This is a genomic window from bacterium, from assembly GCA_037128595.1.
GTDB lineage: Bacteria > Verrucomicrobiota > Kiritimatiellia > CAIKKV01 > CAITUY01 > JAABPW01.
This window is the reverse complement of the sequence record JBAXWB010000022.1, coordinates 1-57671: the sequence shown is the minus strand read 5'-3', so window position 1 is coordinate 57671 and position 57671 is coordinate 1. Positions and strand designations below refer to the sequence as shown.

The following is a 57671-nucleotide window of genomic DNA, read 5'->3' as shown; positions in this document are numbered from 1 at the left end:
TGTCGTTCAAGATCGATGCGTTACGGCGCAAGGAGCTCTGCCTCCAGAATGTCCGGCGCCAGAATCATTGTGTTCAGCCGGCCTTGGATATGATTGCCCGTCGCGATTTCGACGTGAATGTCATGCTCACCCACCGATTCCCCTTCAGCCAGACCCAGGCCGCGTTCGACCTGGTGGCGGGCTATGAGCAGGGCGTGGTCAAGGCCATGATCGACTTTTAGTGGCCTACCACTTGAAGCCGAGGGCGTCGACAAAGGCCTTGGCCAGGATCATGTGTCCCACCTGATTGGGATGGATGCGATCCCAGGCCAGGGTGGCGGGGTGCTGGAGTTTCAACGCCTGGTCAATGGCGGCCTGGGTATCCACCAGGACCGTGCGGTTCTCGCGGGCGATCTTTTTGACGACCGCGCCATACTTATCCATCGTGGCCCGCATGGGATCCTTGCGGTTGGATTCAATAAAATACGGGGTGACCAGAATCAGCCCCTTCACCTTGGGACGCGTGGCTTTCACCAGTTCGCGAAGCGTCGCCTCGTATTCCTTGAGCGGGACATGACACTCGGGCTGCAGGGGTAAATCGTATTGGCGCCAGACGTCGTTGATGCCGATCATGATGGAGACCCAGTCGGGCTTGAGATCGAAGACATCGGTCTGCCAGCGGGCCTTGAGATCGCGCACGGTGTTGCCGCTGTTCCCCATGTTCACCACACGGATTCCCAACTCGGGATACGCGGTGCCCAGCAGGGCGTTCACGAGGCAGGAATAGCCGCGGCCCAGGGATCAAACAAGCCTTCAGAGATGGGACGGGTACGCCCAGCATCCGTAATCGAATCCCCGATCATTACTAGTTTCGAACCTTTTTGCAGTTTCATAAATCATCTCTCCAGATAAAGGGTTTGGTTACGTTTCGCACAGAGTGGGCTCAGGCGTCAAGTTCTATAGAAAACATCCAAAATGATGGCAGGATGACTCCGTACTTGACGGGCTACCGCTTCGTACTCCACAATCCACCCTTCTTTACGCACCTGTAGCTCAATTGGATAGAGCGTCAGCCTCCGAAGCTGAAGGTTGCAAGTTCGATCCTTGCCAGGTGCGCCATTCACACCTATTGATAACTTCCGGCAACTCCTCGCAGATTTTGCGTTTTCATCCAGCGGAGAAAAGTTGAGGGATGGGTAAACCCGAGCGTTTCTGATATCTCAGTTTTGGTCCGCCGTTCCTGAAGCATGGCCGAAACTTTCTTGAGGCGGCATTCATTTACATACTCATGGAAGGTTTGGCCGGTTTCGCGTTTAAACAATTTTAGAAAGTGGTGCTTGCTGTAGCCAGCTAAACGCGCGGCTTCGGAGAGCGGGACATCGCGCCCCGCCGTTTTCGCAACGTGATGGCGAATCGTCTTGATGACCTGACTTTGGAAATTTGATTCAGCATGGCCGTCACTGTTTTCATACCCGTATTCAACGATACGTAAGAGCAAAGATGCGAGAGCGGCAAGCAATTGCGCGCGCCGGACTGTCGCGTGTGAAGTGGCGTTCGCCAGTTTATCCCATGTGCTGGTCAAGAGGCAGGCGGCAGGATCTCCGCTGAGAACGAGTGAACTCACCAGGTTGTGTATTTTCCCCTCCCGGGTTAACAGGATTTTCGCGACCACGTCATGTTCAAAAAGCGATAGCCACAAATGGAGCATTTCCGGGCAGGAGGCTGGATAATAATTGTCATGCGATTCGTAGGAGTTGAAAAGAAAAACCGAGCCAGGCTGGCAGGGATAGATTTTGCCTTTGTAGCCATAGACCCCATTCCCTTTCAGACTGAATAGAATCTCACGGGCGGGGTGGCTCTCAGTATGGCTGCGCATCCATTTCAGGTGAGTAGGCTGGTGGACGAAGTCCACCTCTTCGTCGAATAATGAACTAACTATCCGCCAGTTTGTTTGATTCAGGATGTTAGCCAGGGAAGGGGCATCAAATAACTCATTATTCATAAAGGGAATTCCGGTAAATCGCGATAAATGTTTAGTATTCGCAATTCCTGTCTATTGTCAACATTGGCTATGCGGAGAACAATGGCATTCAACTATAGGAGATCAATTATGTATCGTGCCGGACAGGAAGAAATTGATGAGGTGTCGAAGGTTATTTTGTCAAAGCAGTGGTTCCGGGTGGGTGATGTAAAAGCCGGACATTTACGAGAAGTTGAACGTTTTGAAGAAGAGTGGGCGCAAAAAATGGGCATATCATATGCCCTGTTGATGTGTGGCGGCGGTACGGCGGGATTGGTGTGCGCCTTGGCGGGGCTCGGCATCGGGCCGGGTGACGAGGTGATTGTGCCCGCTTATACTTGGATGGCCACCGCTACTTCAGTACTGACGGTTGGCGCGATTCCTGTATTGGCGGAGGTAAATGAGTCCTTGGGGCTTGATCCTGCTGATTTCGAGCGCAAGATCGGTCCGGCAACCAAAGCCGTGATCCCGGTGCATATGAGCGGAAGGGCCGCTAATCTTGAAGCGATCATTGCCATTGCCCGGAAGCGGGGGCTTAAGGTGATTGAGGACTCCAGTCAGATGGATGGGGGCACCTACAAAGGCCGGCGCACCGGAACGTGGGGTGATGCAGGAGTTTTCAGCTTCAATTGGTTTAAGATTATTTCAGCAGGTGGGGAAGGGGGATGTTTGGTGACCAATGACCGGTGTCTTTATGAACGGGCCGTTGTGTACCATGATTCCGGTAGCGTTTTTCGCCCCAGATCCAGTGAATTCCAGGAACCTGTATTTGTGGCGCAACAGTATCGGGCGGATGAAGTCTTGGGGGCCATTGCCCGAGTGCAGATGGCTCGGATGGATGGGATCATTACGGATTTGCGCCGGAATCGTGATGCTCTTGCTGGAGCGGTGGAGGGGATGCTTAAGGTGACGGTAGCCCCCAGTAACGATCAGAAAGGCGACTGTGGCGTAATGTTGACCCTTCAGTTCAAGGATGAGGTGATGGCGCGTGCCTTTGCCACTGCGCCTGGAGTAGACGGGCTGGTGCTTATCGATCATCATAAGCATGTATACACGAATTGGGTTCCTTTGCGTGAAAAACGCAGTTTCCACCACCCTGATATGAATCCCTTCTTCTTTCCTAAAAACCAGGGGCTGCGGGCGGATTACAGCGATACGGCCTGTCCGCGCACGCTGGAGATTTTGCGCCGGACGATATATGTGGCGGTCAATCCCGACTGGAATGACGTGGAAATTGCGAAAAAAATCAAGGCTCTGGGTGAGGCTTCCAATAATATCTGATTCCTCAAAAACAATTTTAGTAGCACATAAACACATAACAAAAGGTGCGGCTTGGCCGGTCACCAGTAGGAGATAAACGATGCAAGGAACATTCAGGTTTTCATTCGGACCATGGAACATTCACGAGGGTGCGGATCCATTTGGTCCTCAGGTGCGGGGGAGTTTGTCGTTCGTCAAGAAATTGGGCTACTATAAGAAGCTCGGGTTTGATGGCGTCCAGTTCCATGATGACGATGTGGTTCCCAATATGAACGAAATGACGCCGACGGCCATGGTGGCGGAGGCGGGAAAGGTAAAGGCGTTGCTTGACCAGAACGGCCTGATTCCGGAATTTGTCGCGCCCCGGCTGTGGGAGGATTCCCGCACGACGGACGGTGGTTACACCTCCAATAGCGCCGCCGAACGCCAGTTTGCACTGGACCGCTCGATGCGTACCATCGATATCGCCCGGGCGTTGGGCACGAAAAACATCGTCTTGTGGTTGGCACGGGAGGGAACCTATATCCGAGAGTCCAAGGATTCCGTTACCTCCGCCCTGCGCATTGCCGAGGCGGTTCAGAAAATGCTCGACTACGACAAGACCATTCGCGTCATGATCGAGTCGAAGCCCAACGAGCCTATGGATCACACCTATATTCCGACCATTGGCCATGCGATCGGTCTTGGGTTGCTGACCAATGATCCCTCCCGGGTCGGCTGCCTGATTGAGAGTGCCCACGCCATTTTGGCGGGGCTTGACCCCTCCGACGAGATGGGTTACGCGTTGGCCCACAAGAAGCTCTGGAGCGTCCATCTGAACGATCAGAATGGTCTGAAGTTTGACCAGGATAAGTCGTTCGGCTCGGTGGATTTGCGTCGTGCCTTCAACCAGGTCCGTATCCTTGATCGCCATGGATTCGGCAATAACGGCGAATGGGTCGGCTTGGATGTCAAGGCCATGCGCACCCAGAAAATTCCCGCGGTGAGCCATCTCTCGAATAGCCGGGAGATCTTCATGAATCTGCTTGAGGTGTCCCGATCGCTGGACGAGAAGCAGATTGAGGCCTTGATTGCAGAACGGGATTATGAAGGGTTGGATCTGCTGATTATGCAGGCCCTGCTTGGGAAAAGAGGCCGGAAATGATTAACGTCGGGGTGATTGGAACCGGATATATCGGACCGATCCACCTGGAGGCCCTGCGCCGGGTGGAAGGGGTCCGGATCAAGGCTGTGTGCGATATCAATCTGGAGTTGGCCCGGCAGGCGGCCCGGAAATATGATATTCCCAATGCCGTTGATAACCCCGAGAGCATCTTGAACGACACGGGAATCGACGTCATCCATAATTGTACGCCGAACAAGTTCCACTACCCCATCAATAAGCTGGCACTCGAGCGGGGCAAGCATGTGCTGTCGGAAAAACCACTGGCTATGAATCTGGCCGAGGCGGCGGAATTGGCGGAACTCGCGGAGAAGAAGGGGTTGGTGAATGGTGTCAATTTCTGTTACCGCTACTATCCGATAGTGCAGGAAATGGCGGTCAGGGTCAGGCGCGGCGACCTGGGGTCAGTGCGGATGGTCAGCGGCTCCTATTATCAGGACTGGCTCTCCCGGGTGACGGATTATTCCTGGCGGCTGGAACGGTCGGAAAGCGGGGAATCGAACATTACGGCCGATCTGGGCAGCCATTGGTTTGACCTGGTCCAGTTCGTTACCGGACTTTCGGTCGAGCAGGTCATGGGCGATTTTGCCTCGATTATTCCCAAGCGGCAGAAGCCCCGCAAGCAGGTTTTGGCGTTTACCGAGGCCGGTGATTCCGGGACGGAAGAGGTGGATGTGGATCTGGAGGACTACTCCGCCACCTTGTTCCGGCTTTCCAATGGGGCCCCGGGTTCGTTCTCCACCTGCGAGGCCTGTGCCGGGCGGAAATCTGATACGGAGTTCCAGATCTATGGCAGCAAATGTTCCATGGCCTGGAATCACAAGCGTTCGACGGAGTTATGGATTGGTCACCGGGAAAGACCCAATGAAATACTAACCGAAGCCCCTGCCTTGATGGACAATAGCACGGCGCGGTACGCGACGCTGCCGGGTGGGCATCCGCTGGGGTACCATGATGCGGAATTGAACCTTTTTAGGGATTTCTACAATGCCGTCAAAGGTGAGTCTGTAGTGTTTCCTGGGGCCCGTCCTGATTTCAAGACTGGTTACGATGAGATGAGAATTCTGGCAGCCATCGTCGAGAGCAATAAGACACGGCAGTGGCGGACCATCCAACCAGTTGCTATGCCCTAGTGTCACGGATGGTGGCTTTCTGACTGACAAACAGCGTGACGGGTGGCCGGTGCATTTTCTTGACAAAATCAAGGAGCTTTTTCACTAGCGTCCCATGGGGGCTTCATGGTTATTTGGTTGATAAATTATTGGTTATTGGGGAAGAAATGAGGAACTATGAAACGTGTTTTAGCTTTTGGATGTCATCCGGACGATATTGAATTCATGGCAACGGGAACCCTGGCCTTATTGGCTGAACGCGGGTATGAGGTTCATCTGGCCACCATGACGGGTGGGGAGGTGGGCTCGCCGACACTTTCGAGGGAGGCGATTCAGGTAAAACGTCTCGGTGAGGCCGCGGCTTCAGCTAAAGTGCTCAATGGCGTCTATCATTATGCCGGCGGTTGTGACTTGGAAATTGAGTACAACTCTTATTGCCGCAAAGCGGCAACCCGGATCATGCGAGAAGTGGATCCTGAAATCGTGTTGACGCTGCCGCCCACGGATTATATGGCCGATCATGAATTGACTTCACGGTTGGTGCAAAATGCTGCCTATATCGCCCAGGTTCCGCTCTATGATTGCGGGACGAAGGCGTCACCCATGACGTGTGTTCCGCATCTCTACTATTGGAATGCGATTGGATTGAAAGATATGTTTGGCCGTCCCTTGCCTGTGTCGTTTGGAGTGGATGTCGGGTCTGCCATGGGAATCAAGGAGCAGATGCTGGCCTGTCATGCCTCCCAACGTGAATGGTTGGCTGCATTGGGATTTGATCACTATATGAAAATGATGAAGGATTGGACGCGCGAGCAGGGGCAGCTGATAGGCCGTGAATATGGGGAATGTTTTATTCAGCATCTCGGGGGTGGATTTCCGGCGAATAACCTTCTGGCAGAAGTTCTGGGAACGCTGTGTACCGCTTGTTGCAAGTGATCCGGCTCCGTGAAAGACAAACCCATGTCATACCCTTTTATGATTATTCGCCTATGGCCGTTCATGCGGGCTCAGCTCGTCTTGGCCATGGCTATTCCTTGTTCACATGCAGATGGGCATAAAGTCCCCGGAATGCAAGGGGTGAAAGACCGGTTTGGCGTTTGAACAGCCGGCGGAAATAGCCAACATCATCAAAGCCACAGGTCTGGGCGATCTCCTTGATGCTCAGAGTACTGTCCATCAGTAGTGACCGGGCCTTGTGGTGACGTTGCTTGTGGATGGCATCTGTTAGCGTGTGCCCGTAAGACTTTTGAAATATCCGGCCGAGATAGTCGGCATTGCACCGGAGCGCTGTGGCAATGGCTTGGGTTGAAATCGGTTCATTGGCGTGCAGGCCGATGTACTGTTCCGCGCGGTGGGCCAGGGAGGCCGTGGTCTCATTGAGGGAGGCGTCCGGTGGGGGGCGGGTGTCTGCAACCTCACTTAATAAAAGCATCATCATGAGATCTGCCGTAACGGGTGTAAGGCGCCCTGTCTCCTGGTCATCGAGGAAGTGACGGAAAATTTCGGTTAACCGGTCGGGCCGACTCACCGTGGTTAACGCGGAGAGATGAATCCCATACGGGGGGCGGCTTGTTTTCGGGATCGGATTTAAGCGGAAATGGATCCAGTAGAAGCTCAGGTCCGGCGGGAACGGCGCCGTGCCTCCGTGCCTGATTCCTTTTCGCAAGAGCAGGGCTTGACCGGGCCTGATGGAGAAGCGGCGCGTCCCTTGGTGCATGCACAATGTTCCTGTGCGCACAAAGATGAGTTCATGGGTGTCGATGATGCGCTCGGGGTGGGTGCCTTGTCCCTGCGAAATGAACAACCCGGCATTGCAGGCGGTTGCGGAAGGAATGAGATTCAACGACAGTCTGTTGCGCATGGTCGGAATTGTCCCCTTCTTGTTAGATTCTGTCATCTTGTCACAAGAACTCATATTGCGCAATATTACAGAGGTGATGTGAAATTGTCCTGTCATAAACTGGGATTGATCTTTTGGGGAGAACGACCATGAAAAACAGCGGTTTACGTAAATTAGAAGCGGTTTCATTTACCAAGGTTAAAGTACAGGATGGGTTTTGGGCTCCCCGGCAGGATACTAACCGGCGCGTTACCCTGCCGATGGAGTACAAGCAGTGTAAGGAGACGGGGCGAATTGATGCGTGGACTTGGAAAAAGGGAGAGCCTAATGAGCCGCATATCTTCTGGGATTCCGATGTCGGCAAATGGATTGAAGCCGCCTCCTATAGTTTGGCGACCCATCCGGATAAATCACTGGAGGAAAAGATTGATGCCGCCGTTGATCTCATGGAGAAGGGGCAATGTGCGGATGGCTATCTTAACTCCCATTTCTCGCTGGTGGAGCCTGAGAAGCGATGGACACATGTCAAGGATCTCCATGAGCCGTATTGTGCCGGCCATCTGATGGAGGGGGCTGTCGCCTACTATCAGGCGACGGGTAAGCGCAAGTTCCTGGATATCATGTGCCGCTATGCGGATCATATTGCCACGGTATTCGGGCCAGGGCAGGGGCAAAAGGCCGGCTATGGCGGACACCCGGAGATTGAGTTGGCGCTGGTAAAGCTCTACCGGGCCACCGGGAACAAGCGCTATCTGGATCTTTCGAAGTTCTTTGTCGATGCGAGGGGACAGTCGCCGCACTACTACGATATCGAGGCGAAGGCACGGGGCGAGGATCCCAAGCCGGGCTGGGAGCACAGTTGGCAATACAGCTGGTATCAGGCTCATAAACCCCTGCGCGACCAGGCCAAGGTGGTGGGCCATGCCGTCATGGCCATGTATGATTTTTCCGGAATGGCCGATGTGGCGGCGGAAACCGGGGATCCCTCCCTGGTGCGGGCGTTGAAACGGTTGTGGGAAAACCTGACCACCAAGCGGATGCATGTGACGGGTGGCATAGGCTCAACCCGGCGGAATGAAGGATTCACCTTCGATTATGATTTGCCTAACGAGACCGCCTACAACGAGACGTGTGCCAATATCTCCCTGGTTTTCCTGGCGCACCGGATGTTTCATCTGGATCCGGACGGGGGCTACATGGATGTCATGGAACGGGCACTTTATAACAGCGTCCTCAGTGGTGTCGCCCTGAACGGGGATCACTTTTTCTACGCCAACCCCCTGGAGTCGCATCCCGGGGTAGACCCCGGGATCGACCGGATGGGACCCATTCATGATGTGGATTATCATTACCGGCGCAGTCTCTGGTTCGATTGTGCGTGTTGCCCCCCGAATATCGCACGCCTGTTGTCGTCTTTTGGCGGCTATATCTATTCCCAGGGCAAGGGAGAAGCCTGGGTTAACCTCTATGTGGCGGGTCGGGGTGAGTTGACGGTCAATGGACAGGGGGTGGTGCTGGAGCAGAAGACGAAATACCCCTGGGATGGCAAGGTGACGGTAACCGTGCGGCCTGAAGCGCCCGCGGCCTTTGCTGTGAAGCTGCGTATTCCCGGCTGGTGCCGGGATGCCCGACTGAAGGTGAATGGCAAGCTGGTCCCAGTCAAGACGATCAAAGGATATGCCAGCATCGATCGCCGCTGGCTGGCGGGGGATCGGATCGAGTTGATGTTGCCCATGCCGGTGGAACGGGTCGAGGCCCATCCGCATGTCCGGCACGATGGCGCCTGTGTGGCACTCCAGCGGGGCCCGGTGGTCTATTGCCTGGAAGAGGTGGATAACGGTCGGGATCTGAGTGATTTGATCCTGCCGCGCAAGGCCCGGCTGACGGCGAAATTTGAATCAAGTCTGCTGGGCGGCGTGGGGGTTATCACCGGTAAGATGACCCGGCGTGATTCCTCAAAGTGGGATGGTGCCCTCTATCAGGTAGGCAAGACACCCCGCAGGCCAGTCGCATTCAAGGCGATACCTTACGCCGTCTGGGCCAACCGTAAGCCCGGCGAAATGAAGGTTTGGATCCGGGATGATGGGCTATAAAACTGCATATTCTGTTGCAGCATGAAGAACTCAAGCGTGAGCGCCATTTGGACACGCGGGGAAAATAGCGCCTGATTTTGGAGGCAATAGCCTGGGCTTCAAGTCCCAGGTGCACCTCCGGCGCCATCGCTTGCTTATCGTGATAAGCTACGAGTGGGTGGCTTGGTTGGATCTTCTTCTGTATTGTTTTCGCGTTGGGCAGGTGCCTATTTTGGAAAGAGAAAACAGATACCATGGCTGCAAAAGCATATACCGCGTCGAATTTGCGGATCCATCTGTGGGCGTGTGGGGCGTTGGCCAACTACTTCATGTCCGGGATCATGTTCTCGTTCATGAGTATTGTCTTCATCACCTCCTACGAGATGAGTCCGGCCTGGGTGGGATTGGCCATGACGATTCCTCAATTTGTTGATCTGGTGGTTAATCCGGTGTTGGGACGGTTGTCGGACAACACGCATACCCGATGGGGACGCCGTCGACCCTTCATCTTTGCAGGCACCCTGCTGGGCGCTTTCCTGGTGGCGGGAATCTGGTGGATGCCGCTGAGTTGGGTGCAGGACTGGAAAGGGTTTATCTATCTGCTGTTCTTTTCCACCTTGCTGCTTGTCAATCTGGCGATTTTCGAAATGGCGCATGTGGCGCTAGGTTATGAAATGTCCGATGATTATGAACAGCGCTCCAAGGTGATGGCCGTACGGAACTGGTATTTCAGCGTGGGTGGCTTGGCCGGTGGTTTCACCTATTGGCTGGCCATGCGTCCCTTCTTCGGAACGGGTCATGCGGGTGAAATTGTTGGAATGCGTTGTATTTCGTTGGGCATGGCCGCCATTATCCTGGTGGTGGGGTTGATTTCAGTCTTTGCCACCCGGGAACGTTTCCAGAATATCAACAAGACACATGTCCCCATTTTGCAGGCGATCAAGGAGACTTTGAGGAATCGCGCATTCGTAGTGATTTTGGTGGCCCGTGTTATTTCCGTCCTGGGGAATGGGGTGGGTGGGGGCATGATTGCCTACATCGGGATTTATAGTGTTTGTCAGGGGGACAAGGAGCTGTTCAACAAGGTGATCGCCGGATGGATCGGGTTGGCTACCTTTGCCTTGAGCTTTCTCATGATCCCGTTGGCGGTCCCGGTCACGCGCTGGCTGGGGAAGGGCCGCGGGTTGATCATTGGCGCGGGCCTTGGGTGTTTGTCGGTTCTGGCCTTGCCCTTTGTTCTTCAGCCGGGGAATGTCTATATCTGGTTCGCCTGGACCCTCTTATTCATGCCGATGGGCATTGTCAGTGGAAACCTCTTGGCCTCGGCCATGCCCGATATTTGTGATGTGGATGAACTGGAGCATGGGGAGCGGCGGGAGGGTCTCTTTGCGGCCGTGATGGCGTTCATCACGAAAATTGAATCCTCCCTCTGTGCCGGTATTGGCGGCTATGTTTTGGTCAAGACCGGATTTGATCAGCATCTCATTCAGCAGGCGCCTGAAGTGATTCAAAAGATGCGGTTCTATGCGTTTGGTCCGATGATCACGGCCGCCATTCTCACCTTTGCGGTGTATTGCTTTTTCCCGCTGACCAAGAAGCGCATGGATGAAGTACGAGCCAAACTCGATGCCCGCCATGCGGCGATTCAATAATCACAGCTAAGTAAGGTTACGGCATAAAATTCGTGTAAGGCATACTATGAGAACAGTAAGAAAAGCGATTGTTGCGGGAGTGTTGGGTATATTGGTAGCGGGGAGCCGTCTCCATGGCGCCGAGGCCCTGACGTTGGTGGCGGATGGCGTGCCCACCTGCATCATCGTGGTCGATGACGGCGTGAGCATTTCCGAAAAACATGCGGCCTTCGAACTCCAACGATACCTGAAACAGATGTCCGGCGCCGAGGTGGAGACGCTTACTCCGGAAAAGGCGGCACCGTCCAAGGCCCAGAACCGCATCGTCGTGGGAGGACGGACAGCCAAAGCGCTTGGTTTGGATGTCAACCTGGTCGGGTTGGGGACAGATGGTTATGTCCTGCAGACCACTGGCAACACGCTGGTGGTGGCGGGCGGGGAGAAGCGGGGCACGCTTTATGGGGCCTACGATGTGCTCTACGCGTTGGGCTGTCGCTGGTGGGCGGTCGACGCCAACACCATTCCGGCAAAGAAAACCATTGCCACGGGCCCCATGAACGTACGCAAGGTTCCCGTGGTCGAGTTCAGGGACATGCTTTACGGCGACCGCCAGTGGGTGAGCCAGCACGAGTTTGGCGCTTCGTATTACTCCCGCGTCCATATGAATGGCTTCAATTATTCGGAATGTCCCGAGTATCTGGGCGGACGCCTGAAGTTTTCCGTGAACCTGGTGCATTCCTGGAATTACCTGATGCGCCCGGTCGGAGATCTGGACGGGAGTTTTGCGAAGCATCCCGAGTACTGGGCCTTCACCTATGGAAAACGGCAGGCGACCCAGCCCTGTCCGATGCATCCGAAGGTGGTGGAGATCATGACGGCGAATGCGCTTAAGGAGCTCCGCGAGAATCCCGACTACTTGTTCATTGTCGTGGGTCAGGAGGACAACATGAACTACTGCACGTGCGACGACTGCGCCGCCGTGATCAAGGCCGAGGAGAGCCCGGCCGGACCGGGGCTGATTCTTGCCAACAAAATCGCGGAGGCGATCGAGAAGGAATTTCCCAAGGTCTGGGTGATGGCCCCGGCCTATGAGTGGTCGCAGAAGCCACCGAAGAATCTCAAGCCCCGCCACAATGTCGGCATCACGCTGTGCAGTATCCGCTGCGACTTCAACCGCCCGATCGAGGAGCGGACCACCGAGCAGAACAAGATCTTCGCCGACGATCTGGTCGCTTGGGGAAAGATTGCGAAAAAAATCTATATCTGGGACTACACCACCAACTTCTATCATTACCTGATGCCCTTCCCCAACCTGGATGTGCTTGTCGCGAACACCCAGTTCTATGTTAAGAATGGCGTGAGAGGCATCCTGTACCAAGGGAGTCACACCACCCAGTCCGCTGAGTTTTCGCAGTTGCGGATGTGGGTGCTGGCGCGTGCGGCTTGGGACCCGGAAAAAGCCGATGGCCCGGCCCTGATCAACGAGTTCCTGGAAGGCTATTACGGCCCGGCCGCGGGCCATATCAAAAAGTACATCGACTTGATTCACTCCTACGGACGGGCCCATCCGGAGATCAATGTCAATATCGGCGGAGGCCTGTCGGGGTCCCCCTGGCTTTCCCCGGAAACCGTGGCGGCGGCGGAGCCGATTTTGCAGGCGGCAGAAGCGGCGGTGGCCGGAGACCCGGTCTTCTCGAAGCGCGTCCGTCACGCGCATTTCCCGATACAATATGTCCTGCTGAAGCGCGGCGTGCACAGCTCGACCTGGGAGGTGGCGAACAAGTCCGCCCCGCTCAGCCTCCCGCTGTTGGCCGAAGCGTTCAATAAGAATGTCAAGGATTCCGGGATCTTCCAAATCGGCGAGTTCCAGGATATCGCCCCGCTGTGCAAGTGGGTCACCGATTATGCGAGCCACGGCGCCCCGGTTCCGGCGGAGCTCAAGGGCGTCGACCCGGCGACATTCAAACTGCTTCAAGCCTGCCAGATGGACAATCCCGGCACCGGCCACTGGAAGCAAGACCCTGACGCCACGGATGGCTGGGGGATGAGCATCAGCCATGGCGGCTGGATCTGGTCACACACATTCAACACCCCCTTGGATCTCAAGGCTGGAAGCACCTACAAGGTCTTCCTGCGCCTCAAGGCTCCACCAGAGCTCAAGGGCGACGAGAATGTCGTCATGTGCGGTGTCCAAAAGCCGAACACGGCCTCCCACTACCATGCTTTCGTCAAGGGCGGCCAGCTCGAGCCGGGGAAGTTCAAAGTGGCGGAGGCCGGCCAATTCGTCGCCACGGAGGGGGGGATGCAATTCTTTATGTGCATGGCCTCGCCGCAAACCCTGCCGTCGGTACTTCTCGATTGTCTTTGGTTGCAGGAAGTGCCCGCGGCCAAGCCATGAGGCCTGGAAAACTCTTAAGGCTATTCAGACTATGAAAACAGTAAGAAAAGCGATTGTTGCGGGAGTGTTGGGTATATTGGTAGCGGGGAGCCGTCTCCATGGCTCCGGGAGCGGGATGAGTGTGGCGGAACCAGCCGCTTCGTTGGGCTTAGTCAAAGATGGCGTTCCCACCTGCATTATCGTGGTCGATGATGGCGTGAGTATTTCCGAAAAGACGGCCTCCACCGAGTTGCAAAGATACCTGAAGCTAATGTCCGGGGCAGAGGTGGAGATTTTGAATCCGGTTGCGGCCAAACTCTCGAAGATGCCCAATCGCATCGTGCTGGGCAACCGGACCGCCAAGGCACTCTGCCCGGAGGTCAGTCTCGACGGCCTGGGGACAGATGGTTATGTCCTGCAGACCAAGGGCAACACGCTGGTGGTGGCGGGCGGGGAGAAGCGGGGCACGCTGTACGCGGCCAATGATCTTCTCTACTCGCTGGGCATCCGCTGGTGGGCGGTCGGCGCCCACGACATTCCCGCAAAAAAAACCTTGGAGGCGGCGCCTATGAACGAGCGCAAGGTGCCGGTTCTCGAATACAGGGACATGCTGTATGGAGACCGCCAGTGGGTCTGGCTCCCGGCCGAGCGCCTGCAGGATCACGGCGGCTATCAATATACCCGGATGCGCCTGAACGGATTCAATTTTTCAGACAACAGCGAGGACTGGGGCGGCAAGCTGAAATTCTCGCAGAATCTTGTTCATTCATGGGGCTATCTGATGCGTCCGATCGGAAACCTCGACGGGACTTTCGAGAAGCACCCCGAGCTCTGGGCGCTGATCAACGGGAAGAGGGAGGGGACCCAGCCCTGCCCGATGAATCCGAAAGTGGTGGAGATCATGACCGCCAACGCGCTCAGGGAACTGCGTGAAAACCCAGATTACTCGTTCATCGTCGTGGGGCAGGATGACAACTTCGGATATTGCCGCTGCGAGAAGTGCACGGGCGTAGCCGAGGCCGAGGGCTTGTCCGGGCCGGGTCTGTTGCTGGCCAACCAGATCGCGGAAGCGATCGAAAAGGAATTTCCCAAGATGCTGGTCATGGCGCCGGCCTATGAATGGTCGCAGAAACCGCCGAAGACCATCAAGCCGCGCCACAATGTCGGCATCACGCTGTGCAGCATCCGCTGCAGCTTCATTCGGCCGATCGAGGAGCGGACCACGAAGGGGAACAGGGATTTTGCCGACGACCTCGTGGCCTGGGGAAAGATCACGAAAAAAATCTACATCTGGGATTACACCGTCAATTTCTATCACTATCTGCTGCCCAATCCCAACCTCGATGCCATTGTCGAGAACACCAAGTTCTATGTGAAGAACAATGTGAAGGGCATCCTGTATCAAGGGAGTCACACCACCCCAGGCGCGGAGTTCTCGCAGTTGAGGATGTGGGTGCTGGCTCGTGCGGCCTGGGACCCGGAACACGCCAACGGGCCGGCCTTGATCAATGAATTCGTCGATGGCTATTACGGCCCGGCCGCCAGCCATATCAAGAAATACATCGACCTCATCCACGCTTACGGCCGGGCTCATCCCGATCTCGATTCCAATATCAACTGCGGCTTGTCCGACGCCTATTGGCTCTCCCCGGAGACGGTGGCCGAGGCGGAGAAGATCCTGCGCGAGGCCGAGGCGGCGGTGGCCGGCGATCCGGTGTATTCCGTGCGCGCCCGGCACGCGCATCTTCCGCTCCAGCATGTCCTGCTGACGCGTGGCGCCCAGAGTTCGACTTGGGCTGTGACGAGCAAAGCCATTCCGATCACCGTTCCCGCGATGGCCGAGGCGTTCAACAAGAGCGTCAAGGAGTCGTCCGTCGTGCAGATCGGCGAGTTCCAAAGCATTGGTCCGGTGTGTGATTGGGTTACGGATTACGGGAGCCGCGGCGCACCAATCCCTGAAGAGCTCAAGGGGGTGGATCCGACGAAATACCGCCTCGTCCAGGCCTGCCAGATGGACACGCCGGGATCTGGACACTGGATGAAGGAGCCTGACGCCACGGACGGCTGGGTCGTCAAGGTCAGCAGCGTCGGCTGGCTGTGGGGGCACACCTTCAGCACCCCGCTGGATGCAGAGGTCGGGAAGACCTACAAGGTGTTCCTCCGCCTCAAGGTCCCCGCGGAGTTCAAGCCGGAAGAGGAGATCGCCCTCTGCGGTATCTGGAAACCTGACACCAAGGCCCACTTCAGCACCAGGATCAAAGGCAGCCAGCTCGAGAATGGCAAGTTCAAAGTGGTGGAAGCCGGCCAGTTCGTCGCTGTAGAAGGAGGCATGGGGTTCTTCATCGCCCTCGCGCCGCCCAATCCGACCCAGGTGCTGGTGTATCTCGACTGCCTCTGGTTGCAGGAAGTGCCTGCCGCCAAACCCTGACGGTTGGAGGAGTCTTCAGAAGTAGAATTGGACCATAACATTTCAGTCTTTCGCGATAACATAGGAGGAGATTTTACATGAAAACAATTCTTGGATGTTTATTGGTGACGGCGAGCCTGTCCCTGTCATGGGCGGCGGAATTGAATTTCTACCCCCTTTTTTCAGACCATGGGATTTTACAGCAGAATGCTGTCGTTCCGGTTTGGGGGACGGGAACGCCGGGAGCCACCGTCGCGGTTTCCTATGGAGGGGCCAAGGCATCCGGGGTGGTGGACCCTGCCGGGAAATGGATGGTGAGACTTCAGACGCCCAAAGCCGACGAGGGTGCATTTGACGGGATCGATTTGTCGGTGGCGTCGGGCAGCACACAGAAAGTTCTCAAGGATGTCGTCGTGGGCGAGGTCTGGATCGGATCCGGCCAATCCAACATGGACACTCCGCTGAAGGACTATGTGGTCAGCAAGGATGAGATCGGCCTTGCCAACCATCCGGGAATCCGGCTCTATTCCGCCGCTTTCGCGGGCGGAGGGGCTTCGGTGTCCGGGGATTTCTCGCAAGATGCCTGGAATCGCTGCGTCCCGGAAGTCGCGGCCAAAGCCTCAGCGACCGGATACTATTTTTGCCGCGAGCTGCATCGGGCCCTCAAGGTTCCCGTCGGGTTCATCAACATGGCGGTGGGGGGATCCCCGCTGAGCAACTGGATGCTACCCTCGTGGATTGAAAATGATCCGAGAACAGCACCCGATTATCAGGCCTTCAAGTCCGGCTCTTATCCTGCCTGGGTTGCTGACAGGGTGAAGCTGGTTGCCGGCTGGGAGGCCCAATGTGCAGCGGAGAAAGCCAGGGGCTTGCCGCTCACTCAGCACTGGCATCCTTTCCATGGGGAGAGACCAGACCTACCCATTGAAGGAATTGTCGGGAACCATCATGTGACACATATCGCGCCGACCATGCCGTTTGTGTTCAAAGGCCTGCTCTGGGATCATGGGGAGTCGGGAGTCGGCTATCAGCTCACCGGAGATTACGCCATCTATTTCAGCATCATCCTGGATCATTGGCGCAAGGGATTTGGCTATGATCTGCCCGTGGTGTTCATCGAGAAGGGCGGAGCGTGGGGCCCCACCATCTGCGATTTGGATTTTACGAATGCCACCTACCCCACCCAGACAACGCCGATCGCCCTGAAGGATCTTCCTCCGGCAGCCCCCAAGGCCGGGCCTGTGTTTGAATCTTTTGAGAAGGGGTCCTATGTGTGGGGTCGAATGCACGCGCTGCCCGGCTGTTATATGGCGACCGCCCGGGATTTGCAGGCCGCGCTCCATCCTCCTGACAAGGACAAATACGGCTTCCGTTTTTTCCTGACAGCTCTCCACAAGGTTTATGGGAAGCCGGGTGAATGGTTTGGGCCGATGATGGTTTCAGCCAAGAGGGAGGGGGCTCAGGTCCGCCTTCGCTATCAATATGCCTCGGGAGGCATGGTGGCCCTCGGCGGAAAGCCCCCCCAGGGCTTCTATGTGGCCGATGCCGATGGAAAGTCGGATTGGGTCGCCGCACGCATTGAGGGGAGCGAAATCATCCTGACGGGGCCTTCCCTGGCCGCGGCAAAGACGGTCAGCTACGCCGATGTCTCGGATGGACGGGTGATGTGGGCCAATGTGTTCAGCCGTGAAGGATTGCCGGCCTATCCGATGACCATCCGGATTGAATAAACGTAGATCTAAGGCTTAATCTTGATGATCCGGCGGTCGAGTGGATCGATGTCCAGGGTTTTTCATCGTCTGAATACTGTTCCAGTCTGATTGAAAATTCCCATTAAATGTGACGGGAGAAATGAGCAAGCATGCGGAGCAGATTTTGCCGAGGTTTTGGAAGGCAAGCTGGATATGGCCACGTGACCGGCGGGAGCCAAATCTGCATTTGCTGTTCCGCAAGGATTTCGAGCTGGTCGCCGTTCCCGAGGACGCGACCCTGTATATCGCGGTGGAAAGTTCGGCCCGGATTGTTCTGAACGGGCAGGAGATCGGGCGGACATCACCCAATTCCTATCCGCATCAACATTACTACGAATCTTTCGATTGCCGGTCGGCGCTTAAGCCGGGTCTGAATCGTCTGGCGATCGTGGCGCGATATATCGGCATTCCCTCCAGCGCTTCGGTTCCAAAAGATCCGGGATTGCTTGCGGAACTGGTCCTGGATGACGCGACCACCGGTTCCGACGCCAGCTGGCGCTGTCTGGAGCTGAAGGCGTGGGTCGGAAACCAGCGGCGCAGTGAATGGTTGAATCTTGATCAGGTCGAGGTCGTTGACCGGCGTTTGCTGCCGGCGGGCTTCCCGTATCCTGAAGATGAGTCCGGTTTTGTTGCGCCGGAGTCCCTGCCTTGGCCCGGCGTCCGTTTCACCGCCGTCGAGCCGCGGCCTTTCTCCAAGGCCTTGCCTTGCGGGGAAGCCCGCTTGCAGGTAATCCTCGCCGGGACCGTCAGCGACCGCAGCCGGGACAATCCTATTCCCGCTTTGGCGGTCTCGGAAGAGGAAATTATCCCTCAGCCTTTTGCCTGGGATGGCCATTCTCCGTTTGTCGTTCCTGCGCAATCTGCCGGAACCGCGTTTGCCCTCCTGTTTACGTTTGGGGAGTACTTGAACGGCCGGCCGGAAATCGAGCTGGATGGCCCGGCCGGAGCGGTGGTGGATATCGTCTGGGAGGAGCGGCTGATCAACGGGCGTTTCGATGTCCGCAAGACGCGTGTCTATACCGCCGATCGCCACATCCTTGCGGGCGGTTTCAACCGGATCGTTCCCGGGGACTGGCTGGCGGGTCATTTTATGCAGCTGACTTTCCGTAATCTGACTGCGCCGGTAAAGGTGTCCCGTCTGCGGTATAGGCGTGAGGAATATCCGGTGCAGCGGCGGCTGAAGGTCACCTCTTCGAACAAGACGTTGGAGCGCATTGTGGAGATCAGTATGAATGCGGCACACCGCTGTATGCACGACAACATCATGGATTGCCCATGGCGTGAGCGGCGGCAGTGGATCGGTGACGTGCAACGCATTTCGCTGATCAATCACTATGCTTTCGGCGACCGCGATCTGGTGCGCGGTGTCCTCCGCCAGCATATCGGCATGCAGGATCCGACCGGGCGTATGTGGTGCTGTTCCCCGATCTGGGAGGAATATCCCACGCAGTCGATGGAATGGGTGCGCGCCGTTCTGGAATATACGGAGTTCACGGGCGACCGCTCCCTGTTTGAAGAGGTTTCCGGTAATATCGAAATGCTTCACCGCTGGTTCCTGCGTAATCGCGATCCGGACGGGCTGCTGTTTATCAATACGCCGCCGGTCATGAACTGGATGGACAATCCGCTGTGCCACCGGCTCCATTCCTGGCAGTTTAAAGTGCCGTTCGTGGTTCAGAATCTCCGCTATCTTCTGTTCCTGGACGACATGGCCACTTGCTTTGACGCCACCGGTCGTCCGGCTGAGGCCGGACGGGTCCGCGCCGACCGCCGTGCCTTGGAACCGGTCATTCGTGAACAGTTCACCGATGCGGCGACCGGGCTCCTGCGTGATTGTCCCGACCGGGAGGGAGCTCCGCGCACCTTCAGCGTGATGGGGCATGCTCTCGCGGTGTGCGCCGGGCTGCATGATCCCGTCGAAATCGCCAAGCTTTGGGACCGGTTTCAGGCGTTCAGCGTGCAGCACACGGATGATGTGATTCCCGCTTCGCCGTTCGGACAGTTCCACGTTCACCAGGCGCTGGCCCGCCTGGGTCGTCGCGATGCCATCATCGCCGATATTCTTGAAAAATGGGGCCCCATGGTGGAGGCAGGAGCCGACACCACATGGGAAGCGTTCAGTGGCGAAACCAGCCAGTGTCACGGCTGGGCTGGAATACCGGTGATTTCCCTGGCGGGCATGATTCTCGGCATGGATCCGCGCCATTCCAGTAAAGCCCGGTGTGACCACATCGGGGGTGTGGAATGGATTGAAGCGGTCTCCTTATCGTGATAAGTCATCTCGTCGTTGCTGACTGATGGAATTCACGTAAAGTCATGATCATCAAGAGAAGATTCTGGATCTAAGCACTAAAACATCAAGCAGGAGATCGATTGTGAACATCATTCCGTTCCTTCAGGCGTCAGTCGTTCTTGCTGCTACCCTGGTAGCCACTCCCGTGCTTCAGGCGGCGGATGATCTTGTCCCGCGCCGTACCGCCAGCACCCTGGCCGCACCTTTGCTAAGGGCAGCTCCGCAGATTGACGGCGACCTCGGCGATGCCGCCTGGAAACAGGCGCAACCCTTGCGTGACTTTGCCTTTGGCAAAGGGGTGCGTTTCCAGACCGAGGGTTGGGTCGCACGTGATGCGACGAACCTCTACTTCGCCGCGCGCTGCTATGATGACAATCTCAAGGCGCTGGTGACGGCCAACGAAGGAATGGCCCTTTGGAAAAACGATTGCATTGAGCTTTTCATCGTTCCCCGCAAGGAGGAGCTCTTCACCGGGCACTTCGTGGTGAGTTGCGAGGGCAAGATTGCCTTCAAGGCATGGGCCAAGGATGAATGGGGCGAACCGACTGCCGGTCGCAGGCTTCCTATTGCCTGTGTCGCCGGGCGGGAGAAGGATGCCTGGACGGTGGAGGTTGCCATTCCCCTGGCTATTTTCGGTGACGCCCTTGACCTTGGGCGTCCCTGGGCCCTTGGCTTTAACCGTGAGAAACAAAACACGCCGATCGAGGTCAGTTCGTTCCAGGGTTCGTTCAATACCCCGACCGAGTATCCGGATCTGGCCTTTGACGGGCGGAGTGTGCTGGTGGACGGGCTTGGGCTACGCAACATCGGCAACGCCCCGCAACAGGTGCAGGTGACGATCCAGTCCCGGAGCGAAGGCGCGGCTGTGGGCAAGCCCATGGCGCTTACCCTTCCCGCTGGCGAGCGGGTCGCACTCCCATGGCAGGCGCAGACCGCTGGCATGAAGGCCGGCGAGGTCTTCACGGTCCGCACCGTGGAGAGCGGTGGCAGGCTACTGGTCGCCGAGGAATACAAATTGGTCGAGCCGACCTGTCCGCCGCCGGTGATCGACCCCGCCAGTGTTCCGCCGCCCCGTTTCGTCAAGACCGTCCTTGACGATCCTAACTTCTTTCCAATCTCGGTATGGCTGCAACCTGCCGGCGTGGCTACGATGTTCAAGGCCATGGGCGTGAATACCTTTGTCGGTGGGTGCGATTCCTACCCGTCCCCCCGGGGCAAGGATTTCTTCGACCTGCTTCACGCCCAGGGACTGGTTGGTCTGGCTGTCTTTAACGCAGAGAACCTTGCCGCACGGCTACAGGACCATCCGGCTTTCATCGGCTGGATGGAAGGCGATGAGCCGGATCTCTCGAGCCCCGCGACTGGTCAGGTCACTCGCTCCCCTGAGGAGGTTCTGGCGATCTTCAAGGAGGCCCGCACTGTGGATCCGGGCCACCGTTTCTATGTCAACCTCAGTCAGGCCGTGGGCCAGGAAAATTTCGTGGGAAGCGCCGCCACTCCCGAGCAGTTGCCTATCTACGCGAGATACTGCGATATCCTCAGCTTTGATGTCTACCCCTGCAATAGTGTCCAGCCCAACGGTCCCGACCGCATGTACCTGGTCGCCAAGGGGATCGACCGTTCCCGGCGCTGGAGCGCTCCCGGCACCCCGGTGTGGACCTGGATCGAGGTAAACCAGATCCAGGGATTGGGGCGTGCCCCGACACCGGACGAGGTTAAAACCCAAATCTGGATGGCTTTGGTTCACGGTGCTACTGGCTACGGCTTCTTCTGTCACTCCTGGAGCGCGGCGTTCTTCAAGGAGCATATGGGGATCGAGAGCGGTTTCTCACAGACCGCCATCTCTAAACCCATGATCGCGGCCCTTACCACCATCAACGCCGAGGTAAAGGCCTTGGCGGCTGTGCTCAATAGTCCGACCATCGCCGGCGGCACCCAGGTTTCGGTTACCCAGGGGAGCCGGGTGGATGCCATCACCAAGGCCAAGGATGGCTCCATCTATGTTTTTGCAGTGAACATGTACCGTAAGCCGGAGGCGGCGACCCTCACGGTCAAAGGCGCGGCGGACGGCGTGGCGGAAGTTCTCTATGAAAACCGCACCGTGGCGGTCAAGGGCGGCGTGATCGTGGACGCCTTCGCACCCTACGCCGTGCATCGCTACAAACTTACGGCTATGGGCGTGAAATAATTCTATTTGGAAGCTTTACACGTAAAGCAGGAGATTGATTATGAAAAAAACACCATTTCTGCGATGGCACAATGTGATCGCGTTGGCCATGGTGGCCCTGGCAGTGGGCGGGACGTGGCTCCGCGCGGAGTCGCCACCGGAAAAGCCCCGGACTTTTGCCTTTTACGATCCGGCCATCATGATGGAAATGAGGATTACCGGGGAGGTCACCATCGACCAATCCATGAAGCGGACCGAAAGTTCATCCGGTGCGTTGAAACTGGCGCCCGGGGCAATCGTGGTGTGGCCTTTCCGTGATCAGGTGGGAGTGGGGACGATTGAAATGTGGGTGTATGATGATGGCACGGTTCCGGCCAATCCCAAGGGCTACGGTGCGGGGGCCATGTGGGGCGTCTCCCAGGGCGGAGCACCCGCCTTGTTAGTGGGGCATATTTATGCACCCTATCTCAACGGGGTCGAGTATTATGCCGCATCGGATCTGGACCTTGCTGTGAACCGGGCAACCGATAAGGTCCAATTCATCGGCCTTCCCCGCAAGAAGGGATGGCATCAATGGACGTTTGATTTTTCGGAAAAAGATGGCCTGAAAATCCTTTGTGATGGCCAGAGTGCCAATGAACGTGGATTCAACTGGAAAGCAACCCGGCTGGCTGGGTTCAATGGCGTGCGTCTCATGGCGGGCGCCGGGGATGCCGCCCAATCCCTCTGGGTGTCCGAAGTCACCGTTACGATGGGCAGTGTCGGGGCGGTCGACCGCCTTTGGCCGGCGCCACCACCGGCCGAGCTGACCATGAAGCCGGTCCCGCAAAAGCAGTCGGGATCGCCCTATGCGAAATGGGAGCGTGGCCTGAATAAGGATCCCAGCTATTTCCCGATTGCCGTGTGGTGCCAGGGTGCGCATAACGCCAAGCGCTATCAGGAAATTGGCGTCAATCTCTATGTTGGCCAATACGGCGGGCTCACCGAAGCGGGCTATGCTGCGCTCAAGGGGGCGGGCATGCAGGTGATCTGCGACCAGAACGAGGTCGGGCTCAAGCATCTCAAGGAATCCACCATTGTCGGCTGGATGTTTGGCGATGAGCCGGATAACGCCCAGGGGTTCAAGGCCTATTGGAACAATGATGTGGAAAAGATCAAGGATGCCTGGCCGGAAGTGGCCGCCTTCAAGGATTTAGGGCCGGCTAAACCCTATGCCGGGTATGGGCCGCCCATCCCGCCGAAATGGGTCATCCGTGAGTATGAGGCGGTGAAGAAAAAAGATCCCAGCCGTCCGTTTTTCCTCAATCTTGGGTGTGGTGTGGCCTTTGACATGTTTGAAGGGCGCGGCGAAATGTGCGGCCGGTTGGATTTGTATCCCGAATACCTCAAGGGATGTGATATTGGTTGCTTTGACATCTATCCGGTCACTACCCAGTTTGATTTGATGGGGAACCTCTGGACCGTTCCCAATGGGGTGCTCCGGTTGCGGAACTGGTCGGCGGATGAAAAACCGATCTGGGCCTGCATCGAATGCACGCATGTGGCGAACCCGTCCGTAAAGCCCACCCCAAGCCAGGTCCGGTCGATCGTCTGGCTCTCTCTTATCCATGGGGCCCGTGGTCTGGTCTATTTTGCCCACCAGTTCGCGCCGAGCTTTATCGAACCGGGCTTGCTGGAGGATAAGGAGATGGCGGCCGCGGTGGCCGTGATCAACAAGCAAATTACGGAGCTGGCAGCGGTTTTGAACAGTCCCACACTTGCCGATGCGGTGACCGTAACCTCCTCGGAGAAGCATACGCCGGTGCATGTGATGGTGAAAAAGCATGCCGGGACAACCTATGCCTTTGCGGGCGCCCTCTATCATCGTGACACCAAGGCTTCGATCCAGCTCAAGGGGATGACAGGCAAGGCCACGGCGGAAGTCTTGGGCGAGTCACGTACGGTCCCTGTGGAGAACGGCCTGATCCAGGATGACTTCAAGGGCGGGTACGCGATCCACTTGTACCGGATCAGTCATCTGAGACGAAGTAATTAGCAAGCGTTCGCGATAAGATGGGCTATCAGTAAAATCACCTTTAGGAGCCTCGGGGTTATGAACAATTTCAGTTATTACAATCCTGTGAAGATCGTATTTGGCAGCGGGTCTATTGCTGGATTAGCGGAATTATTGCCTGACGATACCAGGATAATGTTGTTGTATGGCGGGGGCTCCATCAAGACCAATGGAGTTTACGACAAGGTGAAAAGTGCCCTGTGTGGAAAAAACTGGTGCGAATTTAGTGGTATTGAGCCCAATCCGTTACATGAGACCTGTATGCGGGCCATCGACATGGCCCGTAATGCAAAAATTGGATTTTTGCTGGCAGTCGGTGGCGGCTCCGTGTTGGATGCGTCAAAATACATTGCGGCTGGTTGTGAATATCGTGGTGATCCCTGGGATATATTGGCCAAGGGGGGTGAGGTGAAATCGGCTTTACCGATCGGCTGTGTGCTCACCTTGCCGGCGACCGGTTCGGAAGTGAATGAGGCATCGGTGATTTCGAGGGCCTCCTCCCGTCAAAAACTCTTTTTTTCTTCCCCAATGGTTTTTCCCCGGTTTTCCATTCTGGATCCGGAGACGACCTATTCGCTCCCTCTGAGGCAGACCGTCAATGGGATTGTGGACGCCTTCATCCATGTCACGGAGCAGTATGTGGCGCCCCCGTGCAATGCCCCGCTTCAGGCGCGCCAAGCGGAAGCGGTATTGTTGACTCTTCTGGAGGAGGCCCCCAAGGTTCTCGTCAACCCTTCCAGCTATGATGGTCGGGCGAATATCATGTGGGCGGCCTCCCATGCGTTGAACAGGGTGATCGGATGCGGGGTACCCCAGGACTGGATGTCACACCTCATCGGTCATGAATTAACGGCCTTCTACGGGATCGATCATGCCCAGTCACTGGCCATCGTGTTGCCGTCCCTCTGGCGACAGACAAAATCCGAAAAGCAGGTGAAACTGGCACAGTTGGCGCGCCGGGTTTATGGAGTGGGTGATGTGGCGACTGATATGGCGGCCGCGGATCTTGCTATCATTAAAACAGAACGATTCTTCCATTCCCTGGGAATGAAAACTCGGCTTTCTGACTACGGGATTGATGCCGATGATGCCGCGCAACGTGTGTCTGAACGGATGAAGACGCGTGACATTCTCCTTGGGGATGCCCCGCTGGCATCCGTGGTAATTGCTGAAATCCTGCGCCAGGCAAAATAAAAAAAATTGTGGGGAATATATCTGGAGTGATCCTGGCGATGGAAGTGTGTGGTTCTTTATGGGCTGGTGGCGTTGATGGAAGTGATGCAACAGGAGGGGGTGCGGTGAATACAAAACCCAGGGTGCCGGTGTGGACAACTACGAGCCGCCTGGTCAAAACAGGGGAGTCGCTTGAATTCAAGTTCTGGCTACCGCCGGGAATCGAGAGTGGCGGCCTTAGGATCTACCCGCAGTACCTTGAACAGGGTGAGCCTGGTTTGGCGTTCAAGCCGGGCGGTGATCTTAAATGGCTGGAATGTCTGCCCTTCCAGAAGCCCTCGCTTGTGTTTGCCGGCGGCCAGGCAGGCATTACATATACCCCAGAAAAAGCGGGAAATTATATCGCTGCATGGAAAGCGGGTGGAGAGACCTACTACCGCTATTTTGCCGTGATTGATGACACCTATACGGTGCTCTCTTTTGCCACGTTTTTTGATCTGGATCCGGCACCGACGTTCAATGGCATGGGGATTCCGTTGGATTACCGGTGTCCGATCGATAAATTCTCCAAGGATGATGAAGTAGGACGGAAATTACTGGAGAAAAACCGGCTGTTTGGAGAGCTGGTGGTGCCGGCGTTCCCGGATATGCCTTCTGCCACCCACGAGGAGCGGGTTCGGGTGTATGGAGCGGGGATGGCGAAAGTCCGGGCGCTTCTGCCTGATTCACTCGATCACCGCTCCATCCGCGTGGATGTGAATCATAAAGAGGATCCCGGTTATCCCCGGGCATTGGCCGAAATAGGGATCAATGACCACTGCGGGCTTTGGGAGGCGAATTGTGCACCCTGGATTGGCATGCCGGAATTTCTTTATTATGCGTCACCGGATGATTCCCGGAGGGTAAACCAGGCGGCTGGTGGCGAGGTGGTCTCCCATCAATGGGACTTCTGTGGCTCCTTTCATTTTCTTGGGCCGGTGGACTGGCATTACAGCGCTGGGGAGGGGCGTTTTAGCCGGACTGAACAGTGTATGATGGCCGGAATGGATGAGTTTCGAAACTTGGCCGAAATGAATGGGCATCCAGTTTTTGTCACCCCACTATATAGTGGCCCCGAAAAATCGGTAGGGGACTGGATCCAGCCCGGCTTCCATGCGGTTGATGACGGCCAGGAGCGGGCGGCATTTTGCGAACAGTATCAACGCCTGCTGGCATTCGGACTGACGAAGAAGTACAAGCTGGCGTTCACCCGCTCCATTGATATGGTGGATTATTTCCGGCGTCATTTCAAGGTGACGCCACGAACGGTGTTCTCCTCCAGGACCAAGCATTTGCACTACGATGCCGTATGGACACAGGGGGCATGGAATAATTATGGCGTACTCTATACCCCGGACCAGATTCCGTGGGGAACGAGGATTTCGACAGTCCACAAGATGCGGACCACACCCGTGCTTCCCGACAAGGTCGCCTTCCTTCCATTGAAGGATGCGCTGTCCTGTGAATATATTCTCATAGAGGATCAGGATAAACAAATCCGCTTCGAACGGGAATGTCCCAATCCGATTTGGTGGTTCGATTACACGCGGAAGCAGACTAACGAGAAGGGGAGCTTCATGACGGCGGTCGAAACCCCGGACGTCATGCTCGTTCGGTCACAGAAGTTCACCAAGGACACAGGATTGTCGATCAAGTTGATCATGAAGACGCAGGCCAGTTTCCCAGGGTATGCGGTTGCGTTATGGGGTTTGCCCCTCGACTACAAGACTCCTCACGGAGAGATCAGCACAACCGCCCGGTCCTATACCCTGGCGAAGAATGTGGACGGGGAAACCCACATGGTGCTGTATTTCGATTTAAAACCTGATGCCGAGGTGCAGGTGGTGTTGCGCAGTCCGAAGGCGAACCACTGGCGATGGGAGTAGCCGGGGAAGTTAGCGGGGGTTAAGCGTATTCTTTCCAGCGGTTAGATTGGGCCCCACGCATTATTGCTGGAGTCGATTCTCTGTCAGGCTGTCTCCTGGATTTCCTGAGCCAACGCTTATCGTGATAAGCTTCCGTGCTGTTGCTGCGTATCAGCATTTTCATACACTGCTAGAAAACAGGACGAAAACATGAAGATGAAATGGCTGAATTTCCTCAACTTTATCCGTTACGATGATTTCAGGACCCCGGATCTGGATCTCTTTGAGCCGGTCCGGGAGCAGATGGCCCTGCATCGGAAATTGGCCATGCCGGCGACCTGGCTGATGCAGGTGGATGCCATGTTGCTGGGCCCCTATGTGGAGTATTTCAAAAAGAACAAACCCGCTGATCATGAGTTGGGGGTTTGGTTCGAGATCAACCGGGCCCACTGTGAGAAGGCTGGAGTAAAGTACAATGGACGGCCCGGGGCGAACTGGGACTCTCATTCCAATGCCTCCCTCTCCGTTGGCTATGCCCCAGAAGACCGGTTGAAATTGGCGGATGCGGCCATGGACGTCTTCCATCAGGCCTTCGGGTATTACCCCGCCACCGTGGCGGCGTGGTACATTGATGCCGTGACGCTGGATTACCTGAATCGGAAATACGGGGTTACCGGGAGTGCGAATTGCCGGGATCAATGGGGGACGGATGGGTATTCCCTGTGGGGCGGCTTCTGGCATGGGGCCTATTATCCTTCCAAGGTTAATGCCTATATTCCCGCGACCTCGGAGGCAACCCAGATCCCGGTCCCCATCTTCAGGTTGTTGGGAAGCTGTCCCATCGATCAATATGCCAGCAAGATTGGTGGCAACGGGCAGGAGGTTTGCACGCTGGAACCGGTCTGGAAAGATGGCTGTCAGAGGGATTGGCTGGAGTCGTTTGTCGGGAACATGTATGGCGATGTTCCCTTTGAGTATTCATTTGCCCAGACAGGACAGGAAAATAGTTTCGGCTGGGCCTGGATGAAAAAGGGGTTTGAACTCCAGATTGAGTACTTCAGTCAACTGAGAGCCCGGGGCGAAATCATCTGTGGCACTATGAAAGAGGCTGCAGATTGGTATAGGAAGTCATTCCACCAGACTGTTCCTTGTGCCGTCTTTGCGAAGAACGATGTCCAGGGTAAAGCGCGTAAGTCGCTTTGGTACAGTAGCCGGTATTACCGGGCCGGAGTGCTCATTGAAGGGGACCAGTTGAAAATCCGCGACTTACATCTTTTCCGGGCGGATTATGTCGATCGATATCAGGAAAAGACCTGTGACGACAAGGCGATGACGGTTGACAGCCTGCCGCTGGTGGAGGGCTTTCTCTGGAGAAAAGATCAGGAGGATGCGTCAGCTTATCTTGAAGTGAACCGTAATGGTCATTGGGAAAAGCTCGACTGGAGCGGGCTGGCGGTCAGCGCGGATGAGTCCCAACATATTTTGACTTTGGATTCAGGGACAGGCGTGAGCCTTGTTTTTACTGGGAAAAGTCTGGTTGTTAACGCTTCGACAACGCTTTGTCGATTGGTCCTGCCGAAAGAACATGTTGACAATCCAATGATCCAGGCGGGTGGGATAGCCTATATTCATCGAGGATTCTATTATGGAATCACTGCCGCAGGAATCCTCAAATCACAAGATGATGGGGCTACAATATTCCTGGAATCTTCAGGCGGGATTCTCGAACTCGGAATGGAATGATTTAAATGAGCTTATCGTGATAAGTAGATTTCGGATATGCGAGTTGTGAGGGGCGTGTTAATATTGAGACATAAAGTTAATATTGGAATAGGGGATAACCATGAAAACAAACCAGATCAACACTGTTCTTGCGAAACTGTTCACCTTGATTGCGGGGGGTATGATGCTTCCGCTGTTGGCGCTCGCCGATAATCCCGTTTGGAACAATTCCAGTGATGGGAATTGGGGGGATGGTGCCAATTGGGCGCCTGCGATTGCACCGTCTGTTGATAGCGTTGTGACGATCAATAATGCATCGAGCAAGACGGTGACGATTAGTGACGCTACGCCAGTGGGGAATTTGGAAGCGTATACTCTGGCCCTGTCCGGGGTAGGTGGTGCTACCAACACCTTGCGCATTATCAATAATGCGACGTTGAGTTTGCATAAGCCATACCCTTGGGGCCAATTGTACGTGGGAACTGGGGGCCACCTTGTACTTGATGGCGGTTATCTTGGTAGTGCCACGAACAAAAGCGAAGCCGATCTGGAGTTAGGCGGCGAAATCACTGTTATAAGCGGGGGGTGGCAGTGCGGGAATGTTTTTCTGAATAACGGGAAAATTAACCTGTTCGGAGGGACAAACTCGTTTCAAGCGTCGGCTATTCCAAGCGAAGGTTTCTATGGCCAGATCAGTTTTGGTCATAGTGCGGGTTACACGGGAACTGTCGTAATGACTGGTGGATTGCTCGTGACTACAGGCTCTGTTGTACAGGTTGGTAATTTGGGCCGGGGCTTTATGACCGTTTCAGGCGGGGAGTGGAGGGGAAGTGCCTTTACTGTGAGCGGAGAAGGATCGGGTTCATTACTGACGTTGAGCGGCGGCACGAACACTTTTGATAGCACGAGTGAGTACGGTGTTGTGCATTCCCTTTTGATGACGGGCGGTCTACTGGTGACGAGTAATGCGTCACGTTTTGAGATATATGGGTCAACGCCAGGTGTGGTGGTGTCAAATGGATCCTGGCTCGCCAGCGAGATCTGGTTGCGCGGAACTGGCAAGCTGACGATGGCGGGCGGACAGATCAGTGCGTCCAAGGTGGGGACTTTCTATAGCACTGGCGGCGCTGTTACCTTTTTGGTTACGGGCGGGATCCTGGATGTCAACACCTTGGTGCTCGACTCCGCCAGCCAAGTCATCAGCAATTCAGGCGGGGTTTTCCAGTTCAGTACGGCTACCCCTTCAATTTCGCCGGGGCCAAGCGTGATTACCCTCAATGGCGGTGCCATTGCCTTTCGGGATGTGCCGGATGTGGATGTTAAGGGCAACTGGAGTGGAACGTCGTTAGCCAATATGACCTTCACTCCCGGTGGACTGAATACCTTCCGGCTAAATAATGCGACGAATGCGTCCTCCGGCCAGGCCTATACCTTTGATTCAGAGATGGGTGCCACCAACTATTATCGCCTGGAAATGATCAATGGCAAGACCTGTTACCGTGGAGGTGATGTGACCGTGGGTGCCGGGGGCGCGATTCTTTTTTCGAATACGGCGGCACGGATCGAGGGGGCCTTGACCCAGGCGGGATCTATGACGGTGGCGGATAGTGCCGTTACCATAACGGGTGCGCTTTCCCTATCCGAAGGGGCAGTGCTCACCTGGACCTCGAATACGGTCGGCAATGCTGTGACCGTTGGCGGGAGTGTGTCTTTACCGGCCAATGCTGCCTTTACACTGAGCAGTCCCCTCGGGCGTGATGAGGTAGTGACGTTGATTACGGCCACGGGCGGTATTGTCGGCTCACCCGCCAATTGGGCGTTGAGTCCATTGTCACATCGGTTGCTGGTTGAGGGCGGGAATACCCTCGTCCTCCGACCCCGGGTTATGGGATTTATACTTGAAATCCAATGATCTGAGATCATTTAAGTTGTCACCAAGGCGGGGGTTGGCATGAAAAATATATCACAGAGTTGGGCGGGCGTGTTCTGGTTGTTGTGTGTCGGACTGGCGGTCGAGGGGGCTTCAGCGGCCCATACCAATTCTGTCCCTTGGACAGAGTCATTTGAATCCTATTCCAGCGGCTATTTCCTGCAGGACACCAATGGGTGGTCTTCGAGCCGATGGGGTGCCGGACTTATTACCAATTCCGGGGCCGTTCTGTTCGCGCTGACCAATACCTATGCGGGCATCGGATCGTATCCGTTGCCCAATGCCTCCCACACGAATGTACTGCGAATCACGGATCTCGTGGATAATGATATCCGGCATACCGCAGGGGATACGGTGGCGTTGGATTTCATGGTGATGCCTACATGGAGTGAAATCAACCCGTTGTCCAAAACCAATCTTCACTGCGCCCTGTACATTAACACCAATCAGCATGTGGTGATCTGGCATCAGCGTCTCACTCCCGCCACGAACGAATGGCTGGACCTGGTGGCAAGTCCTTTGATTAACACCGGCGTCTGGGCCCGTATTGGCGTGATTCAGGACTATTCCAATCAGATGTTCCAGATCAAAGTTAATGGGAGCCCGATTGAGGATGCCGCCGGTTATGTGGCAGGAGGCGGGAGCCAGCCGGGCTCTTGGTTCCATATGGTTCAGACGAATGGGATCTTGTCGCAAATCACATTCGGCGATGGAGGGACGAACTATCTGGATGACATTACGCTGTCTGCTGGCATCAGTTTCGAAGGGGTTACAGCCTTATCCTGCTCGGGAACCAATTTTGCTGAGGCTGCGGCCAACAATGGAACCATTGGTAACACGAATGTCATTAGTCTGACGGGTGATGCCTTTACGGCAGGTCCCTATGTGCTCAACACGCACTATGCCGTGGCGAATGTCCCTGCCGGGCTGACGGCCCAACTCACTCGAAATAATAATACCCAGGTCACCTTTGCCTTGACAGGACACGCGTCGCCCCATACCAGCAGTCAATCGACGGGTGCCCTTGAATTATCCTTCTTGAATCCGGCCTTTGCCAGTGTGGCGGCGGCGAGTATTACGGGTGCCACCACCAACTTTTCGGTCACCTTTAATAATGCTCCCAGCCTGGCTTACAACCGTTCGGCCTTCAATGAACTTTCGTTTGGCACGATTAACAACCAGAGCCCGCTGCTGATTACGCTGACCGGTGATGCGTTTGTCTCCAATCTGACCGGGCTCTATTCGGTCTCTAATCTTCCTTTGGGACTTACCCTGGAGCTGACACGAATCAGCGCCACCCAGGTGAGTGTCAGGCTGACCGGGATTGCCAGTGCGCATGCCTCAGGGAACACCATTCATGATCTGACGCTGGATTTCCTGCAGGGGGCGTTTGTTAGCGCGAATGCAGACCAGGTGGCGAGTAATCCCAAAACGGATTTAAGCGTGGTATTTGTCGATGATCTTTCGTTTGTCAACACGGTCCCCTATGAGGAACCGTTTGAGTCCTATGCAGATGGGTTCCTGCTCGCGGGGACGAATGCCTGGACGGCCGACTATTATGCTAATGCCGGGGTGGTGACTAACGATGCCGTTGTCAATGCCAAGCTGGCAACTTACATGGCGCATACGACGCCTCCGATTCTGACCAATCATAACAAGACCCTGCTCGTGCAGGATAGCATTCAGTCAGAGATCCATAGCGAAACGGGCGTGGGTGTCTATGTGGATCTCCTGATGATGCCGGTGCCGCTAGCGGAACCGGCGGGGATCCGGACGAATGCCCAGTTCTCGATGTATATCGACCCCAACATGCAGGTGGTGATCTGGCACCGGAATATGACGGGAATACCCGCAACGAATGAATGGCTGACGCTGGCCAATGCCCCGCTGATTGATACCTCCTGTTGGACCCGGATTACGGTGGCGCAGGATTATACCAATCACATGTTCCAACTTCGAATCAATGAAGGGGCGGCTATCGAGGATCCTGTCGGATGGACCCAAGGAGGGATAACGCAGACGGGATCCTGGTTCCATATGGTTCAGACGAACGATTTCATGAGTCGACTGCTTCTTTTCGGGCGGGGCGCCGCTTATCTCGATGATGTCACGGTTCGAACCCAGTTAGGGGCCTGGTTTGCCCGCGGCGCAGGGAGCGTTTACGTCATTCGATAGGTATATATTGCCTTCCTTCCTGATATGAGTAAAAGATATGGGGGAATTGATTAAGCGATCTGTTATTCATGTCAAATCAACGAAAAATTGCGAAACTGATGGGGGTTACTCAAGCCACTGTTTCATTGGCGCTGAGGGATAGTCGTGAAGTGTCGGCGGAATTGCGCACGAAAATTAAGCAAAAAGCCAGCCAGCTCGGCTACCGTCAGAACGACTACATGAACAACCTGATGAAGCGGGTACGTTCGGGCCGTAAATTGACCAGTATCGGGACGATCGCCCTGTTGGTGGATTGGCCGTCTGAAATGGACTGGTACCGGACCAGTGAGTGTTTCCGGCTCTATCATCCGGCGGTGAAACAGAGGGCGCTTGAATTGGGTTTCAAGGTTGAAACATTCTATCTGAAGGCGCCGGGAATGGATTCTGCGAAAATCGATCGCATCCTTTATTCGCGCGGCATCCAGGGCATCCTGTTGGTGATGCAATATGGCGAAGAGGGGGCTGCCAAGCTTGATATGAAGTGGGATCGCTATGTTTGCCTGATAACCGGGATGGGGTTTTTGAAGCAGGATTTCGACCGGGTTTGTGCAGATCATGTCCAGAATATGATCTATGCGGTTGAGGCATTGAAGGCGCGTGGGTATGAACGGATCGGTTTGATCATGGAGCCGGGGTTTGCCGTGGAAAGATCACGGGGGGCCAAGTATGGCATTGGGTATGTGGGGTACCAGATGAGTTTGCCGGCATCCGCACGTATTCCCATATATGACGAAAGACTCGGCGATAGGTCCCCAATATTGTTTCTCAAATGGTATCGGCGCTGGCAGCCTGAGGTGATCCTCACCATGGCGATCCATGATGACGAGAAATGGTTGCGTGAAGTCGGACTCAGGGTCCCCGAAGATGTTGCCCTGGCTTGCGTAGATCGACCGTCCGGATCCCATTTTGCCGGGATCGAGGAGTTGCATTCAGAAATGGGTAAAATTTCGGTGGAGCAGTTGATTGCCAAGATTGGCCGGAGTGAATTCGGCGAACCTGCCCATCCCATCCAAATATTGACCGATGGCCACTGGGTAGACGGGGAGACGGTTCCGAACCTGGTGAAGCCGTGAGGGAGTCTTCCGGGAGCCCGGGGTATCGCGTGTGGCACGTAACCGGGATTTGTGAAGGATAAAATGCCGCCTGGCAGCCCTCATCAGTCTGGATTGATGATTGCCTTCGCATGAATTTCCACGGAGCGGTAAAATACTCCTGTTTCTGTCCTCAGCGGCTCCTTCATCCTGGATCTCAAAGCACTCATGGAGCCTTATCGTGATAAGCCGATTTCGAATATGAGAATTGTGAGAGGGGTGTTAGTTTTCTGGAAATAATTATCGTCGGGGTGGAGGTTTATGCGGGACTACATCAGGAAGGCCAATGGCTCATGAACAATAATACTATCAGGTTAAATATTGACACTGAGAAGACCGGAGAGCACCTCGATCTAAGGAGATATTCGTTGAGTCATGGCGGGATCAGTCCGCATCCAGAATTTAGTGAGCATGTGGCGCATCTTCAACAACTCAAGCCGAACGTAATACGTTTTTTCCTCATGGACTATTACGGTACGTTTCCGGCTAAAGGGCAGTATGATTGGGCGAAAGTGGATAACGTGTTCGAGGCAATTATTGCCACGGGTGCACACCCATTTCCCTGCATCTGTTATAAGCCAAAATCGCTTTTCCCGGTGCTCGATGAAAAAGTTGTTCACCCCGTCAGTTACCCGGAATGGGAGGAATTGATCGGTGAATTAGTTAAGCACTGTAAGGAAAAAGAATTTGGGGTCGAATACTGGGAAATCGGGAATGAAGGCGATTTCGGCGAGCAGGGCGGGTGTCCCTATCTCTTTACGCCAGAAAATTACCCCATTTATTACACCCACACGGTTCAGGCCATATTGAGGGCTGATCCTGCGGCTAAGGTCGGAGGCCCAGCCCTGGCTGATTACAGGGGTCCCATGGCCGACTCACTCATTGAGCATTGCGGCAAAGGTGGGGCGCCGCTTGATTTCTTTACCTGGCACATGTATTCCGACAGTGCGGAATCGTTCAGGGAAAGTATCCGGGTGATCAAATCCAAGTTGCGCCAATACCCGGCCCTGAAGGCAACTCAAACCATGATCACGGAGTGGAATATGGACTTTCTCCGCCCCAACATGAATCCTTGGTTCCCGCCCTGTCATCTGTTGGAAACCACAAAGGCGTTTGTAGACGAAGGACTCGACCTGAGTGCCTACTACCAGATTCGTGATTCCTATTACGAGCCCGGGGACTTTGCGGGTATTACTTCGACCAAGTGGAATGGCGCCATCGACGGGTACTTCAATACGATGTCCTATCTTGGTTTGTATGATAATCAAGGCCGCGTGAGGCCCTCCTATTTCGTGTTCAAAGGGATGAGCCGCCTGGTGGGGGACCGGCTTTGTGTCGAAGGGGTGACTGCCGATGTGAAGTCGCTGGCGGTGAAAGACACGAGTGGGGTCAAGGCGCTGTTTTGGAATTTTCCTGCAAAGGGATCTGGCACCACCTATGACTGCAGTCTGGACATTTCCTCCATCAAGGAGGGATTGTTCAGGTTCATGCGGATCAATGCCGAGGCCCCTCTTAATAATATTGAATATGTACGCTCCGGTTCGATCGAGGACCTGAAGCGTAACCCTTTGAGTTTTACCCTTTCGCCTTATGAAATCAAGTGGCTAGAGATTGTTGTCATGGAAACTGCGGTGAATCCCAATTTCGGGGCGCCCGAAGTGAGTGCCCCCTCTGCGCCTCACTGACATTCATAATGGTGTTTACGTTCAAAAACCGAGTTAGGGTCAATATGAAGATCATCAAGTATTGTGTTTTAGGTGCTACATGGCTCGCGTTGTTTGGGGCTGTTAGTCCGGCGGATGCCGCTTATCAGATGCCGGTTACGTTTACTGGCTATACAAACCGCACGGAAGCACTCACCAACTTTCCCGTGTTGGTGGTGCTGAGCAATAATGTCGGGAATAGCGGGTTCAACTTTAGCGCCATGCCATTCCTCTCTACTAATGGCTGGGATCTGCGGTTCAAGGAAAATCTCGCCGACACAGGCTCGTTGAATTACGAGATTGAATCATTCACCGCGGGGAGTGTCGCGTATGTATGGGTCCAGGTTCCTGTTATTCCGACCAATGGGACGGGTTCTCTCTGGGTGACCTGGGGCAACTCATCCAATTCCAGTCAATTGGCCTGCACGACGAATGGTGCGGTGTGGGGGAGCCGTTATGCCGCCGTGTGGCATTTGCCGGATAGCGCGACCTTGACGGCCAATGATGCCACAACCAATAACAATAAGTGTACTCCTTATGGCGGAGTTTCGGCCACGGTCGGGGTGGTGGCCGGGGGTGCATCGTTTAACGGATCCAGTGGGTACATGCGGACCGATGCCAATATCTTGCTCTCATCGGTTCAGAAACTGACGGTTTCGCTTTGGCTGAAACAGACGGTTTATGATGGCAATTGGGGTGTGTTGGCCGAATTATCGCCTAACTGCAACTCTTTTCCAGATGGGTCTTTTTGGATTATTCCTTCAGGCGGATCCGACTTTGAAATTAACCCCTATGGCCCTGGGCCAACGTATAACCAGACCGGATTTACCCAGCCATCGGCTGCAGCATGGCATTATTATACCTTTGTATTGGATCGCGCTTCCACCACGCCGCAGGTCAGGGCAATTTACGTGGATGGAGTTTCGCAATTGTTGACGACCATAAACAGCACTCTCGCGGCAGGCACATATTTCAAGGATGAAATCCTCTATTTTATGAGTCGTGGCGGATCATCCCTCTTTAATGGGGGGCAACTCGATGAGATCCGATTCCAGAAGGAAGTTGTTTCCTCCAACTGGGTCTGGGCCTGTTACCAGACCATGGCATCGAATGGTTCGTTTAATGCCTATGGAGCTGCAGAAGACACTAATCTGACCGCCCCCGGGATATCGATGCAACCTGCCGATCAATATGTTCCGGTTGGCCAAGCGGCGACATTTTCCGCCATGGCCTCGGGTGCCCGGCCATTAAGCTATCAATGGCGGGTCAATGGGGTAGGTCGATCCGGCGCAACCAATGCCAGTTACACCACGCCAGCTGTGTCTGCGGGGGATGCGGGTACTGGTTTTGATGTCATGGTAGCCAATTCATTGGGTTCCGTGACCAGTTCGGTGGCAACCTTGTACTTGAATCAATTGCCTTCGGTAAGCCTGACTAATCCGGTGGCGGGTACCGCATTCCGGACAACCGATGAAATCACGCTGATGGCAACGGCGGAGGATCCGGATGGTAGTGTGACTAATGTGGCCTTTTATGCCGGAGCGACCAAGCTGGCGGATGACACGGTAGCCCCGTTTACCTATACATGGGCTGGCATGGGCGCTGGCAGTTATGCGCTCACGGCGATTGCCACGGATAACCACGGGAAGACGGCGACGTCCGGTATGGCGACGGTGACGGTAAGGGTGGTCAGTTCCTATACGGGGTTCAATTCGGCACGCAGCGGAACAGCGGAGGTGATTCCCCTGGAGGCGACGGTAGTGGAGGTTCCCCCGCAGATCAGCATCAAAACCTATGTTGGGGGTGTTTTCGATATCTATCGCAAAGACTATACCAATACCAGTTGGGGGACCGCCTTGGCGACCAATGTGGCCCTGACGGCGGGCGCGGTTTGGGTCGATAGCACCGTGGTTACCGAAGTGCTGTATGAGTACAAGTGGGTCAATACCACGGGCAGCACCTACAACACCATCAAACCCACCGGCTATATCCTGAGCGGCATCCGGGTTGATCAGACCCAACCCAAAGGCCGGCTGGCCCTGGTAGTGGCTACGGATGTGCCCGTGGCACTACCGGCGGAGTATGCGCAATTCAAGAATGACCTTCGTGCTGACGGTTGGATGGTCCACGAAATCCCTGTGGCCCGTGCCGCCGGATATAATGTAACCGGGTCGAACTTCCTTTCCACATTATCCATCGCGCCGGGGGCCACGTCGTACTATAACGGTGACGCTGTCACGATAACGAATGCCTCTGGCTCCATGGTGCCGGGCACCGTTGTCGCCGATGCCAGTCATGTTCTGACGGGGTTGACATTGGGCTATGGGGGTAGTGGCTTTACAGTGGGGGAATCCTTAGCGATCCTTACTCCGGTGCGACTTGAGATTGTTTCCGGAGGTGCAGGTTATGCCCAATGGAGCTCAGTTTCCATTGTTACCAGCGCGGGCAATAGCGGTAACTGGGTTTCGGCTGTGGATAGCAATGGAGTCGTGACGTCGATCAACGTAACCGTATGGGCTGGAATCAATATCAACAGCAGGTTGCTGAGGACTTATGCCAACGGTGAAGTGGTGACCAATATCACCACTACCGGGGGCGGAACCGGTTTGACTCTGCGTGTGGTCTACGGCAGTGGTACGCCGGTTACAGTGGCGAGTGTGGGCACAGGAACACCCCCGGACAATCTTGCCATTCGCAGTCAGATCCAAGCCCTTTATAACGCTTATCCCGGTGAACTCAAGAACGTGATCCTTTTAGGCAAAGTGCCGGTAACGCGGAGCGGACTCTATGATATTTATGGTGCGGATGGGCACGGCAATGAGTGTGCCTATGGAACGGATGCCTTTTATGCCGATATGGACGGGACTTGGTCTGATACGAATAATAACTACACGACCCAAACGGGGGGCGACCAGCTAAACGGACCTCGCGATGGGAAATTCGATCAACGGAAGATTTTTGAGACCGGGCCCGGAGGCACGAACGGCGCCGTGGAACTGGGGTTTGGCCGGATCGATTTGACTGCGGGAATTGTCAATGATGTCGAGGCACTTCGAAACTACTTCAACAAGTTACACCGGTACAAGGTTGCCAGTGCCGATTTCCGGCCTGGTCGCTATGTGTGTGATCGGATGTTTTATCCGAATGTGAGTGAGACGGCGTGCATGTCGATGCCCGCCGTAGTGGGGATGACAAATATCGAGGCAATCACGTCGGCATCGCTCCCCGTTTCCGATGGGGATGCGGACCAACTCTACAGTGCCATCAATGGACCTTATCTTTTCTACTTCAAGGGAAGTGGTGCGCCGGGGTACGGTGAGGGGGGGAAAGCCGTTTTCTGGACAGGTATGCAGAGTGGTTGGGGGTATTGGTACGAAGCTGTTTGGCTTTCTTCAGGCGGGAACGCCATGCAACTGCGGTTGAGTGAAGAGAGCTACACACTCAGTTTTACCTGGTCCATATGGGGATTGCGCTACATCTATCACCGCATGGCGATGGGGTTTGATGCCGGCGACATGATGCGGCAAAGCATCAATAACAATGGCTGGTCGACCAGTGGCACCTATTCCTACAAGTATGACAATGTAAGTAACGGTGACTTCCATGGATCCCTTTACATGGACCACATGGGGGATCCCACCCTGCGGCTCTATATGTTTTCCCCGCCCTCGAAACTGGCTGTGGTGAAGAGCACGGATCACCCTGCGTTAGCGTGGACCGCCTCTCCCGAAACGGGGGTGGCAGGGTATCATGTGTACCGGAGTCCGGGCGGAACCGGTACCTACCAGCGCTTGACCTCCACTCCGCTGGCTGCGCTTGCTTATGATGATTCGTCGGTGACCTCCGGACAGTACACCTACATGGTTCGTGCCGTTCGTCTGGAAACCACGGGGGCGGGAACCTTCTATAATCCGAGTCTGGGGATTGAACAGGCGATTGATTTGTCAGGCGCCCCGGCGGTCGTATCCATTGTAACCACCTCACTGGTTGCGGCCGCCTGGAAAACGTCCTATAGCCAGCCGTTGGTGGCCCAGGGTGGTTATCCCTGGTTTGGGTGGACGGTGGTAGCCGGAGCCTTGCCCACCGGAATGGTTTTGACGACGGAGGGGGTGATTTCCGGTGCTCCCGCAGTGGCCGGAGAGTTCGCGTTTACAGTGCGTGCCACCGACCGTGTGGGCACTTTTGCTGAGCAAGCCTTGAATCTTGAGGTTGGCTTCAATGACGCGAACGTCCTTTATCCTGAAGCCACTACTTACACAGCCAGTTCTGTGCCAACCTTAAACTTCGGTGTATCCGAAACGACCGTGATCCTTGGGAATCAAGGAGCCTATGGCGCCTTGGTGGAAACGTATCACCGTTACAATTTGTCCGGGCTTAATGTGCATAATGGGTTCGTCAAGGCGACGCTTCAGTTGTATGTGACGTCTGAGACCTTGCCGGGTACCCACTCCCTGGTCGAGAGCCATCTGGTGGACGACACGTTGGACGGGTGGGGCGAGACGACGATGGTCTATACCAATCGGCCAACACTCTATAATCCAACAACATCCACACTCTGGGCGGCGAGTGAACCGGTTGCCGGCTCGGTGCTGGAGTTGGATGTAACGCCGTATGTGGCGGAAACCCTGGCAAATGATCCTGCAAAACTGATGAGCTTGCACGTGTTTACCAAGACGCCGCGCGGGGTCTCATTCGGTTCCCGGCGCAGCTATGGTTTGGCCAAGCCGCGTCTTGTTTTGGAAACATCGGATGCGCCCTCCATCTCCATTACATCACCCACCGTAAATCCGGCTTGCCTGTACACCGGATCCGGTCTTGGAATCAGTGCGACGGTGTCAGCAATTCCCGCCCGTAAGGGGTCAGTTTCCGTCTTATGGACGAAGGTGTTTGGACCGGGTGCCGTGGCCTTCTCAAGTACGACAACCCCGTCGACGGAGGTCTCCTTTTCCACTGCAGGGGATTATGTCCTTCGTCTTTCGGCGGATGATGGGGCCTTGCAGTCCTTCAAGGAGATCATGGTTCGTGTACTCACCACCGCGATAACGGGCGCCAATGCCAATGATGGTCTAGTCCTGAGATTGCCGTTCGACGCCACTACCGGAACCCTTGCGGCAGATGCCTCCGGGGTGACGCCTCCGAATTCCGGGGTTCTGACCAATAATGGAGCGACCTTGCCGGCCTGGAGCCCGGCGGGTGGGCGACTCGGAGGCGCTCTGGCGTTTAGTGGATCCGGTCAGCAGGTGGTGGTGCCGGACTCTTCGACTAATCTGATGGACGGCCTGTCGCAAATGTCGATTTCACTATGGCTATATGCCCAGGGCAATTTTAATATCTGGCCCACGGTTTTTGTGAAGCTTGCCCCCAACTTGGTTGACGCTTCATACATTTTAGCGATTAACGGGTTAGGACAGATGCGCATCGGGCTTGGGGGGCAGGTCGTGGAAGGCGCACATCTTCTCTCCACGCAGCAGTGGTATCATGTGGCCATTGTCTTTGATGGCTCCCAGGCGACTAATAACTTGAAAGTTTACCTCAATGGAAGTCCGGAGGCGTTTGCAACCGTGTTGGATAGTGGACTGCCGCGACTGTCCGTACCGCGCTATCCCAATGCACCCCTTTATATCGGTTCAGGGGCGGGTGATCCGGGAGGGTGGAACGGGAAGCTGGATGAATTCCGGATCTATAACAAGGCGCTTACCCAGGCCGAGGTATTGGATTTATATGCAGCGGTCCCCGCGAATATGGGGCCGGTGGTCTCAGTGACAGGGGCCACGGCAGGAACAGTGGGTGTTCCTTTCGCCTTGAGCGGAGTGGTGACGGATGATGGACAACCGGGGCCGCTGGCCTTGAGTTGGAGCAGGGTGAGTGGGAGTGGAGATGCGACTTTTGGTGATGCTGCGTCATCCTCGACCACGGCGACCATTTCATCCCCGGGTCTGGCGGTCCTGCGTTTGACGGCCAATGATGGCTCCATTACCAGTTGGGCCGATCTGATGGCTACTTTATATGATCCGATTCGCCTCAGGCCCGCTGTCGGAGGGGGGGAGGGTATGTTCCGCATGACCTATGAAAAGAATTTGAGTCAAACGGGTACCCCGTTCACCGTGGAGGCTTCGACTAACCTGGTATCGTGGTTTCCTGAGGACGCTTCGGAAGTCGTTCTCTCAACCAGTAACATGGTACAAACCATTGAAATCCGGGTGAATGTGACCAATGAGCCAATAAAGTTTTTCAGGATGCTTTACACATACCCGTGAATGGGTGGTGAACATGATGAAATATAACAGCCTTTCCGAACTCAACCTGCAGATACCTCCTCGCGAATTTTCCTCGGCCCCATTCTGGGTTTGGAATGATTTAGTGACGCCCGAGCAGTTAGAACAGAGTCTTGCGGCATTGATTGAACAGGGGATCCGGCAGGTGATTGTTCATCCACGGCCCGGTTTGATGACGCCCTATTTGTCGGAGGAGTGGTTCGCGCTTTGGCGGCACACCTTGGAGTTGGCTCGTGAAAACGATCTACTCCTGTGGATCTATGATGAAAACTCCTATCCCTCAGGGTTTGCCGGAGGGCATGTAGCCGAAATCATGCCGGAATCACGGGCACTGGGGATCACGCTTGAAGCCAAACATCAGGTCGATGTTAAAGATCCGTCACTGCTGGCCATTTATCGTAAATCCTTGCAAGGCTACGAGAAGATAGCGCCGGTCCCGGGATCCGGCTTGTTGCCGGAGGGTGAGTATTGGGTGGCATCCCTCGAAAAGGCCGGGATTTCGCCTTGGTATGGCGGTCGGTTCCATACCGACCTGATCCGGCCCGGCGTGACTGAAAAATTCCTGGAGGTGACGCTGGAGCCCTATCGTCAGCGGTTCGGAGGTGATTTTGGAAGGATCATCCAGGGGGTATTTACGGATGAACCCCATCTTAAGCCCTGCGGGGATATCCATTGGACACCGGATCTTCCGGAACAATTCAAACTACGCTGGGGTGAGGACTTTTATGCGGGGTTGCCTTATCTAAAGGAGTCCTCCCCCAAAGGCTTGGCATTCCGGCATCACTACTTCCAACTCCTGAATGAACTTTTTGTGGATCGTTGGGCCAAGCCCTATTACCGCTATTGCGAGTCGTTTGGCTTGGAACTGACTGGTCATTACTGGGAGCATGGTTGGCCTCATTCCACGACGGTGCCGGATAATATGGCTATGGCGGCCTGGCAGCAGCGACCGGGCATCGACATCTTGTTTAATGGCTATGAAGAGGGGCCGCAGGCCCAATTTGGCAACACGCGGGCTGTGATGGAATTGGCCAGCGTTGCCAACCAGACCGGGCGCCACCGCACCTTGTGTGAAACCTATGGCGGTAGCGGCGGGGAGATGACCTTTGAGGATTATAAACGCATTGGGGACTGGGTTGCCGTCCTAGGGGTGAATACCATTAACGAGCATCTGTCCAGTATCTCCCTGAGAGGGGCCCGGAAGCGCGACTATCCCCCCACATTCTCCTACCACTCGCCCTGGATGGAGTGTTATGGCGAACTCGTGGACTATTTTGCCCGGGTTTCCCACGCCTTGTCCCAGGGGCGTCAGCTTAACCCCTGTCTGGTGCTTGAACCCACCTCCTCAGCCTGGCTCCATCATTTTGAGGAGTCAGCGCGTTTAAAAGAGATCGGGGATAATTTCCAGGCATTCGTGGTGAAATTAGCCCGAAGCCAGCTGGAGTTTGACCTGGGCAGCGAACATATCATCCAGGAACGTGGTGCGGTGGTTCAGACCGCTCAAGGACAAGTCCGGTTCCAAGTGGGTGAGTGTGCCTATGAGGTGGTGGTGATCCCCGCTGAAATGGAGAATTTGAACCGGGCAACGTGCGACCTTCTTTTGGACTATCTGGAGCAGGGTGGGGTTGTGCTGTCATGTGCCGGAGAGGACATGCCTGCCTATATTGATGGCCAGAGTTCGGCGGAGTGTCATCGGTTGCGTCGTTCCAAAGGCTGGTATTCCGTCAGTTCCGGGGACTTGGCCGGAAAAGTGACGGAGCTGTGCAAGCCCGCTGCGGGAGTTCTCCTGGATCCTGCCAATCAGGGGATTGTGTATCACCACCGCCGTCAGTTGAGCGATGGCGATATTATTTTCATCACGAATACGAGTAACGATGTGGAAGCCTCCGGCCAGGTCATTTCACGGGCCAAGGGTATGCGGGAGGTTTGTCTGGATACCGGTGCGGTCTGTCCCCGTGGATTTTCGGGAGGGCCGGAGGGGTGCGTGGTGACGGCATTTGTGTTGCCGCCCTGTGGAAGTCTCATGCTGTATCTTGATGCTGAGCCTGCCGGTCCCGCTTCCGGAGGTGCACCCGATGGGGTGGCGGTTGGGAATGCGAAGGGCCAACACCTGGAATTGCCGCTAACCAATTTCTCCGTTCGGCGTTTGGACGATAATAACCTGATTCTGGATTATGTGGATGTTGAGGCGGGCGGCGATACCCGGACCTCGGTGTACTGGAGAAAAGCCGCGGAGTTTATATTCCAGCAGAACGGGCTCGCGGGGAATCCGTGGGACCACGCCGTGCAGTTCCGGGATGAGTTGCTTAAAACGGCCTTTCCCGAGAAAAGTGGCTTTCAGGCGACCACTCATTTTTCAATTGAGGGGGCCGTCCCGGCCCGGCTACTCGCGGTGGTGGAACGGCCGGACCTCTACAGGATTTCCTGTAATGGTGCTGAATGCACGGCCGAGCTAAACGGGTGGTGGCTGGATCGTGCCTTCGGGATACTGGACATCGCCCCGGTGGCGCGAGTAGGGCGAAATAGCCTGTCCATTATGGCCTCCTCCATGACGGTATTCCATGAGTTTGAGGCCGCTCATATCATTGGCGATTTCTCGCTCAGGGCCATTGAAAAAGGGTTTATCATTGGGCCGGCAAAGCCGCTCGGGCTGGGCGACTGGAAGCAGCAGGGCTTGCCATTATATGGACATCGAGTGGCCTATTCCGCCACCTGTACGGTGCCTCCACCGGCTGGGCGACGGGTTGTGGTGTCGCTTCCTGCCTGGCAGGGTGTTGTGGCAAAGGTATTGGTCAACGGTAAAAAGGCGGGTGTCATTTATCACCACCCCATGCAGTGTGAAATCACAGAGGCCGTGGTGACGGGAGCGAACACGGTGGAAGTCATCGTGTACGGCTCCCTGCGTAATCCGCTAGGCCCGCATTTAGGGGTAAAAGAGCTGGCCATTACGGATCCATGGTCGTGGGGACGGGGACCGCAAGATGAGCAGCCAGCGGGAAATGATTATTATGCCGTTGGATATGGTCTTGATCGCCCGTTCACGGTTACCTTTGTTTGATCTGAACAAAGACGGCTCATGGGATGGTTCGCCCCATGATACGACGGCTATCTCGTCATTCAACTCGACAATTCACACTTCGGCAAAAAGGAGAGCGCGATCATGAATCGTGACTGCATGAAGAAGTTGGGGTATTCGTAAAACCATGAATATGAGGTGCAAACTGATCCATGCGTAAAATATGGTGGGCCAAATAGATCTTGGGCCGGACGTGGATGATCCGCGGCATTAAGACACGGGAATCACGGATTGAGGGGTGCATCCGAAATGCTGACGGAATTTCTTGCTGAAATAAAGCGGGTCATGAATGCCAACGGCCTCCGCCGCCTGCTTGACCAGTAGGGTTCCGGAAGTCAGCAGTTCCTTAGATTTCTGCATTCTCAATGAGCTGATATGCTGTAGCAGCGGCGTGCCGGTGTTTTGTTTGAAAAGCGCATTCAGATGTTTGGGCGAATAGTGGAATACGCCCGCCAGCCCGCCTAGGGTGAGCTCTTCCCAGTAGTGGCCTTCGATATAGGTTTTCAAATGATCGATGACATGCTCATGAAACACATCTGTGTTAGTGGAGATGAGATGAGTGTTGTTAATGAAAAAGCAGAGCGCCTCCATCAGGAGATAATGGAATTCAGCCTGAGATACGGCTGAGGTCGCCAGGCAGGGCTCGATGGATTTCTCCCATAATGTCCTGATCATCGGGGGATTCAAGGCGAGTCGTTTGTTGGATGAGGAATATCCCTTGCCCGGGTGATAAGCGGTCAGATGAAAGATCATGGACTGCTCGAAAATGGTGCACCATAAAAGCTGATAGGCCTTGCGCGGACTGGAGTAGTGCTCGGTATGCCAGGCGCCAGGGATGAAGATCTTGACCCGATTGTCGTCGTATGCATTCCAGTTGCCGTTGACATGGATGACAGGTTCCCCTTTTTGCCGGAAAATCAGCTCCATGATGTTATGCATCTGGGGAGGGTAAAACGGGCGATTGTATCCCCCTTCATTAGGTGGTGATGGCATAGAGCCGGAAGTCCTGCCGCAATAGTCCAAGCCATGGCGCGACAAGGTTACCAGTAAATCAGATATCATCTCGACATTCATAATCCGCCTTTCATCCATGTAGAATAGGTAGATTCTACATATGAAGCAATGTGATTAATCAATATCGTCCATGGTAGATTCTCTGAAGTCCAAGCAGACACCCAACAGTTAAAGGAGACGGTTTATGGCAAATACAGTGAAACCTTATGTCAAGTACTCGACCGATGAATTAATGGAAGTGGTTGATGTGTTTAACGTCAGCCAGAAAGGCCTGGCGGATATCCGAGCCGTCCTGGAGCGGGAGGAAAAGGTGCCCGATGCAGGCAATTTCTTCCGGTACTATAATCCCCGCAGCAAAGTGGATCTATTTGAAAAGCAGGTGGCGGCCAAGATTGGCTCAAAGCATGTGCTGGCCGTCAATTCCGGCACCAGTGCCTTGGTGGCGTCACTCGTGGCTGCGGGCGTCAGGCCAGGTGATGAAGTGATCATTCCCGCCTATACTTTCTTTGCATCGGCCTCCGCCGTTGTAGTGGCCAAGGCCATTCCGGTGATTGTGGAGATCGACGAGACACTCACGCTGGACCCCGTGGCGGTGGAGAAAGCGATTACCTCGCGGACCAGGGCGATTCTACCCGTTCATATGTTGGGTCTACCCTCCAAGATGGATGAATTGAGGGCAATTGCGAAAAAATACGAGGTTGTGCTTATCGAAGATACCGCGCAGGCGTTCGGCGGAAAATACAAGGGACAGTACCTTGGCACGATTGGCGATATTGGTTGTATCAGCCTGGATGCTTACAAGGTCATTGGGACCGGCGAAGGCGGGTTAGTGCTCACCAATGACGAATGGATGTATACAAAGGCCCAGAGTTATCATGATGCGGCGGCCTGCTGGCGTCCGGACCGTTTCGCACGGGAGCGCAAGCCCGGCGAACTGTTCTGTGGTGAGAATTACAGGATGCCGGAGATGTGCGCCGCCGTGGGAATTGCGCAATTGAAGAAGCTGGATTGGATTTGTGACCATACCCGGGCCGCGTGGAAACAACTTCGAACGGAAGTCAAGTTGCCTTCCTGTGCTAAGTGGATCAAGGCGAATGATGAGGACGGTGTTTGTGGTTACAGCCTGGGGATCATGTTTGAGAACAATGATCAGGCCACAAAGGCCATTACGGGAAAAATCGGGCTGGGCGGATTGGCGGCAGGCGATACCAAGGGTGTTCGTGATTGGCATGTCTACTGGAACTGGGAGCATATACTGGAGCAGAAGACGGCCACACCGGAGGGCTGTCCGTTCAAGTGTCCGCATGTCGGTAAGCTGCCCGACTACCGGGTCGATATGTGCCCGAACACTCGCGACATCATGCGCCGGTTGGCGACACTGGCGATTATGCCGGATATGACTCCGGAATCCACCGCGGTGCGGGCGACCCAATTGACCGCCGATCTCAAGAAGTTGTTCTAATCTCAGAGGAGTCTACCATGATCAAAGTTGATGCGTTGGTTGATTTGTTTTTCACGGACCTGATTCTTGGGCAACGGGTGGAGAAAATTGCAGCGTGCGGATACCGCTATATCGAAACTTGGGGTGGCGGGGATGCCTCCGCCCTTAAGGAAATGGGTGATGCCGGACAGCAATGCGGCGTGGAACTCGTCAGTATTGTGATGAATTTCGCAACTCAGGATGATGTAGCGCCGATCCGCAAAGAGAATCTGCAACGGTTTGTCGATCAGATGGATCGCTATTCGGATAATGCGCTGGCAGCCGGTTGCCGGCAGGGTATTGTGACCACTGGCCAGTGGGCAGGCGGGCGGAATTACCATGAGCAACGGGCCTCTCTGGTACAGGCCGTGCGGGAGGCTGGCCGCAAAGTGGCGGACAAGGGCTTCAGGCTGAATGTGGAGGTTTTGAACACGGAGGTGGATCATCCTGGCTATTTCCTGGGTTGCCCGAAAGAGGGCGTTGCCATCGTCAAGGAGATCGGGTTGGATAATGTCCGGATGCTTTATGATATCTACCACATGGGTATCATGACGGGGAACCTGACCGTGTTTATTCGAGAGAATATCGAGTGGATCGGCCATTTCCATTCGGCAGGAATTCCCGGGCGGCATGAACTGTCCGACGGGGAGACCAACTATCCGTTCCTGCTCAACCAGATCGAAAAGGCTGGATATCAGGGGTATTTCGGGCTGGAGTACTTTCCATTACTACCCTGTCCTCAAACTTTAGTGAAAACATCAGAATATCTCTCGAAAAAGAGTCAGTAGTATGCAGGGAACATTCAGCTTTTCATTCGGACCATGGAACATTCACGAAGGTGCGGATCCGTTCGGTCCCACGGTTCGCGGCAGCATGGCATTCGTGAGCCCATAAGATTATTGCCATCGATGCTGGCCATGTCTGCCAGAACCTCTACCTGGCCCGTACGGTGCTGGGGGCAAGGCTCCAGTATTTCTTGAAGGCTTTCGAGAAATGGAAAGGGTCGTAGAACCCCAGGTGTTCGGCAGTGTCCTGCACGGAAAGGCCGTTCTGGAGCATGAGTTTGGCCTCTTCCATTCTGCGCCTGAGAATGTACTGACGGGGTGACTGGCCGAACTCGGATTGGAAATGATGGGAGATGAATGTTGTTGATTTGCCAATCGCTTGTCCCAATGTGCTCAATCCAAGTTTTGCAGCCAGGTTCTTCTCGATGAACTCCTCGAGGGTTTCCGCCCAGGGTTTGTTTCTGTAACGGATCATTTCCCTGCCGATGATGTATTCACTTACATACTTGAGCAGATAACCGATATCCATGACCTGTTCGCGGCTGCGCTCCGGCAGACGGAGGAAGAGGGTACGTGCCCGGCCCCGAAGCGCGGCAGGGGGGGGCTTCCCGGCATCCCGTAACTGTCCAAATACGATGGCTCCAAGATAGATGTTACGGTTGTCGTAGAGGGGGACAATGCCCTCCAACAGGCCGCTGTGGCAATGGTAAATATGCACATCCCGTATATCCTTCGCGGATTGAAGGTGCAGATGATCGCATTGCCGGCATTTTTGAAGGAACTCATGGTTTTTTCTGCGTTCGGAACAGTAGGGTGACATGGGTTTTGCTTTGAAGCGTCCCAATTCATATTCCTGCATGTCGAAAAAGGTGATCCGTACATCCATCAGGCGGTAGAGTAGACCCATAATGCGATCCAACTCTTCAGTCGACAAGGTATAGCGTGTCATAGTCATGTAATTAGTAAGGCCCGATTTTACATGAATCGTGATCCGTGTCCATTCTGGAAAAGGAGGAACCGGTTCATAGTGTGAGTATGAACACTGGAAACAGTTTGGACATCCTATCCGGTTGTCAGAGACTTGGAACGGCGGAGATTGTTAACAGGGCAAGGGCGAATGGCCTGGTAATTCCGGCTTTCAACATTCCCTATCTGCCGATGATGCGGCAGGTCGTACGCGCCCTGCGCGATACGAACAGTTTTGGTATGATCGCCGTTGCGCGGCTGGAGTGGATCAAGTTCGAGTCGCAGAGCATGAGCGCGGTACGGGCGGAGTACGAGCATGTGCGGGATGAACGGCATACCCGGCTCCATCTGGATCACATACCCGTCATTGATGAGGATAATGTGACGGTAGATGCCGAGGCGGACATCGCAGAAGCCATCCGGCTGGGCTATGAATCCGTGATGATTGACGGATCCAGGCTAACCTTTGCCGATAATGTGAAGCGTACCCGTAACGCCGTGGAGTTGGCTCGAGAGGCGGGTATCGCCTGCGAGGCGGAGTTGGGTGCCATCATGGGGCATGAAGCCGGTCCGTTGCCGCCTTATGAGGAACTTTATGTGTCGGGCAAAGGTTTTACGGATCCCGATGAGGCCGTCCGTTTTGTCAATGAAACCGGTGTCGACTGGCTTTCCGTAGCGATTGGAAATATCCATGGTGCGATTAGTAAGGTGAAGAAAGATGAGCGCAAAGTAGAGGCGCGGCTGAATATCGCCCAACTTGACCGCATCCACCAGGCCGTCGGCATTCCGCTCGTCCTGCACGGAGGAACCGGTATCCGCAAGGAGTATATCAAGGAAGCCATCCGGCATGGCATCGCCAAGATCAATGTGGCTGCCGCACTCCGCCAGGCATGGGAGCAGGGGATCAAAAGTTCACGGACCACTGCGGAGGAAGCGGTATATGCGGCAACGGTGAAGGTGATACACGAGGATTTCGAGATTGGAAATTCGGCAGACATTCTATTGAAAGGGATTGGATTATGAAAATCAAGAAACTGGTCTTTGCTCTCTATTTTGGAAACCGGGGGTTCTTCCCCGAATCATTGCTCCATAGTGCCAGGGAGGAACTGAAGGTTGTGGTTGAAAAGGCCGGCCACGACACCTTAATGATGCCGGAAGGTGCTACTCGTTTCGGGGCGGTTGAGACAACCGATGAGGGGTTGAAGTACGCCGAGTTTCTCGATGCAAACCGGGGGAAATACGATGGCGTGATCCTTTGCCTACCCAATTTCGGGGATGAAACCGGGGCCATAGCCGCATTACGTGATTGTGGGGTGCCTATCCTGATACAGGCCTATCCGGATGAACTTTCCAAGATGGGTGTCAAGTCCAGGCGTGATGCCTTTTGCGGAAAATTATCGGTCATGGATGTTTTTCGCCAGTATGCATTGCCTTTTACGAACTTCGAGCCGCACACGGTGCACCCGAAGAGCCGGGAATTTGCGCGGCAACTGGTTGATTTCGCCGGAGTCTGCCGCGTGGTTAATTCCCTGAAGCGCATGACCGTGGGTGCCATCGGGGCACGTACCACGGCCTTTAAGACAGTCCGTTTTGATGAGCTAACCTTACAGCGCTATGGGATCACCACAGAGACGTTGGACCTCTCCGAACTCATCTCGCGTGTCCGGAAACTCGGCACCTCAGGTGAGGCGTTTCGGGCCAAAGCACACACACTTAAGAACTATACGAACTGGAAAGGTGTCCCCGCGGAGGCTTTCCAGACCCTCGCTAAACTCGGCGTCGTGTTGGACGAGGTGATAGGGGAGTATTCCATGGATGCGGTGGCGCTCCGGTGTTGGATCGAATTGGAGAAGGAACTGCATGTATCGCCGTGTGTGCTCTTGAGCGAACTCAATGACCGGGGTATTCCCGCGGCCTGTGAGCTGGATGTCGGGAATGCGATTCCCATGTTTGCGCTCTCCCTGGCATCCGGTCAGGCCGCGACCTGTCTGGATTGGAACAATAACTATGGCAAGGATCCTGACAAGTGCATCCTGTTCCATTGCGGTCCCGTGCCACAGTCCCTGATGACGGCCAAAGGGCAGGTGATTGATCACCCGATGTTCGCCAAGGCCTTGGGCGGGGGATGTGGATACGGCTGTAATGTGGGCCGTATTGCTGCAGCCCCGATGACATTCTCCAGTTCAAAGACCGAAAACGGAAAGTTGATGTTCTATCTGGGCGAGGGGGAATTCACGCGCGACAAGATTCCTGCGGACTTCTTTGGGTGCGCGGGAGTGGCAAAAATACAAGGGTTGCAGAAGAAACTTCGCGGTATTGGTGCCGAAGGGTATCGCCATCATGTGGCGGTAACGACCGGGCATGTGGAAGTCCCGGTGCATGAAGCCTTCCGGAACTATTTGAAATATGATCTCGTTGATCTTTAAGAGGTTATGAGTCTTCTCGGAATCGATGTTGGCACAACTGGCTGTAAGGCCGCGGTGTTTTCTGTGGATGGCCAGCTTATGGCTCAGGCCTATAGGGAATATTCCTCCAGCTATCCTTTTCCGGGGTGGGTCGAGTTGGATAGCACATCGGTATGGCTGAAGATCAAGGCGGTTATCAGCGAGGTGGTGATGGCTACCGCTGGGGATCCTGTCGCCGCCTTGTGCATCAGTTCCATGGGCGAAGCCGCTACGCCGGTTTCGGCGGATCGTCAGATTCTTGGCCCCTGCATTCTGTCCAGCGATAGTCGAGGACAGGAGACCATTGACCGACTGGTCGACAAATTCGGCAAGGCAGGGTTCTATGATCTCAACCCCAACATCCTGATAGGCCCGAACTACACCCTTCCCAAGCTCCTCTGGTTGAAGGAACATGAGCCGGATCTTTATGACAAGGCGGACAAATTCCTGCTGTGGGACGGGTTGGTGGGCTTTCTGCTGGGGTGTGAGCCGTTTGTCAGTTACTCCCTAGCCAACCGTACACTGCTTTTCGACATCCGGAAAGAAGAGTGGTCGGAGCCATTGCTCCAGTTCGCAGGGATTTCCCCGGACAAGCTACCCTGCTGTTTGCCGAGTGGAGCAATAGCGGGTACGGTCAGTGATATCATGGCGGGTGAACTGGGATTACCGCGTGGGGTCAAGGTTGTGGTGGGGGGGCATGACCAATGCTGTAATGCCCTTGGAGCCGGGGTATTCAAATCGGGTCGGGCGGTGGATGGGATCGGGACTTATGAGTGCCTTACCCCGGTCTATGGGCATATTCCGCCGACCGGCGATATGTTGCGGTATTCGTTGAATGCAGAGCATCATGTGGTCGAAGGCTTGTATGCATCATTTATTTATAACCAATCAGGCTCACTAGTGCGTTGGTTTCGTGATACCTTTGCTAGTGCCGATCGGGACTTGCCGGACGTCTATGACCGGCTTGCAGCCGAGATGCCTGCGGAGCCGACCGATCTTCTTGTGTTGCCGCTTTTCGAGATGACAGGGCCACCAGGTTTCTTGCCGGGGGGGGCCGGTTCGATACACGGGCTTAAGCTAAGCACCCGGCGGGGTGAGATCTACAAGGCGGTCTTGGAGGGAGCCACTTTCTATTTCATGGAAAGCATGGAGGCCTTGCGAGACATGGGTGTCGACACCTCCGAATTTGTCGCCACCGGCGGAGGTGCACAGTCGGACGCCTGGCTCCAGATCAAGGCTGATATTTTTAATGTGCCCTTCATTCGTCCCAAGGTCACTGAAGCTGGGCTATTAGGGGCGGCGATGATAGCCGGTGTGGCACTCGGGGTGTTGGGGACTCTTTCGGAGGCGGTAGAGCGTTTTGTGATACCTGACCGGGCATTTGAGCCCAACGTACGGAGGTATGCGATCTACGCTCAGCGGCGGGAGAAATACCGCCAGCTTCTTGCGGGCTCGTGATTACTCTATTTTCAATTCAGACTTCGGGCCCCAAAGTTCGCCTAGAAATGAATCAGAATGTCTTAACTATCAGAACAATTCCATGTAATCCATTAGTAAGATATGGGCGATTTAAGGAGTAGTGATGTCGCAACGAGTTAGAATTACAGCCGCTGAAAATTAGATCGTCGACAGGGTGAAGTTGGTGGATTGCCAGCCTAGGCAGGGCATGCTGGCCAATATCAAGAGTCGGACCTTGAGCCTTGGCCGTGTCCCTGCCAATGTTCTGAATGATCTGGCACGCATGGGGTACGGTTCCCACTTGCCGGGCTGGGATTTGATGGAGACCGCCGGGTTAGGAAGTTGATGTGCCGCCGCCAGTTTGTCGCGCCCGGGGGCCTCTGAAGGGGTTTTGCCCCTGGAAGAGACGCTTGGCCTGGTGAAACGATTTGGCGAGAGAAAGCCTCCAGTGTCAGTGTAAGGAAATCGGATGAAGCGTATGCATACTTTTGTTGGTTTCGGGTTTGGCGCGATTCAAGCGGGTCTGTTTGTTTATGAAGCCTGGCGGTCCGGGAATTTCAACCGGCTTGTTGTGGCGGAGGTTGTTCCGTCCGTGGTGGAGTCCGTGCGTCGGAACAAGGGCTACTATATGCTCAATGTGGCGACTCCGGCGGGGATCGAGACACATGAGATAGGCCCCGTTGAAATCCTCAATCCACTTGATGAACGGGATCGGAAATCCCTGATCGAGGCGGTTGCCCTTGCGGACGAAATTGCCACCGCGTTGCCGAGTGTCGCGTTTTATGGGACGGGAAAGCCCGGCGATGTGCTGGACATCCTGTCTGTCGGCCTGCGCGCAAAAACATCTGATGAGAGTTTGCCTGCGGCGGTGGTGTACACGGCGGAGAACAATAATCATGCCGCCGAAATCCTGATTGAGGCCTTGGCGTCTCTCTTGGCGGGTGGACTAGCCTCAGCCCGAACCCAGGTGCTCAATACGGTGATCGGGAAAATGAGCGGAGTGGTGACGGAGGCCGAGCAAATCGCGGCGCAAGGACTTGTCCCCGTCGTCCCGGAAATGGCAAGGGCGTTCCTGGCTGAAGAATTCAATCGGATCCTGATCACCCGGATCGAATTGTCCGGGTTCCGGCGTGGCATTGAAGTATTTGAGGAAAAGGCCGATTTGTTACCCTTCGAGGAAGCGAAGTTGTATGGGCACAACGCTACGCATGCCCTGATCGGATACCTGCTACGCGAGAGCGGCGGGGTGTTTATGTCGGAAGCCGCCGGGAATCCAGCGCTGATGCAATTGGCGCGGGATGCCTTTCTGCTCGAATCCGGGGAAGCGCTCTGTCGCAAGTATCACGAGTTGGACCCGCTGTTTACGCCGGATGGATTCAATGCCTATGTGGATGATTTATTGGTCAGGATGACGAATCCGTTCCTGAAAGATGCTGTGGAGCGGGTCACCCGGGATACCATGCGCAAACTGGGATGGGATGACAGGCTGATTGGTGCCATGAGGCTGGCGCTTGGGCAAGGGATACAGCCCGAACGGTATGCGCGGGGTGCCCGGGCTGCTCTTCGCCATCTCGCAATGGGGGATGGTACGGATATTGATGCGATTCTCCGGGACTTGTGGTCTGGTAAAGGATCAGTGGACGAGCAACATGCAATCCAGGCATTGATCAGAGGGTAGTTCGCAAGCAAAGGTGCAAATGAGAATGGCCAAGTCTGAGAATTCGATGCATATCCATGTAACCCACTGCCGTGGTCGGAAAGGCTGGGAATTGGATAATGGTGTTTTGAAACTGGTCCTGCTCCAGGGCGGGGGACACTTTGCCTCAATCACGCTAAAGGATCTCCCCGGGCGTAATCCCTTTTGGGTCCCAACATGGAAAGGAATTGAACCCTGGCAGTATAAGGCAGGCGATGCCAAGCGTTTTGAAAGTAAACTGCTGGCCTCGATTTGTGGACATAATCTTTGCTTGGGCTGGTTCGGTGATCCCTCTCCGGCGGAAGCGCGACTCGGTTTGGGCGGACACGGAGAGGCCCCGGTTGTCCGCTGGAGACTTGTGCGGAAGGCAGTGACAAAGAAATCAGTGACTCTGGTATGCGAATGCGACTTGCCAGCAGCCATGATGCGGCTTAAACGAACCATCCGAATGGTTCGTGGAAGTTATTATGTCAACGTGCGTGAAGAGATTGTAAATCTGGCGCACCGTGATCTACCCTTTACAATGTGTGAGCATGTTACATTTGGTCCGCCTTTCCTGGAGAAGGGAGTAACGCTGTTCGATATGTCAGCCACGAAGGGCCATACCTACCCGGGCATGTTTGGCAAACCACAGCGCTTGAAGTCCGACACGTCCTTCTGCTGGCCCAGGGGGCCCGGAGTGTATGGGAAACCAGTGGATCTGCGAATGATCGGACGGGACTACAGGCATTCGTCGGATTACAGCGCCCAGTTAATGGATCCATCGAGCGGCACGGCGTGGTTCAGTGCGGTGAATCCTAAGCTTGGATTACTGGTTGCCTATGTTTGGAACCGGTCAGATTTTCCCTGGGTGGGAAACTGGGAAGAGAACTTTGCGAGGAAGGATTCCCCCTGGCGGGGCAGAACACTGACACGAGGAATGGAATTCGCGAACACGCCTTTTCCTGAAGGACTCCAGCGGGCTGTCGATAGAACTGAATTTCATGGCATCTCGACATTTCGATGGATACCCGCTCGGGGGCGACTTGTCATGTCTTATGGGATTGTAATGAAACCTGTTGATGCGGCGTGCGAAGGGGTTGAAGCGATTCTGCGAAAAGGGGATGGTCTTGAGTTCCGCTTCAAGACGACGAATGAAAGCTGTTCATAAGTTATAGACTAGGACCACTGCGTTGAGAAAGAATAGCCATGATGAGTAAACCGCCTTGTTTTTCTGTGAAACCACTGGATGCGGTGGCCTTGGACTCATGGCGTTGGGTCGATGCAGTATTTGCCAACGCATCGGCGGTGGAGTCGCAACAGGCGTGGCTGGCCGAACCGGAGGCTGAGTTCCGCCCGATGCGGCATCAGCCGCCGATTTAGCCCGTATATTGGCGGCGTAAGGGGGGACATGAGCAATGGTCAGAATACTGGTTCTAGATGATGAGGACATTATTCGCATGGTTGTATCGAGTTGGCTGAAAGGAGCGGGCTATTTAGTTGAGACCGCCTCTAATGGTCAACAAGCCGTAGATATTTATAAGCAAGCGCTGAATGCTGGCGACCCATTTGATCTACTGATTTTGGATCTTACTATCCCGGGAGGTGTGGGCGGGGCAGTAGTACTCAAGGAGATTATGGCGATAGATCCAGATGCCAGGGCGATTATTTCCAGCGGATACTTCGAAGATCATATGATGTCAAAGCCAGCCTTTAAATCCTTTAGAGGGATGCTCGCCAAACCCTACACCGAGAGCCAGCTCTATGAAGTATTGGGGCAGGTCTTAAAGTGATGAACCTTCACTCTGGGGATTGATAATTAGGTTTATTGCATTCCCCCGTGAATATGCAAAAATCCCGAGACGGGCGAGACGATCAAGATCAAGGCCAAGCGCGTGGTGAAGTTCCGCGTCGCCAAGGCCTGCAAGGATGCGATCCTGTACCAGAGCCGGGCAGCGGCATCATCGACCCTGAGCAGGGAGCGGTAGTGGGTCCAGCTCAATTCGTGACGCAGTGCGTCACAATTCGGAAAAGCCTGATAAAATAACCGCATGTAGCGGAGATTAGATGCATCGAATCCTTTGCCAAACTCCGCAGTTAGGGTTTCCGCCAGATCAGAGAGCAGGCTTTTGCCGTACTGGTTTTTCAACAGGATGCTAATAATTTTTAAAATTGGGGAGATAGGCGCCTGTGGCCTTCAGTCTCGCCTGTAACTCCTGGATGTCGATCCCGCGGGTATCTGTTTTTGATTGGACGGTCATGGCCGCCGCAATTCCGGCCGCTTGGCCCGTGATATAGCAACCCGGCATGACGCGCAGGGACGCTTGCATGTTCCTGTCCGTGCTGACGCATCGGCCCGCAACCAATACGTTTTTCAAACCTATTGCGGTCAGAATACGATATGGGATTCCGTAGCTTTCGCCTTTGCCGAGGCGGAGTGTGGTAAATTCCTTGTGAAATTTCTCGTAGCTTTCCAGGTCGGGCTTTGCGACATGAATGTCAATGGGATAGGAGTAACCGCATTCGCAGCCATTTGCGTCTGGAGCAGGAGATGATAGGTTTTTGATTTGTCAGCGCGGCACTAGCCCGAGTTCGCCAGTTGGGCCTATTCTGAAAGAATATTTGCCCGTTTCAATC

General features: G+C 55.0%; 36 protein-coding genes, 1 tRNA gene and 3 pseudogenes (1 of these 40 running past the window's edge). 33 read left to right on the top strand and 7 right to left on the bottom strand.

Annotated elements, in window-relative coordinates:
- On the top strand, positions 1–221 hold the end of the coding sequence (locus WCS52_13665; GenBank protein MEI6168226.1) for an alcohol dehydrogenase catalytic domain-containing protein. The gene continues 817 nt to the left of window position 1, outside the view; the window shows 221 of its 1038 coding nt (coding positions 818–1038); the start codon falls outside the window, past its left edge; it ends in the stop codon at positions 219–221.
- A gap of 4 nt (positions 222–225) precedes the next feature.
- Here the strand turns inward: WCS52_13665 and WCS52_13660 are convergent.
- A pseudogene (locus WCS52_13660) lies at positions 226–872 on the bottom strand (SGNH/GDSL hydrolase family protein).
- Between the two features lie 149 nt (positions 873–1021).
- Here WCS52_13660 and WCS52_13655 point away from each other — a divergent pair.
- Positions 1022–1098: transfer RNA gene (locus WCS52_13655), tRNA-Arg, on the top strand.
- A gap of 7 nt (positions 1099–1105) precedes the next feature.
- On the opposite strand, the gene WCS52_13650 is transcribed toward WCS52_13655, so the two are convergent.
- Complete coding sequence (locus WCS52_13650) at positions 1106–1981, bottom strand: AraC family transcriptional regulator (GenBank protein MEI6168225.1); 876 nt, start codon at positions 1979–1981, stop codon at positions 1106–1108.
- Between the two features lie 108 nt (positions 1982–2089).
- Here WCS52_13650 and WCS52_13645 point away from each other — a divergent pair, with 108 nt between their 5' ends.
- The 4 genes from WCS52_13645 to WCS52_13630 all read left to right on the top strand — a co-directional run bounded on the left by WCS52_13645 (position 2090) and on the right by WCS52_13630 (position 6469).
- On the top strand, positions 2090–3280 hold the full coding sequence (locus WCS52_13645) for an aminotransferase class I/II-fold pyridoxal phosphate-dependent enzyme (protein MEI6168224.1): 1191 nt from the start codon (positions 2090–2092) through the stop codon (positions 3278–3280).
- Positions 3281–3359: 79 nt separating this feature from the next.
- Positions 3360–4403, top strand: a complete 1044-nt coding sequence (locus WCS52_13640; GenBank protein ID MEI6168223.1) for a TIM barrel protein — start codon at positions 3360–3362, stop codon at positions 4401–4403.
- Positions 4400–5554 (top strand): Gfo/Idh/MocA family oxidoreductase, encoded by a 1155-nt coding sequence (locus WCS52_13635; protein ID MEI6168222.1) that lies wholly within the window; start codon positions 4400–4402, stop codon positions 5552–5554. Before WCS52_13640 ends, WCS52_13635 begins: the two co-directional genes overlap by 4 nt.
- Positions 5555–5710: 156 nt before the next feature.
- Positions 5711–6469, top strand: coding sequence for a PIG-L deacetylase family protein (locus WCS52_13630; GenBank protein MEI6168221.1), 759 nt, complete (start codon positions 5711–5713; stop codon positions 6467–6469).
- Positions 6470–6560: 91 nt separating this feature from the next.
- Here the strand turns inward: WCS52_13630 and WCS52_13625 are convergent, their stop codons facing one another.
- On the bottom strand, positions 6561–7394 hold the full coding sequence (locus tag WCS52_13625) for an AraC family transcriptional regulator (protein MEI6168220.1): 834 nt from the start codon (positions 7392–7394) through the stop codon (positions 6561–6563).
- Between the two features lie 128 nt (positions 7395–7522).
- On the opposite strand from WCS52_13625, the gene WCS52_13620 reads away from it, so the two are divergent.
- The 17 genes from WCS52_13620 (at position 7523) to WCS52_13540 (ending at position 45194) form a co-directional block, all read left to right on the top strand.
- Complete coding sequence (locus WCS52_13620) at positions 7523–9466, top strand: beta-L-arabinofuranosidase domain-containing protein (GenBank protein ID MEI6168219.1); 1944 nt, start codon at positions 7523–7525, stop codon at positions 9464–9466.
- 233 nt (positions 9467–9699) lie between these two features.
- Entirely contained in the window at positions 9700–11097 is a 1398-nt protein-coding gene (locus WCS52_13615) for an MFS transporter (GenBank protein MEI6168218.1), read from the top strand.
- A gap of 46 nt (positions 11098–11143) precedes the next feature.
- Positions 11144–13474 carry a DUF4838 domain-containing protein gene (locus tag WCS52_13610; GenBank protein ID MEI6168217.1) on the top strand — a complete coding sequence of 777 codons (2331 nt, stop codon included), beginning with the start codon at positions 11144–11146 and terminating at the stop codon, positions 13472–13474.
- A gap of 31 nt (positions 13475–13505) precedes the next feature.
- Positions 13506–15881: a DUF4838 domain-containing protein gene (locus WCS52_13605; GenBank protein MEI6168216.1), complete on the top strand. Its 2376-nt coding sequence runs from the start codon at positions 13506–13508 to the stop codon at positions 15879–15881.
- A 77-nt stretch (positions 15882–15958) separates the two neighbouring features.
- Positions 15959–17590 carry a hypothetical protein gene (locus WCS52_13600; GenBank protein MEI6168215.1) on the top strand — a complete coding sequence of 544 codons (1632 nt, stop codon included), beginning with the start codon at positions 15959–15961 and terminating at the stop codon, positions 17588–17590.
- Positions 17591–17711: 121 nt separating this feature from the next.
- Positions 17712–19883 (top strand): hypothetical protein, encoded by a 2172-nt coding sequence (locus tag WCS52_13595; GenBank protein ID MEI6168214.1) that lies wholly within the window; start codon positions 17712–17714, stop codon positions 19881–19883.
- A 103-nt stretch (positions 19884–19986) separates the two neighbouring features.
- Complete coding sequence (locus WCS52_13590) at positions 19987–22092, top strand: carbohydrate-binding family 9-like protein (GenBank protein ID MEI6168213.1); 2106 nt, start codon at positions 19987–19989, stop codon at positions 22090–22092.
- 40 nt (positions 22093–22132) lie between these two features.
- Positions 22133–24106, top strand: coding sequence for a hypothetical protein (locus WCS52_13585; protein MEI6168212.1), 1974 nt, complete (start codon positions 22133–22135; stop codon positions 24104–24106).
- A gap of 57 nt (positions 24107–24163) precedes the next feature.
- Positions 24164–25318: an iron-containing alcohol dehydrogenase gene (locus tag WCS52_13580; protein MEI6168211.1), complete on the top strand. Its 1155-nt coding sequence runs from the start codon at positions 24164–24166 to the stop codon at positions 25316–25318.
- Positions 25319–25422: 104 nt separating this feature from the next.
- Positions 25423–27222: a hypothetical protein gene (locus WCS52_13575; protein ID MEI6168210.1), complete on the top strand. Its 1800-nt coding sequence runs from the start codon at positions 25423–25425 to the stop codon at positions 27220–27222.
- Between the two features lie 189 nt (positions 27223–27411).
- On the top strand, positions 27412–28944 hold the full coding sequence (locus WCS52_13570; protein MEI6168209.1) for a hypothetical protein: 1533 nt from the start codon (positions 27412–27414) through the stop codon (positions 28942–28944).
- A 100-nt stretch (positions 28945–29044) separates the two neighbouring features.
- On the top strand, positions 29045–30835 hold the full coding sequence (locus WCS52_13565) for a hypothetical protein (GenBank protein MEI6168208.1): 1791 nt from the start codon (positions 29045–29047) through the stop codon (positions 30833–30835).
- Between the two features lie 39 nt (positions 30836–30874).
- Entirely contained in the window at positions 30875–33028 is a 2154-nt protein-coding gene (locus WCS52_13560) for a hypothetical protein (protein ID MEI6168207.1), read from the top strand.
- A gap of 68 nt (positions 33029–33096) precedes the next feature.
- Positions 33097–34140 (top strand): LacI family DNA-binding transcriptional regulator, encoded by a 1044-nt coding sequence (locus tag WCS52_13555; GenBank protein ID MEI6168206.1) that lies wholly within the window; start codon positions 33097–33099, stop codon positions 34138–34140.
- Between the two features lie 311 nt (positions 34141–34451).
- Positions 34452–35843 (top strand): hypothetical protein, encoded by a 1392-nt coding sequence (locus tag WCS52_13550; GenBank protein MEI6168205.1) that lies wholly within the window; start codon positions 34452–34454, stop codon positions 35841–35843.
- A 44-nt stretch (positions 35844–35887) separates the two neighbouring features.
- Positions 35888–42118: a DUF2341 domain-containing protein gene (locus WCS52_13545; GenBank protein ID MEI6168204.1), complete on the top strand. Its 6231-nt coding sequence runs from the start codon at positions 35888–35890 to the stop codon at positions 42116–42118.
- Between the two features lie 13 nt (positions 42119–42131).
- Positions 42132–45194, top strand: a complete 3063-nt coding sequence (locus WCS52_13540) for a glycosyl hydrolase (protein MEI6168203.1) — start codon at positions 42132–42134, stop codon at positions 45192–45194.
- Positions 45195–45422: 228 nt separating this feature from the next.
- Here the strand turns inward: WCS52_13540 and WCS52_13535 are convergent, their stop codons facing one another.
- Entirely contained in the window at positions 45423–46205 is a 783-nt protein-coding gene (locus tag WCS52_13535; protein MEI6168202.1) for a helix-turn-helix transcriptional regulator, read from the bottom strand.
- 205 nt (positions 46206–46410) lie between these two features.
- Here WCS52_13535 and WCS52_13530 point away from each other — a divergent pair, with 205 nt between their 5' ends.
- Entirely contained in the window at positions 46411–47688 is a 1278-nt protein-coding gene (locus tag WCS52_13530) for a DegT/DnrJ/EryC1/StrS family aminotransferase (GenBank protein MEI6168201.1), read from the top strand.
- A gap of 17 nt (positions 47689–47705) precedes the next feature.
- The gene (locus WCS52_13525; GenBank protein MEI6168200.1) at positions 47706–48494 is read left to right on the top strand and encodes a TIM barrel protein; all 789 of its coding nucleotides are present in this window, start codon (positions 47706–47708) and stop codon (positions 48492–48494) included.
- Between the two features lie 145 nt (positions 48495–48639).
- Here the strand turns inward: WCS52_13525 and WCS52_13520 are convergent, their stop codons facing one another.
- A complete protein-coding gene (locus tag WCS52_13520) occupies positions 48640–49440 on the bottom strand; it encodes a helix-turn-helix domain-containing protein (GenBank protein MEI6168199.1) in 801 nt (266 codons plus the stop codon).
- 86 nt (positions 49441–49526) lie between these two features.
- On the opposite strand from WCS52_13520, the gene WCS52_13515 reads away from it, so the two are divergent.
- The 8 genes and pseudogenes from WCS52_13515 to WCS52_13480 all read left to right on the top strand — a co-directional run bounded on the left by WCS52_13515 (position 49527) and on the right by WCS52_13480 (position 57022).
- The gene (locus tag WCS52_13515) at positions 49527–50480 is read left to right on the top strand and encodes a class II fructose-bisphosphate aldolase (protein MEI6168198.1); all 954 of its coding nucleotides are present in this window, start codon (positions 49527–49529) and stop codon (positions 50478–50480) included.
- A complete protein-coding gene (locus WCS52_13510) occupies positions 50477–51883 on the top strand; it encodes a hypothetical protein (GenBank protein MEI6168197.1) in 1407 nt (468 codons plus the stop codon). The genes WCS52_13515 and WCS52_13510 overlap by 4 nt, the downstream gene beginning before the upstream one ends.
- Before the next feature lie 6 nt (positions 51884–51889).
- Complete coding sequence (locus WCS52_13505) at positions 51890–53359, top strand: FGGY-family carbohydrate kinase (protein ID MEI6168196.1); 1470 nt, start codon at positions 51890–51892, stop codon at positions 53357–53359.
- Between the two features lie 478 nt (positions 53360–53837).
- Positions 53838–55037, top strand: a complete 1200-nt coding sequence (locus tag WCS52_13500) for a hypothetical protein (GenBank protein ID MEI6168195.1) — start codon at positions 53838–53840, stop codon at positions 55035–55037.
- A 25-nt stretch (positions 55038–55062) separates the two neighbouring features.
- Complete coding sequence (locus WCS52_13495) at positions 55063–56205, top strand: hypothetical protein (GenBank protein MEI6168194.1); 1143 nt, start codon at positions 55063–55065, stop codon at positions 56203–56205.
- Positions 56206–56243: 38 nt separating this feature from the next.
- Complete coding sequence (locus WCS52_13490) at positions 56244–56417, top strand: hypothetical protein (protein MEI6168193.1); 174 nt, start codon at positions 56244–56246, stop codon at positions 56415–56417.
- Between the two features lie 35 nt (positions 56418–56452).
- Positions 56453–56827: a response regulator gene (locus tag WCS52_13485; GenBank protein MEI6168192.1), complete on the top strand. Its 375-nt coding sequence runs from the start codon at positions 56453–56455 to the stop codon at positions 56825–56827.
- A 51-nt stretch (positions 56828–56878) separates the two neighbouring features.
- Positions 56879–57022 (top strand): annotated as a pseudogene (locus tag WCS52_13480) (HU family DNA-binding protein).
- On the opposite strand, the pseudogene WCS52_13475 reads toward WCS52_13480, so the two are convergent.
- Positions 57019–57183: pseudogene (locus WCS52_13475) on the bottom strand (DUF1016 N-terminal domain-containing protein). The pseudogenes WCS52_13480 and WCS52_13475 overlap by 4 nt on opposite strands.
- Positions 57184–57190: 7 nt before the next feature.
- A complete protein-coding gene (locus WCS52_13470; GenBank protein ID MEI6168191.1) occupies positions 57191–57538 on the bottom strand; it encodes an FAD-dependent oxidoreductase in 348 nt (115 codons plus the stop codon).
- Positions 57539–57671: the final 133 nt, after the last annotated feature.

Excerpts from the sequence above, each read along its gene's own strand:
- WCS52_13540 (MEI6168203.1), top strand. The coding sequence starts at position 42,132 with ATGATGAAATATAACAGCCTTTCCGAACTCAACCTGCAGATACCTCCT.
- WCS52_13635 (MEI6168222.1), top strand. The coding sequence starts at position 4,400 with ATGATTAACGTCGGGGTGATTGGAACCGGATATATCGGACCGATCCAC.
- WCS52_13520 (MEI6168199.1), bottom strand. The coding sequence starts at position 49,440 with ATGACACGCTATACCTTGTCGACTGAAGAGTTGGATCGCATTATGGGT.
- WCS52_13615 (MEI6168218.1), top strand. The coding sequence starts at position 9,700 with ATGGCTGCAAAAGCATATACCGCGTCGAATTTGCGGATCCATCTGTGG.
- WCS52_13525 (MEI6168200.1), top strand. The coding sequence starts at position 47,706 with ATGATCAAAGTTGATGCGTTGGTTGATTTGTTTTTCACGGACCTGATT.
- WCS52_13490 (MEI6168193.1), top strand. The coding sequence starts at position 56,244 with ATGATGAGTAAACCGCCTTGTTTTTCTGTGAAACCACTGGATGCGGTG.
- WCS52_13550 (MEI6168205.1), top strand. The coding sequence starts at position 34,452 with ATGAACAATAATACTATCAGGTTAAATATTGACACTGAGAAGACCGGA.
- WCS52_13585 (MEI6168212.1), top strand. The coding sequence starts at position 22,133 with ATGAAAAAAACACCATTTCTGCGATGGCACAATGTGATCGCGTTGGCC.
- WCS52_13510 (MEI6168197.1), top strand. The coding sequence starts at position 50,477 with ATGAAAATCAAGAAACTGGTCTTTGCTCTCTATTTTGGAAACCGGGGG.
- WCS52_13650 (MEI6168225.1), bottom strand. The coding sequence starts at position 1,981 with ATGAATAATGAGTTATTTGATGCCCCTTCCCTGGCTAACATCCTGAAT.
- WCS52_13595 (MEI6168214.1), top strand. The coding sequence starts at position 17,712 with ATGAGCAAGCATGCGGAGCAGATTTTGCCGAGGTTTTGGAAGGCAAGC.
- WCS52_13560 (MEI6168207.1), top strand. The coding sequence starts at position 30,875 with ATGAAAAATATATCACAGAGTTGGGCGGGCGTGTTCTGGTTGTTGTGT.
- WCS52_13565 (MEI6168208.1), top strand. The coding sequence starts at position 29,045 with ATGAAAACAAACCAGATCAACACTGTTCTTGCGAAACTGTTCACCTTG.
- WCS52_13600 (MEI6168215.1), top strand. The coding sequence starts at position 15,959 with ATGAAAACAATTCTTGGATGTTTATTGGTGACGGCGAGCCTGTCCCTG.
- WCS52_13515 (MEI6168198.1), top strand. The coding sequence starts at position 49,527 with ATGAACACTGGAAACAGTTTGGACATCCTATCCGGTTGTCAGAGACTT.
- WCS52_13495 (MEI6168194.1), top strand. The coding sequence starts at position 55,063 with ATGGCCAAGTCTGAGAATTCGATGCATATCCATGTAACCCACTGCCGT.
- WCS52_13505 (MEI6168196.1), top strand. The coding sequence starts at position 51,890 with ATGAGTCTTCTCGGAATCGATGTTGGCACAACTGGCTGTAAGGCCGCG.
- WCS52_13605 (MEI6168216.1), top strand. The coding sequence starts at position 13,506 with ATGAAAACAGTAAGAAAAGCGATTGTTGCGGGAGTGTTGGGTATATTG.
- WCS52_13625 (MEI6168220.1), bottom strand. The coding sequence starts at position 7,394 with ATGCGCAACAGACTGTCGTTGAATCTCATTCCTTCCGCAACCGCCTGC.
- WCS52_13530 (MEI6168201.1), top strand. The coding sequence starts at position 46,411 with ATGGCAAATACAGTGAAACCTTATGTCAAGTACTCGACCGATGAATTA.
- WCS52_13485 (MEI6168192.1), top strand. The coding sequence starts at position 56,453 with ATGGTCAGAATACTGGTTCTAGATGATGAGGACATTATTCGCATGGTT.
- WCS52_13610 (MEI6168217.1), top strand. The coding sequence starts at position 11,144 with ATGAGAACAGTAAGAAAAGCGATTGTTGCGGGAGTGTTGGGTATATTG.
- WCS52_13555 (MEI6168206.1), top strand. The coding sequence starts at position 33,097 with ATGTCAAATCAACGAAAAATTGCGAAACTGATGGGGGTTACTCAAGCC.
- WCS52_13620 (MEI6168219.1), top strand. The coding sequence starts at position 7,523 with ATGAAAAACAGCGGTTTACGTAAATTAGAAGCGGTTTCATTTACCAAG.
- WCS52_13645 (MEI6168224.1), top strand. The coding sequence starts at position 2,090 with ATGTATCGTGCCGGACAGGAAGAAATTGATGAGGTGTCGAAGGTTATT.
- WCS52_13640 (MEI6168223.1), top strand. The coding sequence starts at position 3,360 with ATGCAAGGAACATTCAGGTTTTCATTCGGACCATGGAACATTCACGAG.
- WCS52_13500 (MEI6168195.1), top strand. The coding sequence starts at position 53,838 with ATGCATACTTTTGTTGGTTTCGGGTTTGGCGCGATTCAAGCGGGTCTG.
- WCS52_13545 (MEI6168204.1), top strand. The coding sequence starts at position 35,888 with ATGAAGATCATCAAGTATTGTGTTTTAGGTGCTACATGGCTCGCGTTG.
- WCS52_13570 (MEI6168209.1), top strand. The coding sequence starts at position 27,412 with ATGAAGATGAAATGGCTGAATTTCCTCAACTTTATCCGTTACGATGAT.
- WCS52_13535 (MEI6168202.1), bottom strand. The coding sequence starts at position 46,205 with ATGCCATCACCACCTAATGAAGGGGGATACAATCGCCCGTTTTACCCT.
- WCS52_13630 (MEI6168221.1), top strand. The coding sequence starts at position 5,711 with ATGAAACGTGTTTTAGCTTTTGGATGTCATCCGGACGATATTGAATTC.
- WCS52_13580 (MEI6168211.1), top strand. The coding sequence starts at position 24,164 with ATGAACAATTTCAGTTATTACAATCCTGTGAAGATCGTATTTGGCAGC.